Below are 56583 nucleotides of genomic sequence, written 5' to 3'. Positions count from 1 at the left end.
ACACTTTGTCCAGGTCGGGTTGCACACTTACAGTAAGGCAGGCAAATGCCTGCCTGTCAAGCCGAGCGGAACCTAAGCAGGTCAGCGCCGAGGCAAGTCACAGACTGCCTCGGCGCTGATTACGCAAGGTGAGTTAGAAGACCTCGGGCTCGAGGGAGGGGGCCGCCATGCCGGGGTCGAACGGGAACATCGGCCGGACGATGCCGGAGTGGCCGAGCCGGAGCAGGTCCTGGTCGACGCCGCCGGGGGTGAGGGCCAGCAGCCAGTCCGCGGCCATGTCGTACAGCTCCGGTTCGAGGTAGCCGATCTTCACGATCACGACGTCCGCCTCACGCGGGTGCAGGCCGAGCGCGTGGAAGTCGGATTCGAGGTGGTACGGCTTGCGGCGCGCGGTCACGATCACCCGAAGGCCGCCGATAGCCAGCGCCACCGCGGTTCCGGCGACCGGGTCGTCGGCGTCGATCGCGGCTACCTGCGCGGTGAGTGCGACCGGGCCGTGTGGGCCGGAGTCGACTTTTCCGCCCAGTTCCACCGAAATCGTCGATCCGACACCAGCCGCCACTGCGGAAGCGACGGCTTCGGGGTCCACAATGGCCGCGTACAAAGTGGTCAGCGAAGAGTCCACAATGGCCGGTGTGCGTAGCAGGACGTCCAGGCTCCAGGAAGTGTCCCCGGCACCGCCGGCGGTCGGGTTGTCGCCGGAGTCGCTGATGAAGAACGGACGCGAGGTAGAAGCGACCGCTTGCGTGAGGCATTCCGGCAAGGTGCCGGTCGGGGCGACGAAAGCGAAGTCGTGCCGAGAGTCCCAATAGGACTGGGCGAGGCGTTGAGCTTCCTTGGTAATCACCGAAACGTCGTCGCCCATCACCACGACCGCGGCCTGGCAGCGTGGTTCGTCGGCCCACGCGTAGCCGACCCAGATCGCCGCGTCCAGGACTCCGTCCAGTGCCTCGACGGAATCCACTGCGGCGTAGATGCTTTTCGCCGGTTCGAGCCGGGTACTGGTCTTCTCCCCTGGCAACAGCACCGGGACCTGCACCCAGGCCTTCTTCGGCCGGCCGCCGGAACGCAGCCGTGCAATGAGGTTCCGCGCGGCCCGAGAGCGGGTCTCCCACGCGTCCTCGTGCGGTGCCATCCGGTAGCAGGTGATCAGGTCCAACGCGGTGACCAGTTCCCGCGAAACGTTGCCGTGCAAGTCCATCGACGCCGACACCAGGACGTCCGGGCCCACAATAGAACGGATCTCCTGCGCGAGCGAAGCCTCCACATCGGACCGTCCGGCCACGCTCATCGCGCCGTGGATGTCGAAGAACAGCCCGTCCAGTTCGCCCGCCGAACGCAGCCGGTCCAGGATTTCCCCGGACAGCTCGGCGTAAGCCTCCTCGGTGACCGCACCACCGGGAAGCGACCGGGCGTCGACCAGCGGCACCCATTCCACGTCAGCGGCCCAGTCCGCGTCGAGGAAGTCATAGCGGGCAAGCAAATCGTCGCCGCGCAGCACCCGGAAGTCGTCCACAGTGGACCGATGCGGCGAGAAGGTACTCGATTCGATGGCGATTCCGGTGATCCCGACCCGCAGCTTCTTCATCGTCCACTCCGTTTGATCGCTTGCTCGAACACCGCGTCCAGCGCGAGCGCACCCGCGCCGCAAAGTCCCGCGTCCGCACCGAACCGCACCCGGTCGATCCGCAGTTCCCTGGTAGCCAACGGAAGACACCGTTCGTACAGCGCACCGCGCACCGCCGCGACGAACGCTTCCGAACCGGACAGCGCGCCGCCGAGCAGCACCTCGTCCGGGTTGCTGAAGTTCACCACCGTGGCAAGCACCTCGCCGAGCCGCAGCCCGGCCCGCCGGACGGCCGTGGTCACCTCGGGATGCCCGTCCTCGGCGGTGGCCGCCACCTGCGCGGTGGTCTCCAGCTTCATCCCCCTCGCCCGCAGCTGCCCGACGAGCGCGGCGCCGCTGGCCACCACCTCCAGGCAGCCGCGGTTCCCGCAGGCGCACGGCCGGTCCTCGGCGGCGGGCACGCGGACGTGGCTGATGTCGCCCGCGACCCCGGCCCGGCCGCGGTAAAGCTCGCCGTTCAGCACGATTCCCGACCCGATCCCGGTGCCCGCCTTCACCACGAGCAAGGTCCGGTCGGGCGGACCGGACACGGATTCGCCCAGTGCCAGCATGTTCGCGTCGTTGTCCACGGCCACCGGCAGGTCGAAGTGCTCCGCGAGCGCTTCCCGCACCGCGAACCCGCGCCAGCCCGGCATCCGCGACGCGAGCGTGATCCGGCCCGCGACGACGTCGACCGGGCCGGGGAACGCGACGCCGATACCAAGGGCGCGGCCAGGGCAATCCGCTTCCGCCATGACCTCCCGGACCACGGACGCGAATCCGGCGACCAGCTCGCGCGGCTCCTGACTGATGTCCAGCGGCCGCTCGTGCACCTGCAGCAGGTTGCCGGCGATGTCGAGCGCGCCGATCCGCACGTGCCGGGAGCCGACGTCGACCGCCCACACGTGGCCGAACTCCGCGTTGACCGACAGCAGCTTCGGCCGCCGTCCTCCCGCGGACCGGCCCTCGCCGGACTCGCTCAGCACCCCGGCGGAGATCAGCGCCTGCGTCCGCACCGACACCGTCGATTGCGGGAGCCCGAGCGCGCGTGCCAGGTCCATGCGCGACGTCGCGTGGCCGTGCGCGACCAGCCACAACAGCCGCAGCGGTCCGGCCGGGTCCACCGCGTCACCTCTTTCATCAAGTCTGATGTAACTAAACTGTTCGACAGGACTCTTGGCAATTCCCGTCTCGCATGCGAGATTACCCGACAGCCAGGACGCGCCAGACTACCTGGCAACGGTCTTTCATCAGAGTTGTTGGAAGTGATGCGAATGGCTCGACGCCCGTGGCGCACCGCGCTCGGGGTCACGCTCGCCGCCGCGCTGGCGCTGTCCGGCTGCGCGGCGAGCCGGGAACCGCACGGCGGCGGTTCCGGCACCCCGAAAACCGGGGGCACCGTGCGGTTCGCGATGCCCCCGTCGGCGACGCCGAACTGGATCATGCCGTTCTCGATCCCCGGCTACGGCGGGTCGTACAACGGCATGATCCGGTCGACCATGTACGTGCCGCTCTACAGCTACGACGGCAGTTCCGGCTCGGTCACGCTCGACGACGCGGCCAGCGCCGCCAACCCGCCGCGCTACTCCCCCGACGGCAAGACCGTGACCATCACGCTCAAACCGCTGACCTGGTCCACCGGCGAGCCGGTGACCAGCAGGGACGTCGAGTTCTGGCTCAACCTCGCCCGCGCGGGCAAGGACAACTGGGGCAAGTATTCGAAAGGCCTGATCCCGGACAGCATCACCGGGTTCCACGCCGTGGACGACCGCACGTTCACCTTCACTCTCGACAAGCCGTACAACCCGGACTGGTTCACCGCCAACCAGCTCAGCCTGATCATCCCGATGCCGCACGCATGGGACCGCACCAGCGCGACCGGGGAACCAGGCGACCACGACCGCACCCCGGACGGCGCGAAGCAGGTCTTCGACTTCCTGGTCAGCCAGGCGAAACAGCTCGGCACCTACGGAACCAATCCACTGTGGAAAGTCGTGAATGGACCGTTCACCTTGGCCGGTTTCACCACGTCCGGCGAGGTGACGCTGCGGAAGAACCCGAAGTACACCGGGCCGGACCCGGCGAAGCTCGACACCGTCCGGTTCCTGACCTTCACCAGCTCGTCCGCGGAGTACAACGTGCTGCGCGCCGGTGGCGTCGACTACGGCTACCTGCCGACGTCGAACCTCGGCCAGCGCCCGAAGCTGGAGGCGCAGGGCTACCGGGTCGAACCGTGGAACGGCTGGGCCATCACGTACTCGCCGTACAACTTCAACAATCCGAAGCTGGGCAAAGTGTTCTCCCAGCTGTACGTGCGGCAGGCGATCCAGCACGCGGTCGACCAGGACGCCATCACCTCCGTCATCTGGCGTGGTGCCGCGCGCGTCGGCTACGGCCCGGTCCCACAGGACAACGACACGAAGTACCTGTCGCCCAAGCAAAAGACCAACCCGTACCCGTTCGACCTGGACAAGTCGAAGCAGCTGCTCGCCGACCACGGCTGGAAACCCGGCTCCGACGGCGTGCTCTTCTGCGCGGACGCCAAGCAGTGCGGCGAGGGCATCGCCGAGGGCACCCGGCTGTCGATGACCATGCTGGCCGAATCCGGTTCCGACGAAACCGACGGCACCATGCAGGAGCTGCGCTCGGAGCTGTCGAGGGTCGGCATCGAGCTGAAGATCAACGCGCAGCCGCTGAACACGGTGCTGGCCAACGGAACCACGTGCAAGCCGACGGACCCTTCGTGCAGCTGGCAGCTTTCCTACTTCGGCACACAGGGCAGCTGGTACTTCTCCGCGAACCCGAGCGGCGAGGAGCTGTTCGCGACCGGGGCGGGCACGAACTTCGGCGGCTACACCGATCCGAAGGCGGACAAGCTGATCGCCGCCACCAACCTGTCGCTGGACGGACAGGCGATGCTCGACTACAGCGCCTATCTCGCCGAGCAGCTTCCGGTGCTGTGGCTGCCGAATCCGCCGTATCAGGTGTCGGCGATCGACACCGCGCTGCACGGCGTGACCCAGGATCCGATGGCCGGGCTGCTGCCGCAACGCTGGTTCTGGACGAGGTGAGGACATGACGCGCTACATCCTCCGCCGGCTCGTGCTGGCCGTGGTGGTCGTGCTGCTGGTCACCGTGGTGACGTTCGTGCTGCTGCATTTGCTGCCCGGCGGCCCGGCCCGCGGCGTCCTCGGCGTGAAGGCCACCGAGGCGCAGATCGCCGCGTTCAACCACGCGCAGGGCTTCGACCAGCCGCTTCCGGTGCAGTACTGGGATTACCTGCTGCGGCTGCTGCAGGGCGACCTCGGCGAGTCGTACACGCAGAACTCGCCGGTGAGCACCCTGCTGGCCGAACGCATGCCGAAAACCTTGCTGCTCACCGTGTTGTCGACCGCGCTCGCGATCCTGGTCGCGTTGCCGCTCGGTGTGTGGCAGGCGGTCCGGCGCGGCCGTACCGCGGATCTGCTCACCACGGCCATCACGTTCGTCCTCTACGCGACGCCGGTGTTCTTCCTGTCGCTGGTGCTGATCATCCTGTTCGCGCAGGTACTGCCGTGGTTCCCGGCGCAGGCCGCGCAGGGTGAGACGATCGGCGAACTGCTGTCCCAGCCGGGTGCGCTGGTCCTGCCGGTGCTCGCCGGGACCGGGGCCGCGCTCGCCGCGTTCAGCCGATACATGCGGGCGTCCACTCTGGACAGCCTGTCCGAGGACTTCGTGCGCACCGCGCGGGCCAAGGGAACACCGGAGCGCACGATCATCTGGCGGCACGTCTGGCCGAACTCGCTGACCTCGGTGGTCTCCATGCTCGGCTACTACGTGCCGGTGGTGTTCGGCGGTTCGCTGGTCGTCGAATCGATGTTCAACTACCCCGGCATCGGCCTGCTGTTCTGGACCGCGACCCGCACCGCCGATTTCCCGGTGCTGCTGGGCGTCGTGCTCGTGATCGCCGTGGCGACCGTGCTCGGCTCCCTGCTCGCGGACCTGGTCCAGCTGGCGATCGACCCGCGGGTGCGGGTGAAGGGAGCGCGGTCGTGACTGTCCTTTCCCGCCTGCTGCGCCGCAAGACCGCCGTCGCGGGCGCGATCCTGCTGCTGCTCGTAGTGGCGTTCTGTTTCCTCGGGCCGCTGGTCTACGGCACCGACCAATCCCACACCGACCTCGCCTCGGCCCGGCTCGGCCCTGGATCCGGGCATCCGCTCGGCACCGACGACCTCGGCTACGACGTGCTCGGCAGGCTCATGGTCGCCGGCCGGACGTCGCTGGTCATCGGCGTGCTCGCCGGGCTGATCGCGACCGCGGTCGGCGCGGTGTGGGGCGCGGTCGCCGGCTACACCGGCGGCTGGCTGGACACCGTGCTGATGCGGATCGTCGACACCGGCGTCGCGATCCCGGCGCTGTTCCTGCTGCTGGTGGCCGCGACGCTGGTGACGCCGAGCGTCGGCGTGCTGGCGCTGCTGATCGGCGCGGTGTCGTGGCTGGTCCCCGCGCGGCTGATGCGCGCGGAAACGGTGAGCCTGCGCGAACGCGACTACATCCGCGCGATCACCGTGCTCGGCGCGAGCCGCACGCGCGTGGTGTTCCGGCACATCATCCCGAACGCGATCGGCACCGTGGTGGTCAACGCGACGTTCCAGATCGCCGACGCGATCCTGCTCGTGGCGTACGTCAGCTTCCTCGGCCTCGGCGTGCCCGCCCCCGATACCGACTGGGGAGCCATGCTGTCTAAAGGAATTACCTACACCTTCGACGGCGCGTGGTGGCTGATCCTGCCGCCGGGCATCGCGATCGTGCTGGTGGTGTGCGCGATCAACTTCCTCGGCGACGGGCTGCGCGACGCGTTCGCGGTGAAGGGGCGACGATGAGCGAAGCGGTGCTGGACATCCGTGACCTGCGGGTGTCCTATGCGGACGGTGCGGCGGCGGTCGACGGGCTGAGCCTGTCGGTCGCTCCCGGCGAGATCGTGGCGGTCGTCGGCGAGTCCGGCTCCGGCAAGAGCACGGCCGCGCTCGCGGTCCTCGGGCTGCTGCCGGATTCCGCACGGGTCACCGGGTCGATCGAACTGGCCGGGCAGAACGTGCTCGACCTGCGCGGCGAAGACCTGCGGAAACTGCGCGGGCCGGCGGCCGGGATGGTGTTCCAGGAACCGATGACCGCGCTGAACCCGTTGCGGACCATCGGTTTCCAGCTGGCCGAGGCGATCCGCAACCACGACCAGGAGAAACTGCGGCACCGCCGCTACTACGACCGGTGCGCCGAACTGCTCGACCGGGTCGGCGTCCCGGAACCGGCGGCGCGGCTGAAGCAATACCCGCACGAGCTGTCCGGCGGTCTGCGGCAGCGCGTGATGATCGCGATTGCGCTGGCGGCCAGCCCGAAGCTGATCATCGCGGACGAACCGACCACCGCCCTCGACGTCACGGTGCAGCAGCAGATTCTCGACCTGCTGCGCGATATCCGAGAACACGAAGGCACCGCGACGCTGTTGATCACGCACAACATGGGCGTGGTCGCCGATGTCGCCGATCGCGTCGCGGTGCTGCGGAACGGCAAGCTGGTCGAGGAAGCGCCAGCCGCGGAACTGTTCGCGACGCCGAAGGCGGATTACACCCGGGAACTGCTGGCCGCGGTTCCGCAGCTGGGTTCCTTCTCGCACGAAGCGGCGGCCGAAGCAGCCACTAAACCAGTGCTCGCGCTGTCGAATGTGGTGGTCGAGTACAGCGGGCGGCGGGTGGTAAACGACGTTTCCCTCGCCGTCTCGCCTGGCGAGATTGTCGGGCTGGTCGGCGAATCCGGTTCGGGGAAAACCACGCTCGGCAACTGCGCGCTCGGCCTGGTCACGCCGAAATCCGGCACCGTCGAAGTGCTCGGCGGGCCGCTGCCGAAGGGCACCGGCCGCTCGGCGCGGGCGGTGCGGCGGCAGATCGGCGCGGTGTTCCAGGACCCGGCGTCGTCGCTCGACCCGCGGATGACGGTCGCGCAGACCGTCGCCGAACCGCTGGTGGTCCACACCTCGACCGGCCGCGGCGAGCGCCGGCGGCGGGTGCGGGAACTCCTCGACGCGGTGGAGCTGCCGGAAAGCGTGCTGGACCGGTACGGCCACGAGCTGTCCGGTGGACAACGGCAGCGGGTGAGCCTCGCGCGGGCGCTGGTGCTGGGCCCGAAGCTGCTGATCGCGGACGAACCGACGAGCGCGCTGGACGTATCCGTGCAGGCAGCGGTGCTGGAGGTGTTCCGGCGGCTGCATCGCGAGTTCGGTTTCGGCTGCCTGTTCGTGAGCCACGACCTCGCGGTGGTCGACAGCCTGTGCGACCGGGTGGCCGTGCTGCGCGCGGGCGAGCTGGTGGAGGAAGGCCCGGCGGAAACGGTGTTGCGCACTCCGGAACACCCGTACACCCAAGCGTTGCTGCTGTCCTCGCCGGTGCCGGATCCGCAGTTGCAGCGGAGCCGGCGCGAGGCGCTGGCCGGCGCGGACCCCGCGGCGTGACCGGGGTGCGGGCCGGAGTCGACATCGGCGCGACGAAAACCCTGGTGGTGATGTGCGACGAGGACGGAAGGGAGCTGGACTCGACGTCCGCGCCGTCGCAGTCGCACCAGGGCGGCGCGGCGATCCTCGACCGCGTGGCGGAGCTGGTCAGCTCGCTGGTGCCGGACGACGCGGTGCTCGCCGGGGTCGGCGTCGGCGCGGCGGGCGTCGTTGATCCGGTGACCGGAACAGTGCTGGTCACCGGCGATTCGTTCACCGGATGGGCGGGTACCCCGGTCAACGCGGAGCTGTCCGCGCGGCTGCGCGGGGTGCCGGTGCGCACGGTCAACGACGTGGACGGCTTCCTGCTCGGAGAGTTGCTGCCGGAGGAACGGAACGTGCTCGGCGTCGCGGCCGGCACCGGGGTCGGCGGCGCGCTGTTCGTGGACGGGCGGCTGCTGTACGGCGGCGCGACCGGGGCCGGCGAGATCGGGCACGTCGGCCGCTACGGGGAGGAACGCTGCACTTGCGGGCAGATCGGGCACCTCGAGGCGTACGCGTCCGGCCGGGCGCTGGCCCGCCGCTACGCCGAGGCGACCGGCCGGACCCTCGCCGCGGAGGCCGTCGCCGCCGCCGCACTCGCCGGCGATCATGCTGCTCAGACGGTGTTCACCGACGCCGGCCGGTTCCTCGGCCAGGCGATCGCGCACGCGGCCGGGCTGCTCGGCGTCGCGACCTGCGTCCTCGGCGGATCGGTGGTCAAGTCCTGGGCGCTGCTGGAGAAACCGGTGCGCGAGGCGCTGGAGGAACGGCCGCTTTTGTCCGGGAAACCAGTGTCCGTCCGGCTCTCCCGGAACGGGGCCAAGTCGGTCGCCCTCGGCGCGGCCAGTCTCACTGCCGGTATTCACCGGCTACCGGAAGTGAACAACCCCTAAACCAGTCCTCTGTGGACCATCGGGAAAACCGTGGCCTCGGGGTATACGCTGGCGGGCACCGACGGAGCCGGGGGCAACGATGCGCGCGAAGCTGGGCGGAACGGGACAGGCGAGAATCGCGGCGGACCACGTGCGTGAGCGTGGTCTCCACCCCGCTGACAGCAGGTGACTTGGTCTATACCATTCCGGTGATCAATTCCCGTCCGGTGGCCAACGAGGGGATCCCATGCCCGTCATCAGGCGCAATATCGTCCCGCTCCGGTATTCCGACCCGAGCGTGGTCGCCTACGTGCGCAGCCCCAGCGACTGGATGGTGTCCAACTGCGGCTGGATCCGCGGCAGGGAAGGCGTGCTGCTCGTCGACACCTGCGGCACCGAACGCGACACGCTCGACCTGGTCAGCGACGTCCGCAAGTACTCGACCGTCGAAATGCCGCTCACGCTCGTGCTGACCCACGCGCACGGCACCCACCACAACGGGGCGGGCGTCGCGCTGCGCAACGGCGGCCGGATCCTGGCCGCGCCCTCGGCGGTGCCGATCATCCGGTCCGGGCCGCAGTGCAACGAGGAGATCTTCGCCTGCGCGAACTGGGGCAAGCTCGAAGCGCCGCGGCCCGAGGCGGTGCACGCGGTGATCGAACCGGTCGAGGTCGACCTCGGCGGCGTGGTCGTGGAGGTCGTCCCGTTTCCCGGGACCGCGCACACCGACGGCGACCTCGTGCTGTTCGAACCGCGCACCGGGACGCTCTTCACCGGCGACCTGCTGTCGGTCGGGTCGACGCCGTTCGCCGTGCACGGCTCGATCCCGGGCTGGCTGACCGCGCTGGACTGGCTCGACAAAATGTTCCCGGACGTCCGGACGTTTGTGCCCGGGCACGGCGGGCTCAGCCATCCGGGCAGCTTCCCGGTCGCGGTGCTGCGCACTTATCTGCACTGGCTGCTCGACGCGACCGCGGGCGCGGGCACGCCGGACTTCGCCGAACTCGCGACGATCGCCCGCCGCCGCTGGCCCACCTGGACGGTTCCGGAACGGCACATCGGGAACCTGCTGCGCGCGCACGCCGACCAGCACGGGGAACAGCTCGCGTCCGCCGAAGCGATGCGCGCCATCCGCGACGCCGCGGGCGGCAAGATCGACCTGGACGCACTGCTCGGCCTCGGCAAGCCTTAACCCGGGAAATCGATTCCCCGCCCGGGCGAACCGCGCGTATTCGCGGCGGCCGGGCGCGGAAATCGCTATTTCCCCGCGTCTGCCAGAAGGGCGCCGCCGGGAATCCCGGCGACGCCCTTACCGCTGATCAACTGCCGCGGCCCCCGCGGCACAGCTCCCGAAAAGAACGTCAGGCGCTGGCCTTCTTGCGCGTCGCGCGCTTGCGAGCCGGCTTGGCCGGAGCCTCGGTGTCGCGCTCTTCGTACGCCTTCACGATCTCCGCCGGGAGCCGGCCGCGGTCGGACACGGTGAAACCGTTGTTCTCGGCCCACTCGCGCATCGCCTTGTTGCGCTCGCGGTCCGCGGCGGTCGAAGCCGGCCGCGGGGTCTGCCCGGCGGCCATGCGGACCTTGCGGCCGCCGACCCGGCGCGAAGCGGCGACGTAACGGGCCAGCTCTTCCCGCAATGCGGCAGCGTTGTCTTCGGACAGATCGATCTCGTAGCTCACGCCGTCAAGACTGAACGGGACGGTCTGTTCGGCGATGCTGCCGTCGATGTCGTCCACCATCTCGACATGGACTTTTTGCGCCATGATTCGCGTTCCTTCACCTTCTACAGGATGTGCCTGCGATTACCCTATCGTGTCGAGTGACGGACCGCGCAGTGCGACTCCATTCTTGTCCGGGGGCCCGCGCTTTCCCCTCCGGTTCCCGAACACCTTCGGCGCCCAATCCGCGACTGCGCGCACAGTTCCTTCCGGCCGCGCGGGTCCAGCGGCGTCGTCGCCCGGCGAATGCGAGCGGCTTTCACCTGGACTGGAAATTTCCAGCCCGGCCTGCGGTATTCGCACGCGGTTTCCCGCTGAGCGGACCGAAGACAGTACCCGGAAACGGCCGAAGGCCACCGGGTCGAAACCCGATGGCCTTCGGTCTGGCGAGGGAAAACGCGAGCTAGTTCCGCCCGGGCGGCGCACCCGTCCCCGGGTCGAGCGGGAGCTTGCCCGCGCGCGGCCACCAGAAGTCGAACATGTTCCACAGGCCGCCCGCACGAGTGTCGAACGAGCCGTCGCCGACGCGGCCGGAGAACCAGTTGTCCTCGATGAATTTCAGCACCGAGGTCTGGTCGGTCCGGGTGTGGTCGACGTAGTTCACCTTGCTGTAGGGCGAGATGACCAGCAGCGGCAGCCGCGGGCCGTACCCGCACCGGTCCGCGTGCCCGCCGAGCCCGGCCGGCTTGCCGGTGCAGACGGCCTGGTCCTGCGCCGCGTCCTGGGAACCGTTGACGATCTTCGAGTTCTCGTGGTCGTACCAGCCGTCGGAGTCGTCATAGGCGAGCACGACCGCGGTCGAACGCCACTCCGGCGACTGCTGGATCTTGTTGATCTCGTCCACGACGAAATGCTGTTCGTCGAGCGGGTCGGAATAGCCGGCGTGGCCGTCCTGGTACTCCGGCGCCTTGAGGAAGCTCACCGCGGGCATCGAACCGGCCTTGAGCGAATCGTTGAAGTCGCTCACGTCGTACTGGTGGTTGGCCTGGTCGGTCTGCCCGATGGCCTGCACCGAGGACGGCGGCAGGTGGTGCGGGTTCGAAGTGGACTTGTAGTACTGGAACGGCTGGTGGTGCGGGCTGTAGTCCACGGAGGACTGATTGCCGACGTTCGCGTGCTTCTGGCCGCAGACCGCGTAACCGTTCTGGGTGCCGGTCGGCTTGAAGCCGCCCTGGAACCAGCCCCACGTGACGTGCCGGTCATTCAGCAGGTCGCCGACGTTGCGGCCCCGCATCGCGCCGAGGTTGTCCTTGGCGGTGTGGTTCTTGTCCGAACAGTCGTCCCACGCCGGGTCCGGGTCGTTGATGACGGTGCCGACGCCGTCCTCGTCCGGCGACGCGACGACGTAGGAATCGCTCTTCGGCTCGTGCGTGACCGGGTCGAGCGCCTGGATCCCGTGCGTCTGACCGGAGATCAGGTTGATCGCGCCCGGGGTGGACGGGCCGAACACGGTGTTGAAGGAGTTGTCGCTCAGCGAGTAGTGCTGCGCGTAATTCCACATGCCGGTCACGGTGTTGCCGTCGTAGTAGTCCATGACCAGACCCGGCTCGCCGAACAGGACCGGCTGGCCGGTGCACTTGTCGGTCTCGGTCTTCTCGACGAATTTGTCCATCTTGCCGCCGTTGAACGCGGCCTGCTCGGCGCCGTAGCTGTGGTTCTGGTCGCAGGTCAGCGCCTGGTCCGGCCCGAGCCGCTTCGGGTTGTACGCGTTCGGGTTGTCGGTGAGCAGCTTCTCGTCGAGGCCGTTGACCTTCGGCGTGTGCTTCGCCGCCTGGAACGGAGTCCCATTTTCGTTGGTGGCGTTCGGGTAGGTGCCGAAATAGTGGTCGAACGAGATATTCTCGCCGAAGATCACCACGACGTGCTTGATCGGGGTGAGCGTGGGCAGCCACGCCGCCGGCAACGGATGCAGCGGCTGGGCCTGCGCGGACGACGCCGCGGAGCCGGTGCCGATCGCGAGCACCGCCGCCGAGACGAGCGCGCCCGCACCGAGCAGGCGACGGCGCCGCCTGCCGAATGCTGTGTCCACTGAGGATTCCTCCTGGTTTCCGGGATGGGGATCGGGGCGCGCCTCAGGCGAGGAGCGCCCGGCCGAAGTGGTCGCTGGGACCGGTGACGCCAGGCAGCGCGAAGAAATAGCCGCCGCCGAACGGGGAGATGTAGTCGACGAGCGGCTCGTCGATCAGCCGCTTCTGCACGGCCTCGAACTGGCGCTCGAGATCCTGCTGGTAGCAGGTGAAGACGAGGCCCATGTCAAGGTTGCCGTTAGCGTCGATGCCGCGGTCGTAGTTGACCGCGCGACGCAGGATCCGGCTGTCGTCAGTCTGCGGGGTGCGCGGATTCGCCTTGCGGATGTGACTGGTGAGCGGGATGACGGTACCGATCGGATCGTCGGCGTAGCGCGGTTCGTCCTGTTCGGACGCCCCGTCCAGCGGCGCGCCGGTATCGCGGCGACGGCCGAACATGTTCTCCTGCTCGGTGAGCGAAACCCGGTCCCAGAACTCGACCAGCATCCGGATCAGCCGGATCACCTGATAGCTGCCACCGGCCGTCCACTCAGGCTCGCCCGTCCCCGACACCCACACCAGCCGGTCCATTTCGGACTCCGCCGGATTCGCGGTGCCGTCCTTGAACCCCATCAGATTGCGCGGCGTGCCGGACGGACGGGACGGCGAACTGAACCCGTTGATCTTCCACCGCAGCTGCATTCCGCCCCGGGTCGCCCGAGCCAGGTCACGCAACGCGTGCAGCACAGTGTCGGTGTCCCCAGCGGACAGAATGAGCGACAGGTCGCCGTGGCACTGCGGCGCGTCGAGCGCGTCGTTCGGGAACATGGTCATCGGCTTGAGCTTCTTGGGCTTGCGATCGGCCAGCCCGTACCGTCCGTCGAAAAGGGACGATCCCACGCCGACGATCACGCCGAGGTCGCTGTGCGGCACCACCGGCCCGAGCACCCCAGAGTCGGCAGGCGGAGCGGTAATACCGAGCGCAGCCGGTGCCCCGCCGTTCGTGAGAAACCGCGCACGGTCGGTAATTTCCTGGAACAACTGGGTCAACTCGGCCCGGTTCTCCGCAACGATGTCGAACGACGCGACCACGCTTTGCGCCGGAGGCTGACGGAGAATCGCGGCCTGCCGAGGACCGTGGAACGGCACCGACGCCGGGCTTTCGCTCGCGCTGGCGCTTACGCCGATTCCGGCAGCCGCAGTGATCCCCGCGCCCACGACCGTACGACGCAGGAAGGACCGCCGAGAGGATTCTGCCGTCACGAGATCCTCCGAGGCTCCGCGATGGCGGCGATCGGCGCGAGCAGCTCGGTCAGTTCACTGACGTCCGCGTTGAGCTTCTGCCGCTGCGGCGCAGACAGCTGGCTCACCGGCGTCCATGAGTTATCCGACTTCTTGGCACTGTCGAGCGTGGCTTTGGTCCGCTTCATCCAGCTGTCCACCCTGGACAGTGCTGGATAACGTGGAGCGAGCACCGGACGCAGAACGTCAAGAACCGCCTGCGTCCCATCCAGATTCGCCCGAGCGGTGGCGAGGTTAGTGCCGCTGCCGTAATCGGTGCGGGCAGTCAGTTCGAATTGCAGGGCGTTCTCCACGATCTCGTGCGCGCGCAAGCCAAGGTCGTTCGGGTCGACCTGACTGTCCGCAAAGGACTTGCGGAGCTTCTGCACGTCGCTGTCCAACTGATCAGCCACCGGGACAAGGGCGGCAAGGTCCTCGTTGTGCCACAAGCCGGATTCGATCCGGTGGAATCCAGTGAAGTCGGGGCTTTCGACCCCGTCCGGCAGGCCGGCAGCGGTGCCGTTGATGGCCTTGTCGGAGTCCCCGAAGGCGTTGTAGGCCGCACCAAGGCGCTCGTAGTCGAGATGCGCGACAAGCCACGCAGCCTGACTAGCACCGCGATCACCGCCACGGATAGCGTTTTTCAAGGTACCGACGTCGGAAGCCAACTGCCCAAGCCCTTGCGTCACATGCGCTTGATAGGACTTCAACGGCCCAAGCAGATCATTCTGCGTAACCGGCGCAACCCCCGGACCACGCTCCGCACCGCCGCTCACCGTGACAGTCGGCCCGACAATCGCGGACGCATCCTCAGGGAGACAACGGAATGCGTAAGCCCCATTCCCAAGCGTCACCTGCAACGGCCGGCTAGTCCCGCTACCAAGCCCCTCGACCTCGCCGTACACGACCCCGGTAGCCGGATCGATCAAATCGACCTCGGCAGTCACGGATCCCGTGTTACGCAGGTGAAAAGTCTGCACCCCCGGCCGCGGATCGACCCAGCCCTGCCCGCAAGCCGACCGCGAGATCTGAATCTCCGGATCCTGCGCCGAAGCCCCGTCCGGCCACACCGCGAACGCAATACCCGCCACCACAACGACCGCGACCCCACCCCCAATCCAGCGGCCGCGCACAGACCCCAGCACACTTCCCTCCCACCACTCGTTCGGACTACCGGGTGGGAATTATGCGTGCGGAAAGTAAAGAAACCCTGGTCGAGACCGCCACCGCCCCGGGAATTCACCAGGACTTCAACCAAAGAACGGAAGAAACCGGATATAGCAACCAACCCGCGTGGTAACGGACTGTCCGGTTCGCCACCTATGCCACATTCCGCTCAACGCGGTGGGAGATGTCCGTGAGGGGAACCCTGAGGGACTCTGATTCCCGCAGGGTTCCCCTCACGACCCGCTACCGCCAGCGAAGGCCGTGAGGGACCCCTTCACAGACCCAGATTCCCTCAAGGAGTCCTTCACAGCCCTTGGCCCGGCCACCGCCGAAGCGCCCCAATGTGGCATTGGGCGCATCCCACGCAACCAACGCCACATTGGGTGCGTCACATGCACCCAACGCCACATTGGGGCGCAAGCCCCACCCCTCACCAACCCGCCGCCGATGCACCCACCCCAGCGAGGCACCCAGCCCACCCCCGCACCCCGATACGAAGCCTCCCTGCGCTCGGCGGGTGCTTGTCAAGGCATCTTTCCCGCCTTGACAAGCACCCACCGAGCGCAGGGAGGCTTCGGGGTGCCCCACGCAACCGCCAAAACCCGCCAGCCACCCACCCAAACTCCGCTAGCGTGAACCAGATCCCCACGAAAGGACCCCCATGACCCCCACCGACCTAACCACCCGCTTCGCCACCCTAACCACCGCCCACCTGGCAGACGCCTGCCTACGAGCCCGCCTAACCGTCCGCTGCGCCCCAACCGGCACCACCTCAGTCACCCCAGGCCAGAAGCTCTCCGGCAGAGTCCTCCCAGCCAGACACTCAGGCAGCGTCGACGTCTTCCTAGAAGCCCTAACCTCCGCCCACCCAGGCGACGTCCTGGTAGTCGACAACCGCGGCCGCCGAGACGAAAGCTGCGTAGGCGACCTCATCACCGCCGAAGTAGCAACCGCCGGACTGACCGGCATAGTCATCTGGGGCCTGCACCGAGACACCGCCGAACTACGCGAAATCGGCCTCCCCGTCTACAGCCTGGGCTCCCTCCCCACCGGCCCCCTGCACCTCAACGACCGCCCCGCGGACGCCCTGGAGTCAGCCACCGTAGGCGACTGGACCGTAACCACCGACGACCTGGTCTTCGGCGACGACGACGGCGTCCTCTTCATCCCAGCCGCCCAGGCCAGCGAGGTACTCCGGCTAGCGGAATCCATCCGCGACACCGAACGCCAGCAAGCCGAAAAGATCCGCAACGGCACCACTCTCCGAGCCCAGGTCCGATTCACCGAATTCCTGGCCAAACGAGAGAACGACCCGTCCTACACCTTCCGCCAACACCTCCGTGCGAAAGACAGCGCCATTGAAGAATAAGAGAACCGCCCTAGTCACCGGAGCCGGCAGAAAAGCCGGAATCGGCGCAGCGATCGCGACCCGGCTAGAAGATGACGGCTGGACCGTAGTCACCACCCACTGGTCCGACTACGACCGCCGAATGCCCTGGGGCGCGGACGAAACCGTCCAAGGCATCGAAGCCGACCTAGCCGACCCGGAAACCCCGGCGAGACTATTCGACCAGATCGACGGCGACGTACAGGCACTCGTGCTCGCCCACTGCGAGTCCGTCGACTCCAGCTTGCTCGACACCACAGTGGACAGCTTCGACCGCCACTTCGCCGTCAACGCCCGCGCGAGCTGGCTACTGATCCGAGAGTTCGCAAAGCGCTACCGAGGACCACACGGCGCAGGCCGGATCGTGACCCTGACCAGCGACCACGTGGTCCACAATCTCCCTTACGGAGCAAGCAAAGGCGCACTAGACCGCATCACCCTGGCCGCAGCCGGGGAACTCGGCCACCTCGGCATCACCGCGAACGCAGTGAACCCAGGCGCGACCGAAACCGGCTGGATCACCGACCCCCTGCGCGAGACGCTCAAACAACACACCCCGCTAGGCCGAGTCGGCACACCCCGCGACTGCGCCGGTCTCGTCGCGTTCCTTTGTGGACCGGAAGGCGGCTGGGTGAACGGTCAGGTCCTCGTCGCCAACGGAGGCGCGGCATGAACGACAAACACCTCGTCTACGTCCTGCTCCCGCGCGGCGAGACCGTCCTGCTGATCCGCCGTGCACCCGGAACCTTCCTCGGCGGACATTGGGAATTCCCCGGCGGCACCGTCGAACCCGGCGAAGCCCTGGAAACCACCGCGGTGCGGGAAGTCGCCGAGGAAACCGGGCTGCGGGTACGGCTCGTCGGGCAGCGGGCCAGCCGATCCTGGCCGGACCGCACCGGCAAGCCGTTCACCGTGCACGCCGCCTACTACGACGCGCACCCGGAATTCCTCGGCGACCTTCAGCTCAACCCGGCCGAACACGACGACCACCGCTGGCTGACCCCCGCTGACGCGGCCGGACTCCCCCTGTCCGACCACGTCAGGCAGGTACTGCTCGGCTGAAATCCCGAGCCAGCTGCGCGGCCCGGTCGCGCAGCAGCGACCGGGCCTCGGCGACGCACCGGTGCTCGTCCGGCTCCACGTCGGTCAGCGCGTACACCCCGGCGAAGCCCGCTGCCCGCCATTCCGGCGCGGACAGCAGGCATCGGCCGGCCAAGGCGACCACCGGCGTGCCACCCGCCGCCCGGAGCACGCCCACCGGCGCTTTTCCGTGCAGCGATTGAGTGTCCAGCGAGCCTTCACCGGTGATGACGAGCCGCGCGTCGCGCGCGGCAGCCGGGAATCCCAGCAACTCCAGCAGCACCTCGATCCCCGGCCGGATACGGGCGCCGAGTCCGGTGAGCACACCGAACCCGACGCCGCCTGCCGCGCCAGCGCCCGGGGTGGTGGCGTGCGCGGAGCCCACTACTTCAGCCCACCGAGCCAGACCGCGTTCCAGCAACGCGATCTCGGCAGGACCAGCGCCCTTCTGCGGCCCGTAAACCGCGGCCGCGCCATCCACACCCAGCAGCGAGTTGTCCACATCGGACGCCAGGACAACGTCCACTTCGGGCAGTCCATCAAGCTCCACTGTGGACAACTCAGCCAGCGCCGCGCCACCGGGCGCGAGTGGATTGCCGGAAGCATCGAGCAATCGTGCGCCCAACGCGGTCAGCAATCCGGCCCCGCCGTCGGTGCAAGCACTGCCGCCGACCCCCAGCACGATCTGCGTCGCACCGGCGGCGCGGGCGGCCGCGATCAGCTCGCCCGTGCCGTAGCTCGACGCGGTCAGCGGTTCCAGCCGACCGCCGGGCAGCCGATGCAGACCGGACGCCTCCGCCAGCTCGACCACGGCGACCGTCCCGCGCAGCGCGTAGTACGCGGTGATCCGGCGGCCGGTCGGCCCGGACACCCGCACCGGGACCCGCCGGAAGCCGGCGGCGACAGCGGCGGCGACCGTCCCGTCGCCGCCGTCCGCCACCGGCAGCTGCCGCACCGGTTCGCCGGGCGCGACCTCGGCGAACGCCGCCGCCACCACTTCCGCGACCTCCGCCGCGGTGAGCGAGCCCTTGAACTTGTCCGGAGCCACCAGAACCGTCACGCCGCGGCCTTGAACGCGCGCCAGTCGCCGATCTCGGTGATGTCCCGCAACTGCACGTGCGAGGTCTGCGGCCGCCGCAGCAGCATCGCGAACGCCGAGCTGCCGTCGGCCAGTTCGATCACGCCCAGCTCCAGCTCCGGCGGTTCGGACGGGAGCACGCGGTCGCGCAGCTGATCCAGCGTGAGGTCGTAAACCTCGCCGGAGATCGCCGCGCCGCCGTGCGCTACCGGGACCAGCGCCGGGCATTGCCCGCCCACCGAATAGAACCGGTATTTCGCGGCCGTGGTCGTTTCGGCCACCAGTGGAGCGCCGTCGAGCAGATGGTGCAGCGGTTCGCCGCGCATCGCGCCGCCGTTGAGGAACATCAGAGGCATGGTGGTCCCTTTCTTCTTAGAGGATCGCCTTCACCACGTCGATTCCGAAATAGACGGTGAACACGAGCGCGAGCACGGTGAGGATCCACCCTGCTTCACGCCACTTCCCACGGAAGGTCTTGATCAGCACGAACGCGATGAGGCCCGCGCCGACGCCGTTGGTGATGGAATAGGTGAACGGAATGAGCGCGACCGTCAGGAACACCGGGATCGTGTAATCCGGGTCGTTCCACGGGATATTGCGGCACTGCGCCACCATCATCCCGCCGATCACCACGAGCGCGGGCGCGGCGGCCTGCGCCGGTACGATGCCCGCGATCGGCGTGAACAGCAGCGTCGCGCCGAACAACAGTCCAGTCACGACACTCGCCAGCCCGGTCCGCGCGCCCTCCCCGACGCCGGCCGCGGACTCCAGGAACACCGTGTTCGGCGACGAGCCGGTCAGCCCGCCCGCGATCGCGCCCGCCCCGTCCACGAACAGGATCCGGCCCATCCGCGGCACCCGGCCGTTCTTCGACAGCCCGGCCTCGGCCGACACGCTGGTGATCGTGCCCATCGCGTCGAAGAATCCGGAAAGCACCAGGGTGAACAGGAAAATCGTCGCGGTGAGCGCGCCCGCCCTGGCGAATCCGCCGAACAGATCGACCTGGCCGAGCAGCCCGAAATCGGGGGACGCCACGGCGGAATCCGGCAGCGTCGGCGTAGTCAATCCCCAGTCGCCGACGCCGAATCCGTCGTGCAGCACCACCGCGAGCACGGTGGCGGCGGCGATGCTGATCAGCACCGCCCCCGGCACCTTTCGCGATACCAGCACGGTCATCAGCAGCAGGCCGAAGCAGAACACCGCGATCGGCCAGCCGTCGAGATGCCCGTCCATCCCGAGCCGCACCGGGACGGTCGAATGCGCCGCGTCCGGGGTCCGCGTGACGAACCCGGCGCTCACCAGCCCGACGAGCGCGATATACAGCCCGATGCCGACGGTGATCGCGAGTTTCAGCGGTCCGGGAATCGCGTTCATAATGCGTTCCCGGATACCGCTGACCGCCATCAGCACAATGCAGACGCCTTCGAGCACCACGAGCCCGAAGGCCTGCGCCCACGTCATCGACGGGGCCATCTGGAACGCGACGATGCCGTTGATGCCGAGCCCGGCGGCGAGCGCGAGCGGCGCGTTGCCTACGAGTCCCATGAGGACAGTCATCACGGCCGCGGCGAGCGCGGTCGCGGTGGTCACTTGCGCGGCGCTGAGTTTCGCGCCGGTGATGTCGGCGGAGGCGCCGAGGATGAGCGGGTTGAGCAAAACGATGTAGGCGACCGCGACGAAAGTCGTCACGCCGCCGCGTACTTCACGGCCTACGGTGGTCTCGCGGGCGCGCAGTTCGAACAGCCGCTCCACAATGGACTTGCGCTCAGGTCCGGGAGCCGAGGTCGCCGCTTCGTCGAGGCGTACCTGGGTCATGCGTCCTCCCCTTGCCGGTGGGTGTGCCGGACCGCGCCCCCGGCACAGGCCAGGGAGCGGGCACAGCGGGACGTTTGCGTTTTGGGTGCTCCGGTCAGCACCGGGGTGGGTGGCCCGGTGGGGTGGGGGCTCGTGAGTGGCAATCCCGGTTCTAACCGGGATAAACACTCACGACGTCTCAGTACTCGACCCGGTCGGCTCGACCAAGCCACGCCGCGAACGGCGCGAACGAGTCTCCTGTAGACACTCGCGAAACCGGGGTCTGCCACGTTTCGCGCGGGTGCTCGAAAAGCTCGTAAAAGGCCCGGTCGTCAAACCCGGCCCGGGCGGCGTCGTCGCGGTCCGCCGCGAACAGCACGCGGTCCACCCGCGCCCACAGCGACGACGCGAGACACATTGGACACGGCTCGCACGAGGAGACGAGCACACAGCCGGCCAGGCTGAACGTGCCGAGCGCCTGACAGGCCGCGCGGATCGCGACGACCTCGGCGTGTGCGGTCGGATCAAGCGACGGGGTGACCCGGTTGACGCCGGTCGAGACGATCTCGCCGTCCTTCACCACGAGCGCACCGAACGGGCCGCCGCCGTCGGCGACGTTCTGCTCGGCGATCCGCACGCATTCGGCGAGCCAGGCGCGTTCGACGCCAGCGTCGATGGACACGGTCATAACGGTACTTCTCCCAACAGCTCGGGGCTTGGATTGATCAGGACCAGGCCGGTCCGGCCGGCGGGGCGTCGTCGCGCAGGACGGTGCCCTCGATCAGGCCGTACGGCCGGTCGGCGGCGTAGAACACCTCGCCGGGGTTGTCGAGGCCGAAGGGCTCGAGGTCGACGAGGAAATGGTGCTTGTTCGGCAGCGAGAACCGGATCTCGGCGATCTCCGGGACGGCCTCCAGCACCGCCTGCCCCATCGCGTACAGCGTCTGCTGCAGGGACTGGCTGTGCGTGCCGCCAAACGCGTCGAGCAGGGTGGCGAGCGCGGTTTCGTGCGCGTCCGCCCAGTCGGCCTCGTCGACGGAGAACCGCCAGGTCGCGGACACCGCGGTGGCGAGGATCCGGTCCTTCACCTCGACGAGCGTCGTGTACTCGTCGCGCGGGAAGCCCCAGAATTCGGAGCCGGTGGAGTTGAGCACGGTGAGGTCCTCGACCCCGCCGAGCACCCAGGCTCGCTCGCCGTCGTAGGTGACGCGCGTGGTGCGCGTGCCGGCCCCGGAACGGGCGAACGAGTGGTGCGCCGGCCGTCCGCCAACCTGCAGCCGCTCCCACGGATGAGCCACGATCCCGACGCGAGCGGCGTGGATGCTCTCCTGAGTGGACACGAAGTGCCGGGCCAGCCGCAGCGCGAAGTCCTCGATCTCGCCGATCCCGTCGCGGGCGAAGGCGAACACGGTGTTCTTCTGCGTGTCGGTGGCCAGCACCTTGTCGTTGGCCCCGGTCAGGTGGGTGTCGCTCATGTCGCCGGACAGCGAGACGCTCACGGTGAGGTCGGTGATCCGGTGCTCGTCACCGTCACGGTCGACGCGGACCAGCCGGTTTTCGGCCTTCCCGTAGCGGTTGTCGCCAAGAACGATCGCCATTGGTATCCCTTCTCGTTCGCTCGCCGAGTGAGTACACCTGGCGCGACGTGGCACGGGCCACGGCAGATCCACCGAAAGCGGCGACGGCGAAGGGCCGGTTTTTCGTAGTTTCCGCCAAACCCCTCTGGTGTGCGGTACTGATGTGCGGAAGGAGGCGCGCATGCGGCTGGGTGCACTGCTCGACACCCCGGAGCTGGGGTTGCGGCTGCTGGCGGGCGAGAACGCGCGCGACCGCGAGTTCGGCCGGGTTTTCCAGGCGACCCTGCGGGATCCGACGCGGTACCTCGACGGCGGCGAGATCGTGCTGTGCGGGCTGCGCTGGCTGCCGGGGCGCGCCGACGCGGACGAGTTCGTCGGCAAGCTCGCCGCCGCGGGCGTGACCGCGCTCGGAGCGGGCACCGCCGAGGTCGGCGGGCCGGTGCCGGACTACCTCGTGACCGCCTGCGAACGCGTCGGCCTGCCGTTGTTCGAGGTCCCGGTGTCGGTTTCGTTCGCGACCGTGGCCGAGCAGGTGATCCTGGGCCTCGCCGCGGAACGCTCGGCGCCCGCGCGTGATTCGCACCGGCGGCTGGTGGCCGCGGTGACGTCCGGGCACGGGCTGTCCGCGCTGGTCGAGGCCGGTACGGAGGAGCTGGGCACCGGCTGCCGCGTGCTGAGCGCGACCGGACAGCAGCTGGCAGGCGGACCCGAACTGCCCGCCGAGCGCCGCACCGCGCTGGCGCGGAAGTTCCTGCGCGCCGAGCGGCTGCCGTGCCAGGACGGTCCGGTCACGCTGCTCGGCGCGGCCGGCCGCTCCGGGCACCGGATCGCGAGCTGGTTCCTGGTGGTGGACGGCGATCCGGCGCAGTGGCCGCCCGCGCGCCGCGAGCTGGCGCAGGAGCTGGCGGCGCTGGTCGGGCTCGAACGGTCCCGGGTCGACGAGGCAAGGCGGATCGAGAACCGCGCGGCCGAACCGCTGCTGCGGCTGGTGCTCGCCGACGACGCCGCACCGGGCGAGCTGACCTCCCGGCTGGCCGCCGCCGGGTTCGCGCCGCAGGAACCGGTGGCGACGCTGTCGGCCGAGGTCCGCGGCGGCGGGCCGGGGCTCGCCCAGGTGCTGGTGGAGGAACTGCTCTCGACCACCGGCGGTCCGGTGCTGGTGGCGACGGTCGGCGGCGAGACGTTCGGACTCTTCTCCTCACGCGACACCGCGGCGCTGCGGGAAGCGGTGCACACCATCGAGCCCGCGCTCGGGTCCGCGCGGCTGACGCTCGGGCTCAGCCGGGCCGCGGACGCCGCCGGTCTCCGCGCCGGCGTGCAGGAAGCCCGGCACGCGCGCACACTGGCGGGGTTGACGCCCGGCCGGGCGACGGTGCTGTCCGGCGACGAGGTGGCGTCGCATTTGCTGCTGCTCGCGGCCGTTCCGGAAGACCTGCGCCGGACGTTCGGCGAAAAAGTTCTCGGCCCGGTGCTCGCGTACGACGCCGCGCACGGTTCCGAATTGATAACAACGCTCAAGGCGTTCCTGGAAAATTCGGGATCTTGGACACAGACGTCGGCCACGCTGCACTTGCACGTGAACACTCTGCGATACCGCATCACCCGGATCGGCGAACTCACCGGACGCGATCCGAGCCGGTTCGCCGATCGGGTGGATCTTTATCTGGCCGGATGCTTCACGCAGAACTGGGGCTGGTCCTGACCATCCGTCCGAAATGTCCTGGGGAAACGCCGGAGCCGGCGATTTTCCTTACTGGGTAAAGGAAATCTCAACAGTACGGTTATCCGTAAAGAATTATTGGAAACACTTGACCATTCGATGACCCGGCACGGCACTCGGGAGGAGGATGCACCATCCGACCGAGCGTCCTACGCTGAGAGCCATGTACATCGCATTGCTGTCCTACACAGCGCCTCGAAACGAAGTCGACTACGCACTGGCCGAACACGCGGACTGGCTGCGAAGCCACTTCGCGCACGGATTGTTCCTGGTTTCCGGAAAAGGAAACGAGGACGCGGACCAAGTGATCATCTCCCGCCCGTGCGTGCGCGGCAAGCTCGACGCCGTGCTCGCCACCGACCCGCTCGTGTTGCAACGGCTCGCGCATTACCGCGTGATCGAATTCTCCGCCACCCGCACCGCCGACGAATTCCTCACCGTCAACGAGGCGCTCGCCTCCTGATCGCACGCTCCACGCGGATCGCACCGAACGCCCGGACGCAGGTGGCCTCCGGAAGCTTCCGCCCGCCACCTGCCGGACGTACTCCCGCCGCGAACTCGCCTATGATCACGCGAGATCTTTGGTTCCGGCCCGGGAGACCGCATGCATACGCCCGACCTCGTGTTCCGAGGCCGTCGCCTCACCAGTGACCGCGCCCTGGTGATGGCCATCGTCAACCGCACCCCCGACTCCTTCTACGACAACGGTGCGACCTTCGAAGAAGCCCCCGCGCAAGCGGCGATCCGCCGTGCGCACGCCGAGGGCGCCGACCTGATCGACATCGGCGGCGTGCCCGCGGGCAAGGGCCCCGAGGTCACCGCGGCGGAGGAGATCCGCCGGGTCGTGCCGACCGTCGAGTGGGCCCGCGAGCATTTCCCCGAGCTGGTCATCAGCGTGGACACCTACCGCGCCGAGGTCGCCGACGCCGTCTGCCGCGCGGGCGCGGACCTGGTCAACGACAACTGGGCGGCGATCGAACCGGAGATCCTCGACGTCGCCGCCGAACACGGCGCGGGCTACATCTGCTCGCACACCAACGGTCTCGTCCCGCGCACCGAAGCGCTCCGTCCGGTGTACGACGACGTGGTAGCCGCGGTCGTCGAAGGCACCACTGAGCTGGCCGAGCGCGCGCTCGCCGCGGGTGTGCCGCGCGAGGGCATCATGATCGACCCCTGCATCGACTTCGGGAAGAACTCCTACCAGTCGCTCGAACTGCTGCGGCACGTCGACGCGCTGGTCGCGACCGGCTGGCCGGTGCTGATGGCGCTGTCGAACAAGGACGTGATCGGCGAAACGCTGGACCTCCCGGTCGGCGAACGGGTCATCGGGACGCTCGCCGCCACCGCCGTGTCCGCGATGCACGGCGCGGCGATGTTCCGCGCGCACCAGGTCCGCGAGACGCGGCAGGTCGCGGAGATGGTGGCGAGCATCGTCGGCACCCGGCCGCCGGCGAACGTTGTACGGTCGGTCTGATGCGCGAAGTCTTTCCCGGCAGCCAGGACCGCACCGAGGCCGAGGTCGAGCAGCTCTACGTCTATCCGGACGCGCCGAGGTGGCTCGCGGTGAACTTCGTGTCCAGCGCCGACGGCGGGATCACCGTCGAAGGCCGCTCCGGCGGGCTGTCGACACCCGCGGACCGGATCGTCTACCGGCTGGGCAACGACCTCGCCGACGTCGTGCTGGTCGGCGCGGGCACCGCGCTGGCCGAGGGCTTCGAGGGCCTGCGACCGGACGAGAAGACCGCGGAACGGCGGCGCAGGCACGGGCTGGCCCCGATCGCGCCGATCGCCGTGGTCAGCACCGGCCGTTCGCTGCCGCCGGACGCGCCGGTGATCACCAAGGCGCTGGTGCCGACCATCGTCATCACCAGCGCGGCGACGGACCCGGACCTGCGCGCGGCGTGGACGGCGGCCGGGGCGGACGTCCTGGTCGCCGGGACAGGCGACCCAACCCTGCACGAGGCGACCGGCGACCCGGCCCTGCACGCCGATCCGGACGACCAGCGCCCGCGCCCCCGCCACGGCGACGTCGACCTCGCTGCCGCGGTGGCCGAACTGGCCCGGCGAGGCCTCCGCCGCATCGACTGCGAGGGCGGCCCGCATCTGTTCGCGTCGCTGCTGGCCGCGGGTGTGGTGGACGAGCTGCGCCTGACTGTCGCACCGATGCTGATCGCCGGAGACGCCCCGCGCGTCGCGATGGGCGCGGCCATCGACCCGCGGCAGCTGGAACTGCTTTCCGCCTTGGTGGACGACAACTCTGTACTCTTGCGGTATCGCGTCCACTGACCCTGGGGAGGGATCGTGGCCAAGACCGCTCTGCGCAACGTGCGAGTCTTCGACGGACGAGGGCTCACCGAACCGCGCACCGTCGTCATCGACGGGCCAGTAATCGGCACAGATCCCGCTGGAGCACGGGAAATCGATGCCGCCGGGGCGACGCTGCTGCCCGGGTTCATCGACGCACACGTCCACCTGAACAAGCCGGAACAGTTGGCCGACCTCGCCGCGTGGGGTGTCACCACCGGGCTCGACATGGCGTGCTGGCCCGCCTCCCGGGTAGCCGAGCTGCGGTCGGCGGGTCCGGCGGACTTCCGCAGCGCCGGTCCGCCCGCGATCGGCCCCGGCGGCATGCACACCCGGATCCCGGGGATGCCCGAGTCCTCGATCGTGACGACCGCGGACGCCGCTGTCCGGTTCGTCGAGGCGCGCGTGGCGGAAGGGGTCGACTACGTGAAGGGCGTCGCCGAAGCTCCCGGCGACGGCGGGCCGCCCGCCGAGGCGTTGCAGGCGCTGGTCGACGCGGCACGCGAACGGGGCCTGGACACCGTTGTGCACGCGGCGACTCCGGGCGCGTACCACTTGGCCGTGGCGAGCGGAGCGCGCTTCGTGACGCACGTGCCGGTGATCGGCCGGATCGACGCCGAGGACGTCGCCGCGATGAAAGCCGCCGGGCAGACGGCCGTCCCGACGCTCACCATGATGGAAGGGGCGCTCCCCTTCTTCGCTGGTGCCACGGGTGATTACGTGGCCAACGTGGCCGCTTTGCACGCCGCCGGGGTCGAAATCCTCGCCGGCACCGATGCCAGCGCCGATTCCGGAGCCCCGGTCGAACTCGCGCACGGGGCGAGCCTGCACCACGAGTTCGAGCTGCTGGCCGAAGCCGGATTGAGCCCAGTGGAGATCCTTCGTGCCGCGACGATCGGCCCGGCGCGGGCGTTCGGGCTGACCGACCGGGGCGAGATCCAGCCTGGGCTGCGCGCGGATCTGGTCTTGGTCGAAGGCGACCCGGTGACGGACCTGTCGGCGACCCGGGCCATTCGCGCGGTGTGGTGCGCGGGAACGGAAATCACCCCGGACCGGTAATTTCGCTCCCAAGGTCCGTGAGGGGAACCCTGAGGGAATCTGATTCCCTCAGGGTTCCCCTCACGGACAGTAGACCCAAGGACGCGGCCGCGATCACTCCGTCGGACAGCTCCTCAAGACCGCTGGACGGCATCGTCGGCTTCCTCGAACGTCGTCTGCGCCTTGGCCAGCTCCTCCGTCGCCCGAGCCGCGCGCTGCTCCGCCTCGGCGAGCCGTTCCCGCAGTTCGGCCACCCGGTCGTCGGCCTGCTCGGCCGCTCGCTCCGCGCGCTGCAGATTCCGCTCCGCCTCCGCCCGCGCACGCACCGCTTGCCGCCGTTCCAGCGCCCGGATCCGGGCCTCCTCCTCGGCCTTCCGGTCCTTTTCGGACTGTCGGGTCTTCTTGGCCGGAGCGGGATTCGTCGGCAGCGACAGCCAGCGATCGGCGTCCTGGCGGGCCTTGGAGGTGAGCCGTCCGGCCAGCGCCAGCCGGGCGACGTCCGCGTCCGCGACGATCGCCTCCAGCGTCTCCTCCACCTCGCGCTCGACGGAATCGCTCAAGCCGGACGCGTCCCGGATGATCCGCTGCACCAGCTCCGCCCGCTGGTGCGCCAGGTCGCGCAGCCGGGAGCCGTCGAGCCGCTCGTGCGCTTCGCGCAACTGCCCGCCGAGCGACGCCAGCTCGGACAGCGGAGCGGACCCGTCGCGCGCCAGGCGGTTGAGGTACGCCGCGGCCGCGGTCGGCTTGCGCAGCGCGCGGATCCGGCGCGCCAGCTCGACGTCGCCCGCTTCCTTCGCCGCGCGGGCGGCGGCGGTCCGCTCCGCGACGAAGTCGGCCGGCTCACCTGCGTAGAGCCGGTCGGCGACGGTATCGAAATCCGTGGTTGCCACGTGTGCCACCGAACCACACGAGTAGTCCGAACGCGACGCAACGCGTAACGTGGACGTCCACCCACCAAGGTCGAGTGAAGCGGGACGGTGCCCATGACGCCTCCGGGCCGGCTCGCGCTCACGGCCAGCCCCCTGGTCGCCGGCGCGCTCAAAGCACTGCAAATCGCGACCGAGCTGCCGGTCGCGATGGGCGGACCGGTGTCGGCGGCCTCCCGCTCGCACGTGATCGACCAGCTGCGCGGCACCACCACCCGGTCCATGCAGCACGTACAGGTGGACACCGGAGCCGGGCTCGGCGGCAAAGCGGTGGCGCTGGCCCGGCCGTCGACGGTGGTCGACTACCTCAACGCGCAGGGCATCACGCACAAATACGACCACGCGGTGGCACCCGAACGGCTGCGTGCGATGGTCGCGCTGCCGGTGCGCGTCGGCGAGACCACGCGCGCGGTGCTGTACGCGGCGTCCCGGGACTCGATCACGTTCGGCGACCGTTTGTTGCACGCGGCGACCGCGGTCGCGACGCGGCTAGGACGCGACATCGAGGTCGAAGAAGAGGTGCAACGCCGGCTGGCCGCGCCGACGGTCGTCCCCGCGGCCGAACGCGGCGACCTGCACGCCGAACTCACCGCGATCGCCAGTTCGATCCAGGACGAGAGCGCCCGGGAACGGCTGCTGGCGGTGTGCGAGCGGCTGCGCCCGGAGCTGGACCTGCCCGGCGTCGCGCTGACCCCGCGCGAGGTCGACGTGCTGCGGCTGGTCAGCGAGGGCTGCACGAACGACGAGATCTCCGACCGGCTCGGCCTGCTGCCCAACACCGTCAAGTCGTATCTCAAGCACGCGATGCGGAAACTGGCGGTGTCCAACCGGGTGCAGGCGGTGAACCGGGCCCGCGCGGCCGGTTTGCTCCGCTAGGCAGCGCAATGAGGCGACTGAGCGGGGTCACGATCGATTGCGCCGAACCGGCTGTCCTGGCTGGCTTTTGGAGCGCCCTTCTCGACCGGCCAGTGTCCGGCGAGCACGACGGACCCGGCTGGGCAACGGTCGGCTCCCGGCTCGATGCCGCTCCCCGGCTGACGTTCCAGCGCGTTCCCGAGCCGAAGCGCGGCAAGGTGCGGCTGCATCTGGACGTCGAGGTGGACGACGTCGACGAGGCCCGAGCGCGGATCGAGAAACTGGGCGGGCGCTGGACCGGGGAACGCCACGACTACCCCGGCGAGGGCGTCGTGCTGGTAATGGCCGATCCCGAGGGGCACGAGTTCTGCGTCGTCCAGTACCTCTGAGCGCCCGGCACCCTCCATGTGGGGTGGCTGGATCCGGTCCGGCAAGCGAAAATCACCCGCGCGGGCAGTGCGGCCCGCTGACGCGAAGGGATCGCCCGTGTTCTACGACCTCAGTGTCCGCGACTTCCTCGACCGCGCCGAAACGGTGTACCCGGACCGGATCGCGGTGGTGGACGAACCCGCCCAGCCCGCGCAGTCCTGGGGCTCGGTGCCCTACCGCGAACTCGCCCGCCGCGCCCGCGCGCAGGCGGAGAACCTCGACGCACTCGGTGTGCCCGTCGGCGGCCGGGTCGCCATCGTCTCGCACAACTCCGCGCGGCTGCTGACGTCGTTCTTCGGCGTCTCCGGCTGGGGCCGCATCCTGGTACCGGTGAACTTCCGCCTCGCGCCCGCCGAGGTGCGGTACATCGTCGAGCATTCAGGCGCCGAAGTGCTGATGATCGATCCCGAGCTAAAACCGTTGCTGGACAGCGTGACCGCGAAGCACGTGTTCATCCTAGGCGAGGACGACGACAAAATCTGGGGCGGCGACGGCGAACCGCGACCGTGGGCCGCCGACGAATCCGCCACGGCCACGATCAACTACACCTCGGGCACCACTGCGCGACCGAAGGGCGTCCAGCTCACGCACCGTAATTTGTGGCTCAACGCAACCACTTTCGGCCTGCACACCACCCTCAGTGACAACGACGTCCTGCTGCACACCCTGCCGATGTTCCACGCGAACGGCTGGGGCATGCCGTACGCGGTCACCGGCCTCGGCGGACGGCACATCGTGCTGCGCAAGGTGGACGGCACCGAAATCCTGCGCCGCGTACAAGAACACGGCGTGACCATCATGTGCGCCGCCCCCGCCGTGGTCACCGCCGCGCTCGACGGCGCGGCCACCTGGGACGGCGAAATCCCCGGCCGCGACCGCGTCCGCATCGTGGTGGCCGGCGCGCCGCCGCCGACCCGCACCATCGAGCGCGTACGCGCCGAACTCGGCTGGGAGTTCATCCAGATCTACGGCCTGACCGAGACCTCGCCGCTGGTCACGGTGAACCGTTTCCGCAGCGAATGGGCCGACCTCGACCCGCACGAGCAGGCGAAACTCCTCGGCCGCGCGGGCGCGCCGGCCCTCGGCGTCCGCGTCACGATCGACGCCGACGGCGAAGTCCTCACCCAGAGCAACCACAACCTCGACGGCTACTGGGAAAACCCGGACGAAACCGCGCGGGTCCAGGAAGGCAACTGGTTCCACACCGGCGACGGCGGCAGCTTCACCGACGGCTACCTCACCATCGCCGACCGCAAGAAGGACGTCATCATCACCGGCGGCGAGAACGTGTCGTCGATCGAGGTGGAGGACGCGCTGAACTCGCACCCGGCCGTCCGGGAGGTCGCGGTGATCGGCATCCCGGACGAGAAGTGGGGCGAACTCGTCACGGCGCTGGTGGTGACCGACGGAACCGAGGCGACGGCGGACGAGCTGATCACGCACTGCCGCCAGCACCTGGCCGGGTACAAATGCCCGAAGCGCGTGGAATTCCTCGCCGAACTGCCGCGAACGGCGACCGGGAAGATCCAGAAGTTCAAACTCCGCCAGCCATTCTGGGAGGGCCAAGACCGGCAGGTGAACTGAGGTCTGTGAAGGGAACCCTGAAGGAATCAGAGTCCCTCGGGGTTCCCCTCACGGACCGCCGCGGAAGCTGAGCCGCCGCTCTCAATCGTCAGACGGCCGGTAGACCAGCCGCAGCACCCCGTTGCGGAACGCCGTGGTGTCCGCGAGCCGGAACTCCAGCTGCGGCCCGTCGGCGGGGAACAACCGCCGCCCCTTGCCCACCACCACCGGGTACTGCAGCAGGGTCAGCTCGTCCACCAGCCCGTGCGTCAGAAGCCATCGCACCAGCGTCGTACTCCCGCTGGTCATGATGTCGCCGCCCTCGCCGGCCTTCAGGTCCGCGATCGCCTCGCCCAGGTCGCCGCGCAGCAGGGTCGTGTTGTGCCAGTCCGTTGTGGACAGGGTGGTGGACGCGACGTACTTCGGCACGCTGTTCATGAACTCCGCACCCGGGTCGTCCGTGCGGCCGGGCCACGCCTCGGCGAAGCCCTCATACGTCACCCGGCCCAGCAACATCGCGTCGGCGTCCGCCATGCCGTCGCCCACCGCGTGCTCCAGCTCGTCGTTCCAGTACGAGAGCGACCACTGGTCCGGCGCTTCCACCACGCCGTCGAGCGAGACGAACAATGTGGACACGATCTTGCGCATCGAGCGACTCCTTGGTGTTCGGGATCGCCGACACTATGGCGCAGCCGGACCCGCCGACGCAGCCAGTTGTCCCAATGCTTGGTCCGTCAGGGCACTTGCGTTACCAACTCGAGTGCCCTGCCGAGCGTCGCGAGCCGGTTTTCCAGGGTGTCGCCCGCCGGGTACAGCCGGACGGTGTCGACTCCGGCGGCGCGCCACACCTTCAGCCGCGCGCGGACCATGTCCTCGGTGCCGATCAACGTCGTCGCGAGCACCATCTCGTCGGTCACCAGCCCGGCCGCGCCGTCGCGATCGCCGGACTGCCAGCGTTCCCGCACCTCCGCGGCGACCTCGGCCCAGCCTTGCCTGGCGTAGGCGTCGTGGTAGAAGTTCGTGCTCGCCGAACCCATGCCGCCCAGCGAAAAGGCCAGTTCCTTCTTGCGCCCGGCGACCATGGTGCGCAGTTCGTCCTCATCTGACGCGAACGCGACCTCCGCTCCTTGGCACACCGTGAGATCGCCACGGCGCCGACCAGCTTTCGCGAGCCCGGCGTCGAGATGCCGGAAGTACGCGTCGGCTCCCTCCGGGACAAAGCTCGTGCCCAGCCAGCCGTCGGCGATTTCGCCGGTGAGTTCCAGCATCCGCGGCGACAGCGTGGCCAGGTAGATCGGGATGTCCTCGTTCGGCTTGGTCGACAGCCGCATCGGGCGGGACTCGCCGGGCAGCGGGATCTGGAACGCCTTGCCCGCGAAGGAGATCTTCTCCCCGGCGAACGCGCTACGGATGATCTGCACCGTCTCGCGCATCCGGGTCAGCGGCCGCGCGAACGGCACCCCGTGCAACCCCTCGATCACCTGCGGACCGGACGGTCCGAGCCCCAGCGCGAACCGTCCGCCGGACATCTCGGCGAGGGTCAGCGCGGCCTGCGCGAGCGCGACCGGCGTGCGCACGCCGAGTTGCATGATGCCGGAGCCGAGCCGGATCTTCTCCGTGCGCGCGGCCAGATACCCGAGCACCGACGGCGCGTCCGAACCCCACGCCTCGGCCACCCAGCACTCGCCGAGACCCAGTTTTTCCGCCTCCAGCACGAAATCCCGGGTGCCCGGCCAGCCGGAGGACGCCTCGACGGTGGTGGCCGTCCGCATCATCCGGCGGTCTCCACGCGCTCCTTGATCGCGCCGAGCGTGGCGGTCATCGAGGCCTCGAACTCGCTCAGCCGGACGTGCACGATCTTCTGTTCCTTCTCCGGCATCCGCGCGATCACCTCGGTCACCCCGGACGGCCCCGGCCCCATCTGCGCCCACTGGGTAAGCCGCGTGCCGCCGTTCTCCGGGGCGAGGGTGAACCGCCAGACCGCGGTCGGATTGGCCGGATCGCTGACCGCCCAAGCGAAAACGCGCGGTTCCTCGCACTCGACGATGTAGGACGTCGTGTCCCATTCACCGCGCATCTGGTGCCGGTTGTGCCCGATGAAGGACCGCCCGAGCGCTGGTGCCGAGCCTTCGTCGCACCACCGGACCGACTGCAGTTCGCCGCTCAACTCCGGCATGAGCGCGACGTCCGAGGCGAACCGCCAGACCTGCTCGGGCGAGCCGTCGATCCACGCGTCCACCTGCACCGTCGGGGCGTCCGCGTACCGCGCGCCGGTCCACTCCATCGCGAGTCCTCCTCCGTTGGCGTCTCGACCAGCATAGTTGCGTAACTAGACTGACCCTGTCAATCACCGGGAGGCCAAAATCCGTGAAGGATTCCTTGAAGGACTCTGATTCCCATGCCAGGGACTTAAGCTGCGTGGCCGCACGCCGGCTGGACCATCCACAAAGGACGCCAGGTCGTCGAATTGCCCGATTGGTGCCCGCGTGGCCAGATCCGGAGGTCCGTGAGGGGAACCCTGAGGGAATCAGAGTCCGTCAGGGTTCCCCTCACGGACGACCAAACCCCGCACCAGCCGGCCCGCCAAGAGCGGCACCGGCCCTGGCCAGCCCCTGCCACCGCGAGACGAGCCTCAAACGACACCCGCAAGCGCCCGCCTTAAGTCCCCGGCGTTGGACTCTGATTCCCCCAAGGAGTCCTTCACGGACCGCTACTCCTGCGGAGCGAACCGCGCCTGCACGTCCGGCCGCTGCGCGAGCCGCTCCGGAAAGCCCGGCCCGCGCCGCATCCGCGTGTCGTCAGCCGACAACGGCTCGCCGCAGTCCGCGCACACCACGGTCGCGGTCGTGTCGTGCCCGCAAGCGTCGTGGTGCAGCACGATCGGCGGGCCCGCTTCGGTGGCCAGCCACCGGTCGCCCCAGGCGGTCATCGCGGCCAGCACACTCCAGAAATCGCGCCCCTTCTCGGTGAGCACGTAGTCGTAGCGCACCGGTTCGTCCTGGTAGGCGCGCTTCTCCAGCAGACCCTCGTCGACCAGCCTGCGCAGCCGGTCGGCGAGGGTGTTGCGCGCGATGCCGAGCGCCTGCTGGAACTCGTCGAAGCGGCGGACGCCGTAGAAGGCGTCGCGCAGCACCAGCGGCGTCCACCAGTCCCCGAGCAGGTCCATGGTCCGGGCGATCGAGCACGGCCACTGCGCGAAGGAAGTGCGTTTCATGGCCGCGATCCTACGCCGTCCCACGGTGCAACCCAGCAGGTCAGACGCGATGTCCGACGGTCACGTCGACCGTGTCCGGCACTTCCTCGTGCTCGTCGCCGACCGAGAGCGTCCCGGACGGCTCCACGAGCAGCACCACCGCGCCCTCCTTCGACGACGGCTTGTGGAACGTCCCGCGCGGGACCACGAACAGCTGCTCACGCGTCAGCGTCACCGTTCGTTCGCCGTCCGCCTCACGCAGGCCAAGCTCGATGCTGCCGTCGAGAACGAGGAAGAACTCGTCGGTGTCGTCGTGCTTGTGCCACACGTGTTCGCCGGCGAACCGGGCGAGACGGATGTCGTAATCGTTGACGTTGGCGACGATCCGGGGGCTCCACGGAGCGTCGAAACCCGCGAGCACGGCCTGCAGGTCGAGGGGCTGAGTTGTCATGACTCGATCTTGAGCCTGGCCTCCGGCGTCCGGGAGTGCTAGGAATCGCATATGTCGAAAGGATCCTCGCACCGCGTCGTGATGATCGTCGGCGACGGGTCGAACCCGTTCGAGATGGGCGTCGCGACGGAACTGTTCGGCTTGCGCCGGCCGGAGCTGCAGCGCCCGTGGTACGACTTCGCGCTCGCGGCGCCCGGCGGGCAAGCCCGGATGCACCTCGGCTTCTTCACCCTCACCGACGTCGCCGGCCTCGAAGCGGTCGACACCGCGGACACGGTGATCGTCCCGAACCGGCCGGATCCGCACACCCCGGCCGACCCCGAGATCATCGCCGCCATCCAGCGCGCGGACGCCCGCGGCGCGCGGCTGATGAGCTTCTGCACCGGCGCGTTCACCCTGGCCCAGGCCGGCGTACTGGACCATCGCCGCGCCACCACGCATTGGCGATGGGCCGACGAGTTCACCGCGCGTTACCCCCGGGTCCAGCTGGAGCCGGACGTTCTCTTCGTCGAAGACGGCACAGTTTTCACCGCCGCCGGAAGCGCGGCCGCACTCGATCTGTCTTTGCAGGTAATCCAACGCGATCACGGCGCGGAAATCGCCAACAAAGTGAGCCGCCGTCTCGTTTTCACCGGACACCGGGAAGGCGGGCAACAACAGTTCGTGGAACGCCCGCTGCCCGAGATTCCGGACGCTTCCCTCGCACCGGTCCTGGAATGGGCCCGCCGGCACCTCGACCAACCGCTCACCGTCACCGGACTCGCCGCCCGCGCGTCGACCAGCGCCGCCACCCTGCACCGCCGGTTCCGCGCCGAACTCGGCACGACCCCGCTGGCCTGGCTCACCGCCGAACGCGTGACGCTGGCCCGCCGCCTCATCGAACGCGGCGAACATGGTCTGGACCGCATCGCGGCCCGCGCCGGACTGGGCACCGGCGCGAACCTCCGGCTGCAGCTGCGCAGGCACACCGGGCTGTCCCCGTCCGAATACCGGAAGCGATTCGGCCCGGCGGCGTAACGCACCGCTGGGTCCACAGTGGACCCGACGAACGGATTGCTCCATTCGGCCTATTCAGCGAAGTTCCGGTTAAGCCCCGATGACCGGAACCCGCCGAAGGTTTTATGCCAGACGAACGAAAGTTGGCCGGAACGGACAGAATTCCGCCGACCCCTCACCGGAGCGCGCATTGATCCGCTAGCTTGGGCCGCGGACCGGCAGAACGGAAAACGGGGAGAAGCGCATGGCCAGACGCCGCCTGGAGGGACGGAACGCCCGGAGCCGGGCATTCGCCGCCCTCGCCGGAGGCGCGCTCGTGGTGCTGCCGACGGTGACGTCGTCCGGCATCCCGGTGGCGTTGCGCGCCGCGGACACCCCGTCGGCCGCGCAGGCCGCGCCGAACTCCCCCGGCCTGCCGCCCGGCATCACGCTCCCGCCGATCGGCGTGGACGGCAGCCTCCCGCAGCCGCCGGTCCCGCAGGCCCTCGGCGTGCCGGGCTACCCGAACGGACCCGGCTCGGCCACCACCGCCGGCCCGCTGGGCATCCCGGACAGCATGCTCCGGGCCTACCGCAACGCGGCCGACATCATGGCCCGCGAACAGCCCGGCTGCCACGTCGACTGGGCGCTGATCGCGGCGATCGGGCGAGTCGAGTCGAACCACGCGCGCGGCGGCTACGTCGACGCCCGCGGCAACACCCTCGAACGCATCCTCGGCCCGGTCCTCGACGGCGCGGGCGGCTTCGCCGCGATCCGCGACACCGACCACGGCCGCTACGACGGCGACCAGGTGTGGGACCGCGCGGTCGGCCCCACCCAGTTCATCCCGTCGACCTGGGCTTCCTACGCCTCCGACGGCAACGGCGACGGCGTCTCCGACCCGAACAACATCTACGACGAGACCCTCGCCAGCGCGCGCTACCTGTGCTCGGGCGGTCTGGATCTCTCCAGCGACGCCAACCAGCGCCTCGCGGTGCGCCGGTACAACAACTCGCAGTCCTATGTGGACACCGTGATGGCGTACGCGTACGGCTACCGCAACGGCGTTTCCAAGCTGCCGGACAGCCAGGTCCCGATCGGAGCCCCGCCCGGACCCGGCGCGGTCGAGGCCGCCGCGGGCAGCCCGGCGGGCGACGTCGCACCGCCCGCCCCGCCGGTCACCCCGGCCCAGCCGAACACGCCGAACAAGCCCGGCACTCCGACGCAGCTGCCGGGCAGCAGCACCGCGCCGAGCAGCAGCTCCCCGTCGAAGCCGACCAGCTCGACGCCGACCGCGCCTTCGACGTCGCCGAGCACCACCCCCACCAGCAGCACGACGCCGACGAGCACGACACCGTCCAGCTCCGCCCCGGCGAACCCGACGACGTCCAGCACCACGACGACCTCCAGCACCACCACGGAGGCCGCGCCGACGCACTGACGGCGGCGTTCGTATAGTCCGGACCGAAACCGGACTATGGGGGAGCGATCGTGGCGTGGAATCCCCGGCGGCTGCCGGACCTTTCCGGCAAGACCTACGCGGTGACCGGGGGAAACGCCGGGATCGGCTACTTCATCACCGAACAACTGGCCGCCGCCGGAGCGCACGTCGCGCTGCTGGGCCGGGACCCGTCGCGGCTGCGCGCCGCCGTCGAGATGGTCCGCACGCGCGTCGGTTCGACCTCGCTGAGCACGATCCCGCTCGACCTCGCCGACCTGGACTCCGTCCCGGCGGCCGTCGAAGCACTCGGTCGGCTGGACCGCGTGGACGCCTTGATCGAAAACGCTGGCATCACCGCACCCGGGCCCGTGCGCCGGACCACGAAACAGGGCCTGGAGCTGGCAGTCGGCACCAACCACTTCGGCCACTTCGCGCTCACCGCGCTGGCGATGCCGGTGCTGACCGCGTCGGCCGCTCGGGTGGTGCTGGCGGGCAGCCTGATCACCCGGATGTATCCGTACGACATCGACGATCTCCAGAGCGAGCACAAGTACTCGGACTTCCGCGCCTACGCGCTGTCGAAGCACGCCGTGCAATCGTTCGCGACGGAACTCGACCGGCGGCTGCGCGCGGCGGATTCGCCAGTGCAGGCGATCCTCGCGCACCCGGGGTTCAGCCTCGAACGCACCAGCCCCGCTCGCCCGGGAATCACCCAGCCGGTGCCGGTGATGCGGCTGCTCGCGCCCTATACCCACGGCAAGGACCACGGCGCGTGGCCGGCGGTCCGGGCCGCCGCCGACCCGGCCGCGGCTGGCGGTTCCTACTACGGCCCGGCGTTCGGCGGCGTCGGCAGGCCCCGGCCGGGCAAGGCGATGGCCGCCTCCCGGGACCTCGCGCGCGGCCGTCGGCTGTGGGCGCTTTCCGAGGAAGCGACCGGGATCCAGTTCGCGCTCGGGGGCTCCTGACTCGCCCGCATCTTGGTAACTGATGCGGGCCGGTGCTCGTCCGGCGTGGTGTACACGCACTTCGGCAGCAAGGAAGGCCTGTGGCTGGCGATCATCGACGCCCGCGCCGAAGCACACCTCGACCTGCTCAAAACCGCACTCGGCGAAGCGTCCAGCCATCGACGCCATCGCCAGGGTTTGACCCCTACTTCGCGGCCTGGTCGATCCGAGCCGCGATCCCGTCGAGAAGCCGGTCCAACCCGAACTCCGACGCCTCCGAAGCCTGCTTCGCGGTCGGACTGTCGAAGCCGCCGTCAAGCCAGGTCCGGTTCATCGCCGGGTGGGATTCGACGTCGAAAAACGTGTGCCAGAACGAAGAACGCTGCCCCCACCACGCGTCATTGGACTGCCCGGTGGTCTGTTCCAAGTGGACACTCTCCGCCTCGACCGCCGCGTTCGCGTCGACATACCCGGCAACCGAACTGGCCGCCGCGGCGACCTCGCGCGCGGGCAGCCCCAGACTGTCCATAATGGACAGCAAATACTCCTGCCCGGCCAGCTGCCCCGGACCGAGCGCGGGCCGGACCCGCGACCGCTCCCGCAGCCACGGATGCCGCCGGTAAATGTCGCGGGTCCGGTCCGCGTAAACGCGCACCTGCGCCCGCCAGTCCGCCGGCCGGGGTTCGCCGGGCCCGGGCAGATTCCGTTCCAGCAGAACGGTGTCCACCATGAGATCGATCAATTCGGTCTTGCCGGGAACGTAGGTGTAGAGCGTCATCGTGCCCGCCCCGAGTTCCTTCGCGACGCGGTGCATGGACGTCGCGACCAGCCCTTCGGCATCCGCGACCGCGATGGCGGCCACGATGATCCGCTCGATGGTGAGCGTCGGCCGCCTGCCGCGCGGCGGAGGTTCCGGGGCGCCCGCACGATCGCGCCACAGCAGGGAAAGCGTGCGCGCGACCTCCTCGCGGACAGCTTCGGGACCGTCGCCCTCGTGCTCGACGATCATCGCGTCCCCCTCCGGCCTCGTGCGGTCAACCTGGGATCCTACCTGCCGTTTCAGGACCTTCGTCCCCTCCGCGCTGCCCGGTGGGCCGCTACGCTGGGGAGCGAGGGAGGTGGTTCCAGTGACGGAACGCAAACCACCGGGCGTGTCGTTCGGCACGTGGGTCGACCGGCAAATCGCCGCCGCCGAATCCCGCGGCGACTTCGAGGACCTGCCCGGCGCCGGAAAACCCCTGCCGCCCCCGACCGGCCGCGACGCCGCGACCGACTGGGCAATCCGGCGGGCCCGAGAAGGAGACCTCGACGTGGCCGCGTTCCTGCCGCCGTCGCTCGCCTTGCCGCGAGAAATCCAAGACCTGCCCGGAAAACTGGCGAAAGTCCAGTCGGAACGCAAGGTGCGGGAAATCGTCGAGGACCTGAACGACCGCATCCGCAAGGCACACGCCCTCCCCCAGGAAGGCCCAGTCCTGCGAGCGCGACCGCTGGACGTGGACGAAACCGTGGCCAGCTGGCGCGCGGGCCGGGGAGAGTCCTGAGCCGCACGGGGTGAATCCGGGCTGACACTTTCGCCGTGGGCGGGCGATTTCACGCGCCCGCACCTCCGTACCGGCAACAGTCGCCCGCACACAGCTTCACCCAACAGCGCTCGCTGCCGAAACTCCCCGCGCTGCACCGCCAGCCACCCGCGACTCCGCCACCGAACTCACCCCCACCCGACTCGCTCCCCCGCCGCCCACCGCCCAGATACAGCTACGCTGGGTAGTACCTGGCCGAAGGGAAAACAACCGTGGGAGTTCGTCGGGGTGCCCTCGTGGTCGCCGCGCTGCTGGTGCTGTTCGGCGAGCCGTGGTCGGTGCTCGTGCTGCTGCCGGACTGGCCGGTCGCCGGCACCGTCATCGGCACCGTCGTTTTCGCCGTGGCCCTGCTGGGCTTTCCGGTGCTCATGGCGCTCGGGCACGGTCCGAAGCAGAGCGACACCGCCGCACGGATCGGAGACGTCACCCTCGGCGTGGTCTGGGTGCTGTTCACCTGGAGCGTCCTCACGCACGTACTGCGGCTGATCCTGCTGGTGTCCGGCGTGGACGACCCCGCGCGGCCACGGATCGTAGCCGCGGCCACGCTCGCCGTCGCGGCAGTACTGCTGGTCGCCGGGAACCGGATCGCCATGCGGGTGCCGCCGGTCAAGCCGGTCGACGTCGTGCTGCCGAAGCTGGGCCCCGGGCTCGACGGGCTGCGCGTCGCGGTCATCACCGACACCCACTACGGCCCCCTCGACCGCACCCGCTGGTCCGAGCGCGTGGTCGCCGAACTGAACCGGCTGCGACCCGACGTCGTCTGCCACGCGGGCGACCTCGCCGACGGGTCGGTCGCCAAACGCCGCAAGCAGGTCGACCCGCTCGGCGGCGTGCAGGCCCCGCTCGGCCGGTTCTACATCACCGGCAACCACGAGTACTTCGGCGAGGCCCAGGCCTGGCTGGACCACATGGCGAGCCTCGGCTGGGACACCCTGCACAACCGCTCGACACTGCTCGAACGCGACGGTGCCCGCCTGCTCTTCGCCGGCATCGACGACCCCACCGGAGCCGCCTCCGGACTGCCCGGCCACGGCCCCGACCTGGCCGCCGCCCTCGACGGCGCGGACCCGGACGTCCCCGTCGTCCTGCTCGCCCACCAGCCCAAACAGGTCGCACAGGCCCGCGAGGAAAACGTCGACCTGCAGATCTCCGGGCACACCCACGGCGGCCAGATCTGGCCGTTCCACCTCCTGGTCCGCCTAGACCAGCCCACCCTGTCCGGCCTCACCCGGCACGGCCCGACCCAGCTGTACAACAGCCGCGGCTCCGGTTTCTGGGGCCCGCCGTTCCGGATCTTCGCCCCCAACGAGATCGCCCTGCTGACCCTCCGCAGCGCCTAACCCCCGCACCCGATGCCAGGGCCTTAAGGCGGCGTTGCGGGTGCGGCTGAGGCGTGTCCGCCCGGGCCGAAGGGACTGGCGGACCGTTGGCATGCGTCGGGCCGACGGGAGCTGCGTGTGTCCGTCCCTGGCATTGGCCCTGCGCCACCTCCGCACACCCCACCGAATAATTTTTTTGTCTTGACAACTCAAACCATCGGATGCGAAAGTTCCCCTCAACGACACGACGACCCGACGTCCAGGAGGAACCCCATGCCCACCATCACGTCCGCCGACGGCACCCAGATCGCCTACTCCCGCATCGGCACCGGCCCCGCGCTGGTCCTCGTCGACGGCGCACTCTGCTACCGCACCTCGACCCCCAACGACGACCTCGCCAAAGCCCTGTCCGACCGCTTCACCGTCTACACCTTCGACCGCCGCGGCCGAGGCGAGAGCGGCGACACGAGACCGTACGAAGTGGACCGCGAGATCGAAGACATCGCCGCGCTCGCCAAGGAAGCCGGCGGCGAGATCGGCCTCTACGGCATCTCCTCCGGCGCCGCCCTGGTCCTGGAAGCCGCCCACCGCGGCGTGCCGGTGAAGAAGGTCGCCGTCTACGAACCGCCGTTCGTCGTGGACAGCACCCGCAAGCGAGTCCCCGCCGACTACCAGTCCAAACTCGAAGCCGCCATCGCCGCGGGCAAACCGGGCGACGCGATTAAGACGTTCATGACCGAAGGCGTCGGACTCCCCGCCCTGATGGTCACCATGATGCGGCTGATGCCAGCATGGCCGCGCATGAAACGCGTCGCCCACACTCTCGCCTACGACGCCCAGATCATGGACGACAACCAGTCCGGCCGCCCCCTTCCCGAGGCTCGCTGGTCCGGCATCACCGCCCCCACCCTGATCCTCGACGGCGGCAAGAGCCCAGCCTGGATGCGCAACGGCGTGGCAGCAGCGGCGAACCAGCTGCCCGCCGCTGACTACCGCACCCTGCCCGGCCAGACCCACCTGGTGAAAACCGCCGCACTGGCCCCCGTACTCGCGGAGTTCTTCGCCACGAACTGACCCCGCCGCGGAGCCGGATAAGGCAAACTGCGAAACGTGGCCACGCGAGCATTGATTTTCGATTTCGACGGCACCCTAGCCGACACCGAAGCCGCAGTACTGCGATCCTGGCAAGAAATGTTCGCCGATCACGGCGTAGAACTACCGCTGGACGTATGGCACACAGTCATCGGCACCCAGCACACCGCGAAGACGATGTTCAAACTGCTAGCCGAACACGTAGCGGACCTGGACCCAGAAACGCTGCGCCCCGCAATGCGCGCCCGAGTCCACGAACTACTAGCCGCCGACGGCCCAAGAGAAGGCGTCGTAGCTTACCTGGACGAAGCCCAAAGCCAGGGCCTGAAACTAGGCGTCGCGTCAAGTTCCTCGGAAGCCTGGGTCAGAGGCCAACTAGACCGCCTAGGCCTAACCGCCCGCTTCACCGCAATAGAAACCGGCGACCGCCACGCCCCCAAACCAGCCCCAGACACCTACCTGGCAGCCCTGCGAACCCTGGCCGTAACCGCGGAAGAAGCCCTAGCCTTCGAAGACTCGCCACACGGCGTAAGCGCAGCAAAAGCAGCCGGAATCACCACAATCGCAATACCAAACCCCATCACCGCCCAACTAGACTTCACAAACGCAGACAAAGTCCTAACCTCCTTCACCACCACCCCGCTAACCACCCTCCTACAGCAACAAAGCGCATAACAACGAGGCACCCAGCCCCCTCCCCGCACCCCGATACGAAGCCCAAATGCGGTCTGAGGGTGCTTGTCAAGGCATCTTTCCCGCCTTGACAAGCACCCTCAGACCGTCATCACAATTGGCTTCGGGGTGCCCCACGCACGCCCCCAGCGCAACGTCGCCGCCAGGCGACGAGCAGACCCCTACCCCACCGCCGCCTCGAGCCGATCCAAAAACCCCCGCTGCCCCTTAACCAGCTTCTCCCGCGCAACCCCCATCGAGAACCACTCCACCCGATCCACCTCAGGAAACTCCCGCAGCATCCCGGACCGAGGCGGCCACTCCATCTCGAACACCCCCGGCACCACCTCGCCCGGATCGAGATCCCCCTCCACCGCCCAGGCGGTCACCACCTTCCCGGACTGCCGCACCTCCCCCAGCTCCGTCCACTCCCCCTCCGGCACCGGCACCCCCAGCTCCTCCTCAAACTCCCGCCGAGCAGCCGCCCGTGCCTCCTCCCCCTCCTCAATCTCCCCCTTGGGCAAGGACCAAGCCGCCAAGTCCTTCTTCGCCCAAAACGGCCCACCCATATGCGCGAGCAGCACCTCGACCCCGCTCACACCCCGCCGAAACACCAGCACCCCAGCACTACGCCTGACCATCCCCCCAGTCTGCCCGCCCCCCTGACCAGCCCGAACAGCGACACAGAAAAAACTTCCCGGCAAAGTGTCGATCCCCGTCGACCCCATCCGACGCATAGGTGAAAGACACCACCAAGCCCGGAAGGACCCCAGCCATGACCACCACGATCACCACCAGCAACACCACCCCGGAAACCGCCACCGCGAAGACCCTGGCCGACCGGGTCCGCCCCACCGTGCTGGCCCTCTTCCGCGCCGTGGTGTCGTTCCTCTTCCTCTGCCACGGCCTGATGGGCTTCGGTCTCTTCGGGGGCATCGACAACGCGGGCGGCGCGGTCCCCTTCGGCCAATGGCCCGGCTACTGGGCCAGCCTGATCGAGGTCGTCGGCGCGATCTTCGTCTTCGCCGGGTTCTTCACCCGGATCTCCGCGACCGTGCTCTCCGGCGTGATGGCCTACGCCTACTTCACCGTGCACGCCCCGGAAGGCCTGCTCCCCCTGCACAACATGGGCGAGCCGGCGGCGCTGTACGCATGGGTGTTCCTGGCTATCGCGGTGGTGGGGCCGGGGGCGGCGTCGCTGGACGGGCTGCGGAAGAAGTGACGTCGTGAGTGGCAATCCCGGTTCTAACCGTGATTGCCACTCACGACCCCCACCCGCCCCAGCACATGCTCCATCAACACCGTCAGCACCTGCTTGGTCGAATCCCGCTCCCGCGCGTCACACAGCAGCAACGGCACCTGAGGATCCAGATCCAACGCCCCACGGACCTCCTCGGTCCCGTATCGGTAAGCGTCGTCGAAGCAGTTGACCCCCACCACGAACGGCAACCCCCGCTGCTCAAAGAAATCCACCGCGGGGAAACAGGACTCCAGCCGCCGCGTATCCGCGAGCACCACCGCGCCCAGCGCCCCGTCGGCCAGCTCGTCCCACATGAACCAGAACCGGTCCTGCCCCGGCGTGCCGAACAGGTACAGGATCAGCTCGGGGTTGATGGTGATCCGGCCGAAGTCGAGCGCGACGGTCGTGGTGGTTTTGCCCTCGACGCCGGACAGGTCGTCCACGCCCTCGGACGCGGCGGTGATCACCTCTTCGGTGCGCAGCGGCGGCACCTCGCTGACCGACCCGACCATGGTCGTCTTGCCGACCCCGAAGCCGCCCGCGACGAGCACCTTCACCGCCTGCGCGGTGAGGGACCGGCGGGGCTCAGAGTTTCCGGATGCCATCGAGAACCGCCTGGAGTACGTGGGGGCTGGGGGCGTCGGTCACCGGCGTCGCGGTGCGGAACAACACGAGGTTGCGTTCTATCAGATCGCTCAGCATGACCTTGACGACCGGCAGCGGCAGATCGACCCGCGCGGCCACCTCGGCCACCGAAACCGGGCGCTGGCACAGGGAAAGAATGCGCGCGTACTCCGGTTCGAGGCCGGGCGTCTCGTTCGCGGCGCGCAGTGCGACGACGAGGGTGATGAGGTCGAGCCCGCGCGTGTCGGACCGGGTCCGCCCGCCGGTGACGGCGTAGGACCGCACCAGCGGACCGGCCTCGTCCTCGTACCAGGACTCGCGGCCCTGCGCCATCATGGCGAGGTCCGCTGGACCGCTCCGGCCCGCGGCGCCGCGGTGAGCACCGCGCCGACCCGCTTGACCATCAGGTTCATCTCGTACGCGACGAGCCCCATGTCCGCGTCCACCCCGGCCAGCAGCGCGAGGCAGGCGCCTCGCCCGGCCGCGGTGACGAACAGGAACGCGTGGTCCATCTCGACCATCGTCTGCCGCACGTTGCCGCCGCCGAAATGCCGTCCGGTGCCGCGGGCGAGGCTCTGGAACGCCGACGCGACCGCGGACAGGTGCTCCGCGTCCGCCTCGGACAGATTGCCCGACCGGCCGATCAGCAGCCCGTCCGCGGACAGCACCACCGCGCGGTCCGCGCCGGCGACCCGCTGCACGAGGTCGTCGAGCAGCCAGTCAAGCTCGTTGACGCCGTTGTTCGCCATCAGTCGCGGTCTCCGTACCTGTTGTCGTGCCCCGGATCGGTCTCGCGGGCCCGCCGGGTGCCCTGCTGGAACGCGCTGAGCCGGGAACGGGCCTGCTCCGGCGAGTCCTCGCGGACCTCGCCGGTTTCCGGCGCCGGCCGGTCACTGCGCAACTGCGGAACAAGGTTCTGCTGCCGCCTGCGCTGCGGCAGCGGCGGACGCCCGGGCGGACGCGGCGGCGCGGCCCGGCCGTTCTCCACCGCCGGACGCGGCGCGCGGCCGTTCTCCGCGGGCGGACGCTGGTTCTGCGGCGGACGGACCGGCGGCGCCTCGGCGGCCGGCCGCATCGCCCGCCGGGTCGGCAGCTCCGGTCGCTGCTGCTCCGGCGCGACCCGCGGCTCCGGCGCGACCCGCGACGGCTGCGGCAGTTCCGCCTGCTGCGGCTCCGGAACCGGGCGCACGGTCCGCTGCGGCAGTTCCGGCCGCGACGGCTCCACCGCGAGCCGGGAAAGCTCCGGCACGTCGTCGGAAGCCTCGCCAGCGTCTTCTGTCGAAGGCTCGGTCTCGGCAATCGGCGCGAGCAAGTCCTTGCGCACCAGCACGATCGCCCGGGTCCCGCCGTACGCGGACTCGCGCAGGTGCACCGAGATCCCGTGCCGCGACGCCAGCCGCGCCACCACGAACAGGCCCAGCCGCGGTTCGTCGGACAGCGCCATGATCCCGAAGTCCGGCGGGTCGGCGAGCATCGCGTTGAACTCGTCGGCCTGCTCCTGCTCGATGCCGAGGCCCTGGTCCTCGACCTCGATCACGACGCCCTTGCCGACCACGTTGCCGCGCAGTTCGACGCGCGATTCCGGCGGCGAGAACGACGTCGCGTTGTCGATCAGCTCGGCGAGCAGGTGCACGAGGTCGCCGACGGCGGGCCCGCGCACCGCGACCTCCGGCAGCTTCGCCGTCTTCACCCGCGCGAAGTGCTCGGTTTCGGCCGCCGCGCCGCGCACGAGTTCCACCAGCGACACCGGATTGCGCCACTGCCGCCCCGGCTGGCCGCCGCCGAGGATGATCAGGTTCTCCGCGTTGCGCCGCGCGCGGGTGGAGAGGTGGTCGAGCCGGAACAGCGTGTCGAGCTGGTCCGGGTCCTCCTGCTTGCGCTCGGCCGCGTCCAGCACCTTCAGCTGCCGGTGCACGATCACCTGGCTGCGGTGCGCGATATTGAGGAACACCGCCTTCGTGCCCTGGCGCGTCTTGGCCTCTTCGACCGCGGCGGCGATCGCGGACTGCTGCGCCAGGTTGAACGCCTCGGCGACCTCGCCGATCTCGTCCGTGCCGTGGTCGAGCAGGTGCCCGCCCGCGTCGAGGTCGACCGGTTCGCCGTCGCGCAGGCGGTCCATGAGTTCCGGCAGCCGCACCTCGGCCGCGTCGAGGGTGTCCTCGCGCAGCCGGGCGAGGCGGGCGATGAAGCGGTTCGACAGCCGCAGCGCGATCAGCACCACCGCGAGCGCGAAGAGCACCGCCGCCGCGCCCGCGATGATCGAGTCTCGCAGCGTGTCGTCCGCGTCGGTGATCGCCGCGTTGGTCGCGTGCGCGCTCTGCGCGGCGAACATCGTCATCAGCGTGGTGGCGACCTGTTTGGCGTCCGTCCGCCACTGCTCCAGCGGCACCGGCAGCTGTTTCGCGCCGGACAGCAAGGCGTTCTCGACCTGGGTCACGGTCGTCCACGCGGGACTCGCGATGAGCTTGTCGTAGTTGGCCCGCACCTCGGGCACCATCTGCGGCACGGACTGTTCGAGCTGCGCGTGGTACGCGCCGATCTGGCCGAGGTACGCGCGCTGCTCGTCGCCGGACAGCCCGCCCGCGGCGAGCCCGGCCGACGCCAGCGCGTCGCTGCGCTGCATTTCCTCGGCGGCGTTGAAAATCGGGATCGCGGACAGCCGGGCGTACGCGTTGCCCGCGCCGCGCGCGGCCTGCGCGAGCCCGGCGACGCCCTGGGTGAACTGGTCGATGATCTGGTTGTAGAAGGAAAACACCTCGAGCCGCGGCACCTGGCCGGCGTCGACCCGCTGGCGCAGCTGCGGCAGTTTCGCTTCCAGCGCGGCGAAGGTGGCTATGTTCTGCTTGACGCTCGCGGGCACGTTCGAGTCGCCGGCGAAGTTGCCCTGCAGCACCGAGGTGATCTGCGCCGCGGACGCGTCCGTCTTCGGCCGGGTGGCCAGCAGCGCGGCGCGCGCGGCGTCCTGCCCGGCGAGCACGCTCATCGACAGCTGCCGTTCCTGTTCGGCGGCGAGCAGGAACGGAATGCCGGGGCCTTCCGAACCGCGAATCTTCTGCGCGTAGCTGCGCGCCTGCGTCGCGTCGAAAATCAGGTAACCGGCGAGCGCGATACCGACCACGAGCAACGCCACACTCGGAATCAACGCGATCGCGAGCACCCGAGAGCGAATCGACGAACCGCGGCCGTTCCGCCCGGATTTCTGCTTCACCGTGATCCGTTTTCCTTCCGGCGCTTGCCAAGGTAATTGGGTCCGCGGTGTTTTCTTGCACCGGTCCGACCAGCCGGATCACAACTCACCGTGGTCTGCGTTGCCCGCGACGACGTTAAGCAACCCGGACGGGCGAGTCAAGTCCGGACCCACGTGGCCGTCACTGTCTTGTTACCTGCTAGTAACCCACTGTGGTGCTTGGAAAACTGATCACCACCGGACGTGACCTTGGTCGCACCGGCCCGGCCGCTGCCCGCCGGGCGCCCGCGCGTGAGGTCCGTCACGGACGCGGCCCCGCGCGCATTACCGGAAACTCATGCGCATTTCCGCATCGGCAACGAAAAAGAACGGCGAATCGAGATCAATTTCCGGAATTCAGCGCCGCACGCCATTCGGCGGACGGTGCGCGGAAAGCCGCGGCCCCGGCAGCGGTTCCGATTCCGGCGCGGCGAGCGGGCGCTCGCGGCGGACGAGGTCGTGCAGCATCTCCCGGCACGCCCACGCCAGCACGGCCACGGACGCGACCAGCACCGCCACCAGCGCCGATTCGACCGGATAGCGCGCGACGAGCCCGCCGAACCGCGCGAGCAGGAAGCCGAGCACCATGCCGACGAGCAGGGTCACGACATACGAGAGCGGCACTTCCCGACCGCGGGTCTCGATCATTTCGGCCCCTTCCGCCCCGGATTCGCGCGGGTGTCGCGACACCCGGATTGGCTCCCGCCCGCGAAAAAACAGGCACCGAGCATACCCGCCGGGCAGCGCGCGGCGCGCCCGCCGATCACCCAATGGGGCGAGCACGACACCTATTGTTCACCCAGAAACCGCGATTCCGCGCGGACAGTGCGCGAATTCTTTTCAGCGCACCTCGCGCAGCACGGTCACCGCCCGCAGCACCTCGGCGTAAGTCGTGTACAGCGGGGCCAGCCCGAACCGCAGCACGTCCGGCGGCCGGAAATCCCCGAGCACCCCGCGTTCGTGCAGCGCGTCCATCGTCTGCTGCCCACCCGCGTCACGCACCGAAACCTGGTGTCCCCGGGCGTGGTCCCGCGGCGTCGGAAGGTCGGCTCCCGGCAGGAGTTCGTCCGCACACCGGAAAAAGAAATCGCCCAGCGCCAAGCCTTTCGCGCGCAGCACGGAAAGGTCGACGCCGTCCCACACGTCCAGCGCGGCGTCGAGCGCCAGCATCGACAGGATGTCCGGCGTACCGGCGCGGGCGCGCGCGATCCCCGCGCCGCCGCGGTATCCGGCTTCCATTCCGAACGGATCGGCATGCCCGGCCCATCCGGCGAGCGGCTGATCGAATTCCGCCTGATGCCGCTGTGCCACATAGATGAACGCGGGCGAGCCCGGTCCGCCGTTGAGGAATTTGTACGTACAGCCCACCGCGAAATCGACCGCGCACGCGTCGAGCTGAACCGGAATCGCGCCGACGCTGTGGCAGAGATCCCACACCGCGAGCGCGCCGGCCGCGTGCACGGCCTCAGTGACCGACGGCATGTCGTGCAGCCGTCCGCTCACGTAATCGACGTGGTTCACGAGCACCGCGGCAGTGCGCTCGCTCACCGCGCCAGGCAACTCCGCCACCGGCACCCGACGCACGGTGTGCCCGGTGAGCCGCGCGGCCTGGTCGGTCACGTAGCCATCGGTCGGGAAGGTCGTCGCGTCGAGGAGGATCTCGTCGCGGCCGGGGTTCGCCCGCACCGCCGCGACGAGCACCTTGAACAGGTCCACGCTCGTCGAGTCCGCCACCACGACCTGCCCGGCCGCGGCCCCGACCAAGGGCGCGATCCGGTCGCCGACCCGCTGCGGGGCCTCCCACCAGCCCTCGGTCCACGACCGGATCAGCCGCCGCCCCCACTGCTCGCGGATCACCTGGCTCACCCGCTCCGCGACGTGTTTCGGGGGCGCGCCAAGAGAATTCCCGTCGAAGTACGCGATGCCCGGGTCAAGGTCGAACTCCGCGCGTTTCGCGGCGAGCGGGTCGGCGGCGTCGAGCGCGGCCGCCTCGTCGGCAAGGCTCTCGCCGCGCACGGCAGATTCGGTCATCAACGCTCCTCGGTCCCAAGTCCGCCTATTCATAACAGGACGCGGGCGGTCTTATCGAGCGCCGATGCTGGCCGGGATTCTCTATCGGCCGCCGCTTCGACGACCTACAGTGACCTGACCAGGCACCACCGGAGGAGGTCAGCGTTGACCCAGTCGATCGCCGAACAGACCGAGGGCCAGACGATCCCGCTGCTGCTGCGGCGCAACGCCGTGGAACACGGCGACCGGCCCGCGCTCACCTCGCTCGACCTCGAAGGCCGTCCGACCCTCACCTGGAGCGAGTTCCGGACCGCGATCGCCGAGGTGTCCCGCGGCCTCGCCGGGCTCGGCCTCGCCGCGGGCGACCGGATGCTGATCATGGCCCCGAGTTCGCCGGACCACCTGGTCGCCGACCTCGCCGCGGTGCATCTGGCGGCCATCCCGTGCACGGCCTACGCGACGCTGAGCCCGGAGCAGATCCGCTACGTCGCCCGGCACAGCGCGGCCCCGGTCGTCGTCCTCGCCGGTGCCGACGAGCTGTCCCGCTGGCTGCCGGTGCTCGACGATCTGCCCGCGCTCCGCCGCGTGGTGCTGCTCGACGAATCCGCGCTCCCCGACGGCGACGACCGCTTCGTCGGATACTCCGCCGTGCGCGAAGCGGGCCGTGCCGCGCTCGCCGCCGACCCGGACGCGTTCGACCAAGCGTGGCAGGCGATCCGCCCGGACGACCCGCTCGCGATGATCTACACCTCCGGCACCACCGGCGACCCCAAGGGCGTCGTGCTCTCGCACCGCAACGCGATCCACGAGGGCCTCGCCGTGCACACGCTGCACAAAGCCCCGATGCACCCCACGAACATCGCGTACCTGCCGCTGGCGCACATCGCCGAACGAGAACTGTCGATCTATCTCCCGATCGTCGCGGCCGGGCACGTGCACACCGTCGGCGATCCGTCCGGCGTGGTCGCGGCGCTAGGCCAGGTGCATCCGCAGAGCTTCTTCGGCGTGCCGCGAGTGTGGGAAAAGATGGTGGCGGGCTTGAAGAACATGCTCGCCGGCGTCCCCGAAGACCGGCGCGAGGCACTCATCTCGGCCAACGAACTCCTGCAAGAGGGCTACAAACTCCGCAGCGCCGGTGAAGCCCTGCCCGCCGACCTCGCCGAGCGCATCGCGAAAACCGACGAGACCGTACTCGCCCCGGTGCGCGGGCTCCTCGGACTCGACCAGCTGCACATCGCGTCCAGCGGCGCGGCCGCGTTGCCGGTGGAGGTGCTGTACTTCCTCGCCGGGCTGGGCGTCGAGATCCGCGAGGTGTGGGGCCTGTCGGAGACCACCGGCGCGGCGACCGCGAACAGCGCCGAAGCGTTCCGCGCGGGCACCGTCGGCAGGCCGATCGACGGCGTCGAGGTGAAGACCGGCGAGGACGGCGAACTGTTCGTCCGCGGCCCGATCGTCTTCCTCGGCTATCTGCAGCCGGACGGCACGATCGAACCGGCCACCGACGACGAGGGCTGGTTCGCGACCGGCGACATCGGCACGATCGACGACGACGGGTACGTGACGATCACCGACCGCAAAAAGGAACTGATCATCACCTCGAGCGGCAAGAACATCGCGCCGACCCGGATCGAGGGCTTGCTGAAGGAACACCCGCTGATCGGCCAGGCAGTCGCGATCGGCGACGCCCGGCCGTACGTGACCGCACTGATCGTCCTCGACGACGAGATCGCCCCCGGCTGGGCAGCGGCCAACGGCGTCGAGGCGGCCGGAATCGAAGCACTCGCCGCGCACGAGGCGGTCCAAGCGGAGATCGCGCGGGCGGTCGAATCAGCCAACAGCAGGCTCGCGCGGGCCGAGCAGATCAAGCGCTACCGCGTGATCACCACGGCCTGGACGCCGGAGACGGGCGAACTCACCCCGACGCTCAAACTCAAGCGCCGGGTGATCAACGACCGCTACGGCTCCGACATCGCCGCCCTCTACCCCTCGTGAGTGCTGATCACGGTTAGAACCGGGATCGCCGCTCACGACCCCCCACCCAGCCACGCGCCCACCGCAGCCGTACCAGGGCTCGTGAGTGCTAATGCCGGTTAGAACCGGCGTAGCCACTCACGAGGCACGCCGGGGCGACGCGGCCGCTCCGGGCCCGTCTTCCCGCCGCGCCGCGTCGTGAGTGCTCGCCTGCCCCATGCGCTACCGCGGCCCTCGTGAGTGCTGATCACGGTTAGAACCGGGATCGCCGCTCACGAGGCCTGCCGGGACCACTTCCGCAGCCGGGGCGGCACCCGCTTCTCCAGCCCGTAGTTCTCCAGATGCGCGGAGAACACCTCGTCGAACGCCTGCTGCACGGTCTCGGTGTCCCAGTCCGGCCGCTCCAGGATCGGCTGCTTCAGGTACGGCTGCCCCATCACGTGCAGCTGCGGGCCGTTGCACCGGATCATCTGCCCGGTGATCCCGTGCGCCCCCTCGCCGAGCAGGAACAGCACGAGCGGCGCGATCTTCGCCGGCGTGCGCTCCGGCGGGCACGCGCGCAGCGCCCGCTCGGATTTCCAGACCATCCGGGTGTGCGCCACCGGGCACACCGCGTTCACCCGGATCCCGGAATCGTCGAGGTCCAGCGCCCACGAATAGGTCAGCGACGCGACCGCGCCCTTGCTCGCCGAGTACACCCCGAGCTTGCGCTGCCCGAGCGACGCGCCGGAGGAGATGTTCACGATCGACCCGCCGCCGCCCGCGCCGACCATCGCGCGGATCGCGGCCAGCCCGGTGTACATCACGCCGAGCACGTTCACCTCGACCAGCTGCCGGGCCTGCTCGACGTCGTCCTCCCAGGGCAGCGCCTCGTAGTTGAGCCCGGCGTTGTTGACCAGCCCGTCGATCCGGCCGAACTCGGCGACGCACTGGTCGACGATCGCCTGCGCCTGCGCCGGATCGGCCACGCTGTACCCGTTCGCGACCGCGCGCCCGCCGTGGCCGCGGATCGTCTCGGCGGTGCGCTCGGCCAGGTCGGCGTCCACGTCGTTGACGACCACCGCCCCGCCCGCGCGCGCCACGTGCACGGCGAAGGCCTCCCCGAGGCCGCGCCCGGCTCCGGTCACGACCACGGCCTTGTCCTGCAACAGTCTGTCCACGCTCACTCCCCGCTGGTGCGCCCGGCGCGAGAACGTCCGCTCCGCCGGGTCTCTCCCAGTGTTGGGCCGTTCGGCCCAGCCGCACCGGTCGATCGCGACGAACGGTGGTCGCGCTGCGCCGAACGAGGAAAGCTGATCAGTGCTACGGGTACCCCGCGGCAGGTCAGTCCTCACGGCTCCGCGTTCCGGCCACCGGATTCTTCCCGACTGTTCACCCTGGTGTGATCGGCGGCATACTGAGGGTGCACCCCTGGCTGGAGTAGTGACACTCCTGGCCAGGAGCGACATCCGCGAAGGCACAATGCGGGCACTACTGGCAATCACACGATCGGGGAGGGGGCAGTGGTCATCTCGTGACGACCGAAGCGACCTCTCGGCTGACAGCACCGCTGCGCAACGTCGAGTATCGCGTGCTCTGGGCGGCGGAGGCCATCTCGAGCGCGGGGGACCAGCTGGCGAAGGTGGCGTTGTCCATCCTCGTCTACCACCGCACCGGTTCCGCGCTCTGGGCCGCGGTCGTGTACGCGCTGACTTTCCTGCCCGCGCTCGCCGGCGGCCTCGGCCTCTCCTTCCTGGCCGACCGCTACCCGCGCCGCGCCGTGCTGAGCGTGAGCGCCGCCGCGCAGGCGGTGCTCGTCGGCTTGATGAGCCTGCCCGGCATGCCGCTGGCCGCACTGTGCTTACTGCTCGTCGCGGTGCAGCTGGCCGCGTCGCCCGCGAACGCGGCGCAGAACGCGATCACCCGCGAGGTCTTCACCGACGACCATCTGTACCTGCGCAGCCAGGATCTGCGCGGGATCACCACCAACACGGTGCAGCTGCTCGGCCTGGCCGGCGGCGGCGTGCTGGTGACCGCCGTGGGCACGTCGTGGGCGCTGGCGATCGACGCGGTGAGTTTCGCGGTAGCCGCGGCGATCGTGCGGGTGTGGGTGCACGACCGGCCCGCCGCCGGCGGCGACCACAGCACCTGGTTCTCCGCCACGCGCTGGGTGTTCGGGCAGCGCAAACTGCGCGTGCTGATCGCGTTGTCGTGGCTCGTGGGGCTGGCCGTGGTGCCCGAGGGGCTGGCCGCGCCGCTGGCCCATCAGCTGAACGCGCCGTCCGCGGCGGTCGGCTGGCTGCTCGCCGCCGACCCGCTCGGCTTCGTCGCCGGGGCCTATCTGCTGTCGAAATTCGCGTCCGCCGAGGTCCGGCAGCGGCTGCTCGGCGTGCTGGCGACGACGTCGCTGGCACTGCTCGCGCTGTTCCTGCTGCGGCCGAATCTGGTGGTCGCGCTGGTGCTGCTCGCGCTCGCCGGTGCGATGGGCGCCTACATCATCACCGTGACCGCGACGTTCTCCACCTGGGTGCCGAACGAACTGCGCGGCGGGGCCGGCGGGCTCTACCGCACCGGACTGCGCGTGGCGCAGGGCATCGGGGTGGCTCTCGGCGGGGTGGTCGCGCAGGCGACCGGGTCTGCGATCACCGCCATCGCGCTGGCCGGGCTGGCCGGCGTGGCACTGGCGATCCCCACCGCGTTCTCGTGGACCCGGGTGCGGCACGCGGTCGCGGCCGGGGCCTGATCGTGGGATGGCTGAAGATGCGAAGGCCGGGGTCGAGGCACCGGCCGGATGAGTCCGGATACGCCGGACGGGAACTCGTTTCACGCCTCACGGTCACGCACGGAACACACCTCCGCTCGTATTGTCACGAATCCGCGGTGGATCGGTCACGGAACTCACGCTTCACGGTCACGCACAGCTGCTCACCTCCGCTCGCTGACAATTCATCGGAAAATGACAACAGCTCGATTCACGCTTCGCGGTCGCGCACGGGAAAACACCTCACTCGGGGGGACGGCGGGGACGCTCCTCCGCAATTTACTTCATGGATGCAGCAGTTGTCGCGGAAGGCGTCTCCGGGTTCGGAGACTACGACCGAATACAGCGTTCGAAGTCGGTGAGTGAGATGATACCGGCAACTGATAACCGCGCAGAACCGGGAACCGACCGGGAACCGCATCCGACACCGGAGGAGGCACGGCCCGATGCCCGGAACCGAACCGGCGCGCGGTGACCGCCGCGTCCCCGGGGAGGAACCGCCCGCCGCCAAGGGCGCCGCGGGACGGCTGCGCGCACTGATCGCCGCGAACCCCGTTTCCTCGTGGGATCTCTGGACGAAACCGCGCCGGATGATCGCGTTCCTGCTCGCCTGGGACGCGATCGCGATCGCGCTGCTGACGTTCGGCGTCATCGCCTCGCCGAGCCCGGATCTCGTGGACTGGGGCCGGTTCGCGATCCTCGCCGGCTGCGCGACGGTGCACATCCAGCTCACCCGGCGGCAGGAGGAACGGCGGCGCAACCGGGTCACCGCCGTCCACATCGACCTCACCGGCATCTGGGTGTTCCCGGCCGCGCTGCTGCTGCCGATCCCGCTGACGCTGCTGCTGATCGGGCTCCTGCGCGTCCAGCGCTGGTTCAACTCCCGGCGGCCGCCGCACAAGTTCGTGTTCACCTCGTTCACGCATGCGGTGTCGGCACTGCTGGCGCACTACCTGTACCAGACTTTCGCGTCCGCCGAACTGGCCCGGCTCTCGCCGGCGAACTCGTTGCAGGTCTTCGGGATCCTGATGCTCGTCGGCTTCAGTTACGCGGCGCTGCAGGCGATCGTGATCGGCGGGCTGCTCGCCCTCGGCGGCACGTCCGCGCCCACGCTGCGCAACGTATTGGGCACCAAGGACGACAACCTGCTGGAGCTGTCGACGATCAGCCTCGGCACCATCGCGACGATCCTGCTGGTGAACATCCCGCCGGCGATCGTGATCCTCGTGCTCATCACGGTGCTGGGCAACCGGCTGGCGGAAATCAACCAACTGCAGTCCGAAGCGCGCACCGATCCGAAAACCGGGATCTTCAACGTGCGCGGGTGGTCGGAGTCCGCGGAACGCGCGCTGGCCCGTGCCGCACGCGGCGGGGAAACCCTGGCGCTGCTGATGATCGACCTCGACCACTTCAAATGGATCAACGACACGTACGGCCATCCGGCAGGCGACGACGTCCTCCGCACGGTGGCGCAAACTCTCGACGAGATCACCCGCCCCAAGGACATCATCGGCCGCTTCGGCGGCGAGGAGTTCCTGATCCTGCTGCCCGATGTGGACACTACGGCGGCGAAGGTGACCGCGGAACGAATCCGTACCGCGATCGCCGATCAGCGCATCGTGACGACCGACAAACGCGGCGGTTCCGCATTGATCACCGGGCGCACCTGCTCGATCGGCGTCGCATTGCTCGGGGTGAACGGAACAACACTGGAACAGTTGCTGCACGCCGCCGACGCCGCCGTCTACACCGCGAAGGAAGGCGGCCGGAACCAGGTGCGCTTCGCGGATGCGAATCTGCCTTCGGAGTGATCCACAATTCCGATCACCGGCACTGTTCGCGATTAATCGCGAAACCGATTCAGCAACTGTGCGCGACTGTCCGCTGCCCGTTCTGCCGCCGGGTTAGTCCGCGGGGTTAATTGTCCGCCGGACCGCTAACCGCGACGGCCGGTTTTCGGGAAGGAACGAAAGCCGCCAGGATTGCCGGGCCCGGTCGGCCGAGGACCGCAATCCGCCCCCGCACCCGCGGACTCGACCCGCCGGGCCTCCGCACGCCCTCCCGCCGCAACCGCCCCAATGTGGCATTGGGTGCGTCCGACGCACCGAACGCCACATTGGGTGCGTCAGATGCACCCAATGCCACATTGGGGGTTTTTCATCCTGTTGGTGCTGGTCAGGTGGGGTTGACGGTGGCGGG

At 69.4% G+C, this 56583-nt stretch carries 55 protein-coding genes (1 of these 55 only partly in view); 28 read left to right on the top strand and 27 right to left on the bottom strand.

Annotation, left to right across the window (positions count from 1 at the left end):
- From ACFSVL_RS43910 to ACFSVL_RS43900, 3 genes are all read right to left on the bottom strand, one after another.
- On the bottom strand, positions 1-25 hold the beginning of the coding sequence (locus ACFSVL_RS43910) for an ArsR/SmtB family transcription factor (RefSeq protein WP_378313680.1). 740 nt of this gene lie to the left of the window's left edge; the window shows 25 of its 765 coding nt (coding positions 1-25); it begins with the start codon at positions 23-25; its stop codon lies beyond the left edge, outside the window.
- Positions 26-133: 108 nt separating this feature from the next.
- Positions 134-1588 (bottom strand): M81 family metallopeptidase, encoded by a 1455-nt coding sequence (locus tag ACFSVL_RS43905; protein ID WP_378313678.1) that lies wholly within the window; start codon positions 1586-1588, stop codon positions 134-136.
- Entirely contained in the window at positions 1585-2730 is a 1146-nt protein-coding gene (locus ACFSVL_RS43900; RefSeq protein ID WP_378313676.1) for an ROK family transcriptional regulator, read from the bottom strand. Before ACFSVL_RS43900 ends, ACFSVL_RS43905 begins: the two co-directional genes overlap by 4 nt.
- A gap of 150 nt (positions 2731-2880) precedes the next feature.
- On the opposite strand from ACFSVL_RS43900, the gene ACFSVL_RS43895 reads away from it, so the two are divergent.
- The 6 genes from ACFSVL_RS43895 (at position 2881) to ACFSVL_RS43870 (ending at position 10175) form a co-directional block, all read left to right on the top strand.
- Positions 2881-4677, top strand: a complete 1797-nt coding sequence (locus ACFSVL_RS43895; RefSeq protein WP_378313675.1) for a peptide ABC transporter substrate-binding protein — start codon at positions 2881-2883, stop codon at positions 4675-4677.
- Positions 4678-4681: 4 nt separating this feature from the next.
- Positions 4682-5641, top strand: a complete 960-nt coding sequence (locus ACFSVL_RS43890; RefSeq protein WP_378313673.1) for an ABC transporter permease — start codon at positions 4682-4684, stop codon at positions 5639-5641.
- Positions 5638-6468: an ABC transporter permease gene (locus ACFSVL_RS43885; protein ID WP_378313671.1), complete on the top strand. Its 831-nt coding sequence runs from the start codon at positions 5638-5640 to the stop codon at positions 6466-6468. Before ACFSVL_RS43890 ends, ACFSVL_RS43885 begins: the two co-directional genes overlap by 4 nt.
- A complete protein-coding gene (locus ACFSVL_RS43880) occupies positions 6465-8090 on the top strand; it encodes a dipeptide ABC transporter ATP-binding protein (RefSeq protein ID WP_378313669.1) in 1626 nt (541 codons plus the stop codon). Before ACFSVL_RS43885 ends, ACFSVL_RS43880 begins: the two co-directional genes overlap by 4 nt.
- Complete coding sequence (locus tag ACFSVL_RS43875; RefSeq protein WP_378313668.1) at positions 8087-9004, top strand: ROK family protein; 918 nt, start codon at positions 8087-8089, stop codon at positions 9002-9004. Before ACFSVL_RS43880 ends, ACFSVL_RS43875 begins: the two co-directional genes overlap by 4 nt.
- Positions 9005-9230: 226 nt before the next feature.
- Positions 9231-10175, top strand: a complete 945-nt coding sequence (locus ACFSVL_RS43870; protein ID WP_378313666.1) for an MBL fold metallo-hydrolase — start codon at positions 9231-9233, stop codon at positions 10173-10175.
- 169 nt (positions 10176-10344) lie between these two features.
- On the opposite strand, the gene ACFSVL_RS43865 is transcribed toward ACFSVL_RS43870, so the two are convergent.
- From ACFSVL_RS43865 to ACFSVL_RS43850, 4 genes are all read right to left on the bottom strand, one after another.
- Positions 10345-10746: a histone-like nucleoid-structuring protein Lsr2 gene (locus ACFSVL_RS43865; RefSeq protein ID WP_378313664.1), complete on the bottom strand. Its 402-nt coding sequence runs from the start codon at positions 10744-10746 to the stop codon at positions 10345-10347.
- Positions 10747-11104: 358 nt separating this feature from the next.
- Positions 11105-12730: a phospholipase C gene (locus ACFSVL_RS43860; RefSeq protein ID WP_378313662.1), complete on the bottom strand. Its 1626-nt coding sequence runs from the start codon at positions 12728-12730 to the stop codon at positions 11105-11107.
- A 43-nt stretch (positions 12731-12773) separates the two neighbouring features.
- Positions 12774-13970, bottom strand: a complete 1197-nt coding sequence (locus ACFSVL_RS43855; RefSeq protein WP_378313660.1) for a Dyp-type peroxidase — start codon at positions 13968-13970, stop codon at positions 12774-12776.
- Positions 13967-14935, bottom strand: a complete 969-nt coding sequence (locus ACFSVL_RS43850) for an EfeM/EfeO family lipoprotein (RefSeq protein ID WP_449224406.1) — start codon at positions 14933-14935, stop codon at positions 13967-13969. The genes ACFSVL_RS43855 and ACFSVL_RS43850 overlap by 4 nt, the downstream gene beginning before the upstream one ends.
- An 881-nt stretch (positions 14936-15816) precedes the next feature.
- On the opposite strand from ACFSVL_RS43850, the gene ACFSVL_RS43845 reads away from it, so the two are divergent.
- The 3 genes from ACFSVL_RS43845 to ACFSVL_RS43835 are packed head-to-tail and all read left to right on the top strand — an operon-like array spanning position 15817 to position 17604.
- Complete coding sequence (locus ACFSVL_RS43845) at positions 15817-16524, top strand: RraA family protein (RefSeq protein WP_378313658.1); 708 nt, start codon at positions 15817-15819, stop codon at positions 16522-16524.
- Positions 16496-17215 (top strand): SDR family oxidoreductase, encoded by a 720-nt coding sequence (locus tag ACFSVL_RS43840; protein WP_378313657.1) that lies wholly within the window; start codon positions 16496-16498, stop codon positions 17213-17215. Before ACFSVL_RS43845 ends, ACFSVL_RS43840 begins: the two co-directional genes overlap by 29 nt.
- Positions 17212-17604, top strand: a complete 393-nt coding sequence (locus ACFSVL_RS43835) for an NUDIX hydrolase (RefSeq protein ID WP_378313655.1) — start codon at positions 17212-17214, stop codon at positions 17602-17604. Before ACFSVL_RS43840 ends, ACFSVL_RS43835 begins: the two co-directional genes overlap by 4 nt.
- On the opposite strand, the gene ACFSVL_RS43830 is transcribed toward ACFSVL_RS43835, so the two are convergent.
- The 5 genes from ACFSVL_RS43830 to pucL form a co-directional block, all read right to left on the bottom strand.
- Positions 17582-18682, bottom strand: a complete 1101-nt coding sequence (locus ACFSVL_RS43830; RefSeq protein ID WP_378313653.1) for a glycerate kinase — start codon at positions 18680-18682, stop codon at positions 17582-17584. The genes ACFSVL_RS43835 and ACFSVL_RS43830 overlap by 23 nt on opposite strands.
- A complete protein-coding gene (locus ACFSVL_RS43825; protein ID WP_009082380.1) occupies positions 18679-19056 on the bottom strand; it encodes an allophanate hydrolase-related protein in 378 nt (125 codons plus the stop codon). The genes ACFSVL_RS43830 and ACFSVL_RS43825 overlap by 4 nt, the downstream gene beginning before the upstream one ends.
- Before the next feature lie 16 nt (positions 19057-19072).
- Positions 19073-20515 (bottom strand): NCS2 family permease, encoded by a 1443-nt coding sequence (locus ACFSVL_RS43820; RefSeq protein WP_378313652.1) that lies wholly within the window; start codon positions 20513-20515, stop codon positions 19073-19075.
- A 178-nt stretch (positions 20516-20693) separates the two neighbouring features.
- Positions 20694-21182: a nucleoside deaminase gene (locus tag ACFSVL_RS43815; protein ID WP_378313650.1), complete on the bottom strand. Its 489-nt coding sequence runs from the start codon at positions 21180-21182 to the stop codon at positions 20694-20696.
- A 37-nt stretch (positions 21183-21219) separates the two neighbouring features.
- The gene (gene pucL / locus ACFSVL_RS43810; RefSeq protein ID WP_378313648.1) at positions 21220-22092 is read right to left on the bottom strand and encodes a factor-independent urate hydroxylase; all 873 of its coding nucleotides are present in this window, start codon (positions 22090-22092) and stop codon (positions 21220-21222) included.
- Positions 22093-22252: 160 nt separating this feature from the next.
- Here pucL and ACFSVL_RS43805 point away from each other — a divergent pair, with 160 nt between their 5' ends.
- The 5 genes from ACFSVL_RS43805 to ACFSVL_RS43785 all read left to right on the top strand — a co-directional run bounded on the left by ACFSVL_RS43805 (position 22253) and on the right by ACFSVL_RS43785 (position 27154).
- A complete protein-coding gene (locus tag ACFSVL_RS43805; protein WP_378313646.1) occupies positions 22253-23773 on the top strand; it encodes a PucR family transcriptional regulator in 1521 nt (506 codons plus the stop codon).
- 181 nt (positions 23774-23954) lie between these two features.
- A complete protein-coding gene (locus ACFSVL_RS43800) occupies positions 23955-24254 on the top strand; it encodes a YciI family protein (protein WP_378313644.1) in 300 nt (99 codons plus the stop codon).
- Positions 24255-24395: 141 nt separating this feature from the next.
- Complete coding sequence (gene folP / locus ACFSVL_RS43795; protein ID WP_378313643.1) at positions 24396-25265, top strand: dihydropteroate synthase; 870 nt, start codon at positions 24396-24398, stop codon at positions 25263-25265.
- Positions 25265-26077: a dihydrofolate reductase family protein gene (locus ACFSVL_RS43790; RefSeq protein WP_378313641.1), complete on the top strand. Its 813-nt coding sequence runs from the start codon at positions 25265-25267 to the stop codon at positions 26075-26077. Before folP ends, ACFSVL_RS43790 begins: the two co-directional genes overlap by 1 nt.
- A 15-nt stretch (positions 26078-26092) precedes the next feature.
- Positions 26093-27154, top strand: coding sequence for an amidohydrolase family protein (locus tag ACFSVL_RS43785; protein WP_378313639.1), 1062 nt, complete (start codon positions 26093-26095; stop codon positions 27152-27154).
- A 113-nt stretch (positions 27155-27267) separates the two neighbouring features.
- On the opposite strand, the gene ACFSVL_RS43780 is transcribed toward ACFSVL_RS43785, so the two are convergent.
- Complete coding sequence (locus tag ACFSVL_RS43780; protein ID WP_378313637.1) at positions 27268-28023, bottom strand: hypothetical protein; 756 nt, start codon at positions 28021-28023, stop codon at positions 27268-27270.
- A gap of 93 nt (positions 28024-28116) precedes the next feature.
- On the opposite strand from ACFSVL_RS43780, the gene ACFSVL_RS43775 reads away from it, so the two are divergent.
- The 3 genes from ACFSVL_RS43775 to ACFSVL_RS43765 all read left to right on the top strand — a co-directional run bounded on the left by ACFSVL_RS43775 (position 28117) and on the right by ACFSVL_RS43765 (position 30927).
- A complete protein-coding gene (locus ACFSVL_RS43775) occupies positions 28117-28935 on the top strand; it encodes a helix-turn-helix transcriptional regulator (RefSeq protein WP_378313635.1) in 819 nt (272 codons plus the stop codon).
- Positions 28936-28943: 8 nt separating this feature from the next.
- Positions 28944-29303: a VOC family protein gene (locus tag ACFSVL_RS43770; protein ID WP_378313633.1), complete on the top strand. Its 360-nt coding sequence runs from the start codon at positions 28944-28946 to the stop codon at positions 29301-29303.
- A gap of 97 nt (positions 29304-29400) precedes the next feature.
- Positions 29401-30927 (top strand): AMP-binding protein, encoded by a 1527-nt coding sequence (locus ACFSVL_RS43765; RefSeq protein WP_378313631.1) that lies wholly within the window; start codon positions 29401-29403, stop codon positions 30925-30927.
- Positions 30928-31008: 81 nt separating this feature from the next.
- On the opposite strand, the gene ACFSVL_RS43760 is transcribed toward ACFSVL_RS43765, so the two are convergent.
- From ACFSVL_RS43760 to ACFSVL_RS43740, 5 genes are all read right to left on the bottom strand, one after another.
- A complete protein-coding gene (locus ACFSVL_RS43760) occupies positions 31009-31554 on the bottom strand; it encodes a dihydrofolate reductase family protein (protein WP_378313629.1) in 546 nt (181 codons plus the stop codon).
- 86 nt (positions 31555-31640) lie between these two features.
- Positions 31641-32678, bottom strand: coding sequence for an LLM class flavin-dependent oxidoreductase (locus ACFSVL_RS43755; RefSeq protein WP_378313938.1), 1038 nt, complete (start codon positions 32676-32678; stop codon positions 31641-31643).
- The gene (locus ACFSVL_RS43750) at positions 32678-33190 is read right to left on the bottom strand and encodes an SRPBCC family protein (protein ID WP_378313627.1); all 513 of its coding nucleotides are present in this window, start codon (positions 33188-33190) and stop codon (positions 32678-32680) included. Before ACFSVL_RS43750 ends, ACFSVL_RS43755 begins: the two co-directional genes overlap by 1 nt.
- 426 nt (positions 33191-33616) lie before the next feature.
- Positions 33617-34120 carry a winged helix-turn-helix transcriptional regulator gene (locus ACFSVL_RS43745; protein WP_378313625.1) on the bottom strand — a complete coding sequence of 168 codons (504 nt, stop codon included), beginning with the start codon at positions 34118-34120 and terminating at the stop codon, positions 33617-33619.
- A 40-nt stretch (positions 34121-34160) separates the two neighbouring features.
- Positions 34161-34550 (bottom strand): cupin domain-containing protein, encoded by a 390-nt coding sequence (locus ACFSVL_RS43740; protein ID WP_378313623.1) that lies wholly within the window; start codon positions 34548-34550, stop codon positions 34161-34163.
- 51 nt (positions 34551-34601) lie between these two features.
- Here ACFSVL_RS43740 and ACFSVL_RS43735 point away from each other — a divergent pair, with 51 nt between their 5' ends.
- The 3 genes from ACFSVL_RS43735 (at position 34602) to ACFSVL_RS43725 (ending at position 37931) form a co-directional block, all read left to right on the top strand.
- A complete protein-coding gene (locus ACFSVL_RS43735; protein ID WP_378313621.1) occupies positions 34602-35567 on the top strand; it encodes a helix-turn-helix domain-containing protein in 966 nt (321 codons plus the stop codon).
- 223 nt (positions 35568-35790) lie between these two features.
- Positions 35791-36966: a lytic transglycosylase domain-containing protein gene (locus tag ACFSVL_RS43730; RefSeq protein ID WP_378313619.1), complete on the top strand. Its 1176-nt coding sequence runs from the start codon at positions 35791-35793 to the stop codon at positions 36964-36966.
- 50 nt (positions 36967-37016) lie between these two features.
- The gene (locus ACFSVL_RS43725; RefSeq protein ID WP_378313617.1) at positions 37017-37931 is read left to right on the top strand and encodes an SDR family NAD(P)-dependent oxidoreductase; all 915 of its coding nucleotides are present in this window, start codon (positions 37017-37019) and stop codon (positions 37929-37931) included.
- Between the two features lie 184 nt (positions 37932-38115).
- On the opposite strand, the gene ACFSVL_RS43720 is transcribed toward ACFSVL_RS43725, so the two are convergent.
- Positions 38116-38919: a TetR/AcrR family transcriptional regulator gene (locus tag ACFSVL_RS43720; RefSeq protein ID WP_378313616.1), complete on the bottom strand. Its 804-nt coding sequence runs from the start codon at positions 38917-38919 to the stop codon at positions 38116-38118.
- Positions 38920-39037: 118 nt separating this feature from the next.
- On the opposite strand from ACFSVL_RS43720, the gene ACFSVL_RS43715 reads away from it, so the two are divergent.
- The 4 genes from ACFSVL_RS43715 to ACFSVL_RS43700 all read left to right on the top strand — a co-directional run bounded on the left by ACFSVL_RS43715 (position 39038) and on the right by ACFSVL_RS43700 (position 42576).
- Positions 39038-39451, top strand: coding sequence for a DnaJ family domain-containing protein (locus ACFSVL_RS43715; protein ID WP_378313614.1), 414 nt, complete (start codon positions 39038-39040; stop codon positions 39449-39451).
- A 251-nt stretch (positions 39452-39702) separates the two neighbouring features.
- On the top strand, positions 39703-40830 hold the full coding sequence (locus ACFSVL_RS43710; RefSeq protein ID WP_378313612.1) for a metallophosphoesterase: 1128 nt from the start codon (positions 39703-39705) through the stop codon (positions 40828-40830).
- A gap of 252 nt (positions 40831-41082) precedes the next feature.
- On the top strand, positions 41083-41883 hold the full coding sequence (locus ACFSVL_RS43705) for an alpha/beta fold hydrolase (RefSeq protein ID WP_378313610.1): 801 nt from the start codon (positions 41083-41085) through the stop codon (positions 41881-41883).
- Between the two features lie 36 nt (positions 41884-41919).
- Positions 41920-42576 carry an HAD family hydrolase gene (locus tag ACFSVL_RS43700; protein ID WP_378313609.1) on the top strand — a complete coding sequence of 219 codons (657 nt, stop codon included), beginning with the start codon at positions 41920-41922 and terminating at the stop codon, positions 42574-42576.
- Between the two features lie 179 nt (positions 42577-42755).
- Here the strand turns inward: ACFSVL_RS43700 and ACFSVL_RS43695 are convergent, their stop codons facing one another.
- Positions 42756-43214: an NUDIX domain-containing protein gene (locus ACFSVL_RS43695; protein WP_378313607.1), complete on the bottom strand. Its 459-nt coding sequence runs from the start codon at positions 43212-43214 to the stop codon at positions 42756-42758.
- 134 nt (positions 43215-43348) lie between these two features.
- On the opposite strand from ACFSVL_RS43695, the gene ACFSVL_RS43690 reads away from it, so the two are divergent.
- On the top strand, positions 43349-43795 hold the full coding sequence (locus tag ACFSVL_RS43690) for a DoxX family protein (RefSeq protein ID WP_378313605.1): 447 nt from the start codon (positions 43349-43351) through the stop codon (positions 43793-43795).
- Between the two features lie 23 nt (positions 43796-43818).
- Here ACFSVL_RS43690 and ACFSVL_RS43685 read toward each other — a convergent pair whose 3' ends face one another.
- From ACFSVL_RS43685 to kynU, 6 genes are all read right to left on the bottom strand, one after another.
- Positions 43819-44418, bottom strand: a complete 600-nt coding sequence (locus tag ACFSVL_RS43685; protein WP_378313603.1) for a GTP-binding protein — start codon at positions 44416-44418, stop codon at positions 43819-43821.
- Positions 44399-44770: a DUF742 domain-containing protein gene (locus tag ACFSVL_RS43680; RefSeq protein WP_378313936.1), complete on the bottom strand. Its 372-nt coding sequence runs from the start codon at positions 44768-44770 to the stop codon at positions 44399-44401. The genes ACFSVL_RS43685 and ACFSVL_RS43680 overlap by 20 nt, the downstream gene beginning before the upstream one ends.
- Complete coding sequence (locus ACFSVL_RS43675) at positions 44770-45186, bottom strand: roadblock/LC7 domain-containing protein (RefSeq protein WP_009082431.1); 417 nt, start codon at positions 45184-45186, stop codon at positions 44770-44772. The genes ACFSVL_RS43680 and ACFSVL_RS43675 overlap by 1 nt, the downstream gene beginning before the upstream one ends.
- Positions 45186-47645: a nitrate- and nitrite sensing domain-containing protein gene (locus tag ACFSVL_RS43670; RefSeq protein WP_378313600.1), complete on the bottom strand. Its 2460-nt coding sequence runs from the start codon at positions 47643-47645 to the stop codon at positions 45186-45188. Before ACFSVL_RS43670 ends, ACFSVL_RS43675 begins: the two co-directional genes overlap by 1 nt.
- A gap of 375 nt (positions 47646-48020) precedes the next feature.
- Positions 48021-48311 carry a hypothetical protein gene (locus ACFSVL_RS43665; RefSeq protein ID WP_378313598.1) on the bottom strand — a complete coding sequence of 97 codons (291 nt, stop codon included), beginning with the start codon at positions 48309-48311 and terminating at the stop codon, positions 48021-48023.
- A gap of 192 nt (positions 48312-48503) precedes the next feature.
- Positions 48504-49694 carry a kynureninase gene (kynU, locus tag ACFSVL_RS43660; protein WP_378313596.1) on the bottom strand — a complete coding sequence of 397 codons (1191 nt, stop codon included), beginning with the start codon at positions 49692-49694 and terminating at the stop codon, positions 48504-48506.
- A 144-nt stretch (positions 49695-49838) separates the two neighbouring features.
- On the opposite strand from kynU, the gene ACFSVL_RS43655 reads away from it, so the two are divergent.
- The gene (locus tag ACFSVL_RS43655; RefSeq protein WP_378313595.1) at positions 49839-51665 is read left to right on the top strand and encodes an AMP-dependent synthetase/ligase; all 1827 of its coding nucleotides are present in this window, start codon (positions 49839-49841) and stop codon (positions 51663-51665) included.
- A gap of 251 nt (positions 51666-51916) precedes the next feature.
- Here the strand turns inward: ACFSVL_RS43655 and ACFSVL_RS43650 are convergent, their stop codons facing one another.
- On the bottom strand, positions 51917-52804 hold the full coding sequence (locus ACFSVL_RS43650) for an SDR family NAD(P)-dependent oxidoreductase (RefSeq protein ID WP_378313593.1): 888 nt from the start codon (positions 52802-52804) through the stop codon (positions 51917-51919).
- A gap of 353 nt (positions 52805-53157) precedes the next feature.
- Between ACFSVL_RS43650 and ACFSVL_RS43645 the strand changes: the two genes are divergently transcribed.
- Positions 53158-54366 (top strand): MFS transporter, encoded by a 1209-nt coding sequence (locus ACFSVL_RS43645; RefSeq protein ID WP_378313591.1) that lies wholly within the window; start codon positions 53158-53160, stop codon positions 54364-54366.
- Positions 54367-54830: 464 nt separating this feature from the next.
- On the top strand, positions 54831-56195 hold the full coding sequence (locus ACFSVL_RS43640; protein ID WP_378313590.1) for a GGDEF domain-containing protein: 1365 nt from the start codon (positions 54831-54833) through the stop codon (positions 56193-56195).
- Positions 56196-56583: the final 388 nt, after the last annotated feature.

Source organism: Amycolatopsis silviterrae (assembly GCF_042684085.1).
Lineage (GTDB): Bacteria > Actinomycetota > Actinomycetes > Mycobacteriales > Pseudonocardiaceae > Amycolatopsis > Amycolatopsis silviterrae.
Note: the sequence above shows the minus strand (reverse complement) of the source record. Positions and strands in the feature narration are given on the sequence as shown.

Bases quoted from the DNA above. Each gene is read 5' to 3' on its own strand.
- ACFSVL_RS43750 (WP_378313627.1), bottom strand. From the start codon at position 33,190: ATGGAGTGGACCGGCGCGCGGTACGCGGACGCCCCGACGGTGCAGGTG.
- ACFSVL_RS43730 (WP_378313619.1), top strand. From the start codon at position 35,791: ATGGCCAGACGCCGCCTGGAGGGACGGAACGCCCGGAGCCGGGCATTC.
- ACFSVL_RS43690 (WP_378313605.1), top strand. From the start codon at position 43,349: ATGACCACCACGATCACCACCAGCAACACCACCCCGGAAACCGCCACC.
- ACFSVL_RS43905 (WP_378313678.1), bottom strand. From the start codon at position 1,588: ATGAAGAAGCTGCGGGTCGGGATCACCGGAATCGCCATCGAATCGAGT.
- ACFSVL_RS43685 (WP_378313603.1), bottom strand. From the start codon at position 44,418: ATGGCATCCGGAAACTCTGAGCCCCGCCGGTCCCTCACCGCGCAGGCG.
- ACFSVL_RS43640 (WP_378313590.1), top strand. From the start codon at position 54,831: ATGCCCGGAACCGAACCGGCGCGCGGTGACCGCCGCGTCCCCGGGGAG.
- ACFSVL_RS43835 (WP_378313655.1), top strand. From the start codon at position 17,212: ATGAACGACAAACACCTCGTCTACGTCCTGCTCCCGCGCGGCGAGACC.
- ACFSVL_RS43815 (WP_378313650.1), bottom strand. From the start codon at position 21,182: ATGACCGTGTCCATCGACGCTGGCGTCGAACGCGCCTGGCTCGCCGAA.
- ACFSVL_RS43895 (WP_378313675.1), top strand. From the start codon at position 2,881: ATGGCTCGACGCCCGTGGCGCACCGCGCTCGGGGTCACGCTCGCCGCC.
- ACFSVL_RS43760 (WP_378313629.1), bottom strand. From the start codon at position 31,554: ATGCGCAAGATCGTGTCCACATTGTTCGTCTCGCTCGACGGCGTGGTG.
- ACFSVL_RS43865 (WP_378313664.1), bottom strand. From the start codon at position 10,746: ATGGCGCAAAAAGTCCATGTCGAGATGGTGGACGACATCGACGGCAGC.
- kynU (WP_378313596.1), bottom strand. From the start codon at position 49,694: ATGACCGAATCTGCCGTGCGCGGCGAGAGCCTTGCCGACGAGGCGGCC.
- ACFSVL_RS43745 (WP_378313625.1), bottom strand. From the start codon at position 34,120: ATGAAACGCACTTCCTTCGCGCAGTGGCCGTGCTCGATCGCCCGGACC.
- ACFSVL_RS43870 (WP_378313666.1), top strand. From the start codon at position 9,231: ATGCCCGTCATCAGGCGCAATATCGTCCCGCTCCGGTATTCCGACCCG.
- ACFSVL_RS43680 (WP_378313936.1), bottom strand. From the start codon at position 44,770: ATGGCGCAGGGCCGCGAGTCCTGGTACGAGGACGAGGCCGGTCCGCTG.
- ACFSVL_RS43825 (WP_009082380.1), bottom strand. From the start codon at position 19,056: ATGCCTCTGATGTTCCTCAACGGCGGCGCGATGCGCGGCGAACCGCTG.
- ACFSVL_RS43665 (WP_378313598.1), bottom strand. From the start codon at position 48,311: ATGATCGAGACCCGCGGTCGGGAAGTGCCGCTCTCGTATGTCGTGACC.
- pucL (WP_378313648.1), bottom strand. From the start codon at position 22,092: ATGGCGATCGTTCTTGGCGACAACCGCTACGGGAAGGCCGAAAACCGG.
- folP (WP_378313643.1), top strand. From the start codon at position 24,396: ATGCATACGCCCGACCTCGTGTTCCGAGGCCGTCGCCTCACCAGTGAC.
- ACFSVL_RS43790 (WP_378313641.1), top strand. From the start codon at position 25,265: ATGCGCGAAGTCTTTCCCGGCAGCCAGGACCGCACCGAGGCCGAGGTC.
- ACFSVL_RS43845 (WP_378313658.1), top strand. From the start codon at position 15,817: ATGACCCCCACCGACCTAACCACCCGCTTCGCCACCCTAACCACCGCC.
- ACFSVL_RS43805 (WP_378313646.1), top strand. From the start codon at position 22,253: ATGCGGCTGGGTGCACTGCTCGACACCCCGGAGCTGGGGTTGCGGCTG.
- ACFSVL_RS43770 (WP_378313633.1), top strand. From the start codon at position 28,944: ATGAGGCGACTGAGCGGGGTCACGATCGATTGCGCCGAACCGGCTGTC.
- ACFSVL_RS43695 (WP_378313607.1), bottom strand. From the start codon at position 43,214: ATGGTCAGGCGTAGTGCTGGGGTGCTGGTGTTTCGGCGGGGTGTGAGC.
- ACFSVL_RS43675 (WP_009082431.1), bottom strand. From the start codon at position 45,186: ATGGCGAACAACGGCGTCAACGAGCTTGACTGGCTGCTCGACGACCTC.
- ACFSVL_RS43740 (WP_378313623.1), bottom strand. From the start codon at position 34,550: ATGACAACTCAGCCCCTCGACCTGCAGGCCGTGCTCGCGGGTTTCGAC.
- ACFSVL_RS43735 (WP_378313621.1), top strand. From the start codon at position 34,602: ATGTCGAAAGGATCCTCGCACCGCGTCGTGATGATCGTCGGCGACGGG.
- ACFSVL_RS43820 (WP_378313652.1), bottom strand. From the start codon at position 20,515: ATGACCCAGGTACGCCTCGACGAAGCGGCGACCTCGGCTCCCGGACCT.
- ACFSVL_RS43755 (WP_378313938.1), bottom strand. From the start codon at position 32,678: ATGCGGACGGCCACCACCGTCGAGGCGTCCTCCGGCTGGCCGGGCACC.
- ACFSVL_RS43890 (WP_378313673.1), top strand. From the start codon at position 4,682: ATGACGCGCTACATCCTCCGCCGGCTCGTGCTGGCCGTGGTGGTCGTG.
- ACFSVL_RS43775 (WP_378313635.1), top strand. From the start codon at position 28,117: ATGACGCCTCCGGGCCGGCTCGCGCTCACGGCCAGCCCCCTGGTCGCC.
- ACFSVL_RS43800 (WP_378313644.1), top strand. From the start codon at position 23,955: ATGTACATCGCATTGCTGTCCTACACAGCGCCTCGAAACGAAGTCGAC.
- ACFSVL_RS43705 (WP_378313610.1), top strand. From the start codon at position 41,083: ATGCCCACCATCACGTCCGCCGACGGCACCCAGATCGCCTACTCCCGC.
- ACFSVL_RS43880 (WP_378313669.1), top strand. From the start codon at position 6,465: ATGAGCGAAGCGGTGCTGGACATCCGTGACCTGCGGGTGTCCTATGCG.
- ACFSVL_RS43720 (WP_378313616.1), bottom strand. From the start codon at position 38,919: ATGATCGTCGAGCACGAGGGCGACGGTCCCGAAGCTGTCCGCGAGGAG.